Source organism: Corallococcus sp. CA041A (assembly GCF_003612075.1).
GTDB classification, from domain to species: domain Bacteria; phylum Myxococcota; class Myxococcia; order Myxococcales; family Myxococcaceae; genus Corallococcus; species Corallococcus exiguus.
Genome location: NZ_RAWF01000004.1, coordinates 1 through 57,671 on the forward strand (window position 1 = coordinate 1; position 57,671 = coordinate 57,671).

The window sequence follows — 57,671 nt, forward strand, 5'->3', positions numbered from 1 at the left end:
CGGGGGAGGCGCCGCGGCCCGGGTCACCCCGGGTGGGGCCGGGTTAGCGGAGGAAGTACTCGGCCTGTCCGTAGGGCATGCCCGCCGGAATGCCCTTCTCCGCGCAGTACGCGAGCAGCTTCCGGGACTCGACGAGCTGCGGGGAGTTCTCGTGGTAGCCCATCACCATGACGTGGCCCAGCCACGGCTCGCGGCCCATGGCGTAGATGTGGACCTGTCCGGGCTTGAGCCGCTGGACGATTTCGATGGCGCGCACTGCGTTGGAGCCGTTGAGCCTGCGCGACTGGTCCATCTTGCGCTGCATCGGCGCGGGCAGCAGCGGGCCGTACATCCAGCTCAGGGGCCCGCCCTCGGACTCCATGCCCAGCCACATCATGTCGATGTCGCCCACCTCGCGGTGGATGTGCTCGTACAGGTGGGGCTCCAGCGCGTTGGAGTCCGCCGCCATCAGCAGGGACTTGCCCTCCAGCTTGACGAGGTGGGCCAGCTTGGCCTGGATGTCCAAATCGCCGTGCTCGCCGATGAAGGGCAGCCCGATGAGCTCGCCGTTGGGGAGCGGCAGGGACTCCAGCTCCGCCAGCGCCACCACGTTCTGGAAGCCCGCCTGCTTGAGCATCAGCTTGAGCGACGGGTCCGCCAGGCTGCCACCGCCGGCGGCCGGCACGACGAGGGTGCCGATGCGGTGCCGCAGCTGCAGCAGCGGCTCGAACATCAGGTGGTCCGCGTGGCCGTGGGTGATGAGGACGTAGTCGAGCTTCTCCGGCAGGTCCGCGAAGGTGTAGCGCGGCAGGTCCGTGGGGAAGTCGTAGCTGACGACCGGGTCCGTGAGGATGCTGACGTGGCGTGACTCGATGAGCGCGCACGCGTGGCCGAAGTAGCGCACGCGCACCCCGTCCCCGTCGTACCGGGGCGCCGGACGCGGGGGCTCTTCCGTGAAGAAGGCGGCGAAGGTGTCCGCGTCCTTCTCCGCGATGCCCAGCGCCTCGCGCACGGGCGCCACCGGCGCCGGGGTGCGGCTCATGGCGAAGAGCCGGTCAAGGGCCTCGTGCCGGTAGGGCACCTTCACCTGGAGGCTGCCGTCCGCGGTGTCCAGGCGCGGTGTGCTGAAGACGTACGGGCGCTCGTCCCCGTGGATGAGCCGCATGGACAGGCTCTGCGAGGACTCGCGGTGGAAGGGGCTGCGGTAGAGCAGCGCCTCGAAGAAGCGCGGCGAGGCCCGGTTGTTCAGGTCGTACGTCAGCTCCACGTAGCCGCGCAGCAGGTCCGGCACGCGCGGGTACAGGTCCTCCAGCGAGTACCCCTCCGCGGTGGCCAGCAGCTTGTCCAGCTCCAGCATGGCCTTCGCGTACTGGAGCGACAGCGCCTCGTCCTTCAGCGTGCGCTCCAGCAGCGCCTTCACGTCGCCCACCCGGTCCACGCCGAGGTTGAGGTAGGGGCCGCCGCGCAGCGCCGGGCTCTTCAGCGCCGCCACGTGGATGGCCGGGTTGGCCACGAAGGACTCCATGATCTTCACATGGAGGTTCGCCACGAACAGCGGCGCCGTCATGGGCGAGGCCAGGAACCACCACGCGTACCACTGGTTGTAGAGCGGCTCGGTGACGACGTTTTGTTTCAGGAACAATGCGGGCTGAGACATCCTTCAATCCTTGGTGGCGCACGCCCTGGTGAGCGCGCACGGTCCGGCAGCTCCCTCGGGTCACGACCTGGGTCGGCTGCGGGTCACTGCGTGCGCTGGGGCAGTTTGCCACAATCAGTGAAATTGTATAGGTGTCAGCCCAGCCATAATTGCATTCCGTGCATTGTGGGCTCTCTGTAAAAACTGCGGTGCAGCCGGGAAACATACATCTCTGAGGCTTGGTATGGGTGCAGGGCTTACCCCGCGTGGCGGCACGTTGGTGGAGTTGTTGTTGGGGCGGGCGGAGACGAAGCCCGACGAGCGCCTCTACACCTTCCTGGAAGAAGACGGCCCGGACGCGGAGCTGACGTATCGCGGGCTGGATGCGCGGGCGCGGCGTATCGCGGTGGCGCTCCAGGAGTCCACGCCCGCCGGTGAGCGCGCGGTGCTGCTGTATCCGCCGGGGCTGGAGTACGTGGCGGGCTTCTTCGGGTGTCTGTACGCGGGGGTGGTGGCGGTGCCGGCCTACCCGCCGGATCCGATGCGGCTGGAGCGGACGCTGCCGCGGCTGAGGGCCATCATCCAGGACGCGCAGGCGACGGTGGTGCTCACCACGTCCTTCGTGCTGTCGATGAAGGAGGCCCTCTTCGAGTTCGCGCCGGACCTGGCGGCGCTGCGCTGGGTGGCCACGGACGAACTGCCGGAAGGCGGGGAGGCAGGCTGGCGGGGCACGCAGGCGGATCCGGAGTCGCTGGCGTTCCTCCAGTACACCTCCGGCTCCACGGGCACGCCTCGCGGGGTGATGCTGAGCCACGGCAACCTGTTGCACAACCTGAGGCTCATCTCCGGGGCCTTCCAGGTGCGCGCCGACAGCGCGGGAGTCATCTGGCTGCCGCCGTACCACGACATGGGGCTCATCGGCGGCATCCTCCAGCCGCTGTACGCCGGCTTCGCGTGCACGCTGATGTCGCCGATGACGTTCCTCAAGAACCCCTTCCGGTGGCTGGAGGCGCTGTCGCGCACCCGGGGCACCATCAGCGGAGGGCCCAACTTCGCCTTCGACCTGTGCGTGCGGAAGGTGTCGGAGGAGCAGCGGCGCCAGCTGGACCTGAGCCGTTGGGAGGTGGCGTTCTGCGGCGCGGAGCCCATCCGCGCGGAGGCGTTGGATCGCTTCGCGGAGGCGTTCGGGCCGAGCGGCTTCCGCCGGGAGGCGTTCTACACGTGCTACGGGCTGGCGGAAGGGACGCTCATCGCCTCCGGCGCGACGAAGGGCCACGTGCCGGTGCTGCGCACGCTGGACCGCAAGGCGCTGGAGCTGGGCCGGGCCGAGTCCCCGTCCGCGAGCACGGAGGCGCGCACGCTGGTGGGCTGCGGCAAGTCCCTGGAGGATCAGGAGCTGCGGGTGGTGCACCCGGAGCTGCGCGAGCCGTGTCCCCCGGGCGTGGTGGGGGAGGTCTGGGTGTCGGGACAGAGCGTCGCGCGCGGGTACTGGCGGCGGCCCGAGGAGTCCGAGGCGTCCTTCCAGGGGCGGCTGGCGGACGGGCGTGGTCCCTTCCTGCGCACCGGTGACCTGGGCTTCCTCGACGCGGACGGTGAGCTCTTCGTCACCGGCCGCATGAAGGACCTCATCATCCTGCGCGGGCGCAATCACTACCCGCAGGACCTGGAGCTGACCGCGGAGTCGAGCCACCCGGCGCTGCGGCCCGGCTGTGGCGCGGCCTTCGCCGTGGAGGTGGGCGGTCAGGAGCGGCTCGTCCTGGTCCAGGAGGTGGACCTGCGCCGCTACGCGAACCTGCGCCAGCAGTTCGAGGCGGGCGAGGTCGCCCTGGGCGCCATCCGCCAGCGGCTGGCCGAGGGGCACGAGGTGCGGCCCCACGCGGTGGTGCTCATCGAGCCGGGCAGTCTGTCGAAGACGTCCAGCGGCAAGGTGCAGCGCCGCGCCACCCGCGCGGCCTATCTGGAGGGTTCGCTGCGCGTCGTGCTGGCCTGGGAGGAGGAGGAGGGTCCCCCGGAGGGCGGTCCTTCCGGTGGCGGTGCTTCCGGTGGTCCGTCGAGTGGGTCGTCGTCCGGGCCGTCCTCGCCACCGTCCTCCGGGTCGGGCGGCGGGACGGCGCGCGCCGAGGGCGGGGCCGGCGCTCCGAGCCGGCTGGAGGCGGTGGAGGCGTGGCTGGTCTCGCGGCTGGCGGCGCGGCTGCAGCTGCGCCCCGAGTCGCTCCGGCTCGACGAGCCCATCACCCGCCACGGGTTGGACTCGCTGGCCGCCGTCGAGCTCGCGAACGACGTGGAGACCGGCCTGGGCGTGGCGCTGCCCATGGAGGTGCTCCTGCAGGGCCCCAGCCTGTCCGAGCTGGCCCGCCGCATCTGCGCGAAGCAGGAGGGGACCCACCGGGGCGCGCCCACCCGGACGTCGAGCGAGGACGCGGTGCCGCTGTCCTTCGCGCAGCAGCGCCTGTGGTTCCTCCACCAGCTGGAGCCGGGCAGCCCGCTGCATCACATCCCCGCGGCCGTGCGTCTCACCGGCGAGCTGGACGTGGCGGCCCTGTCGGGGGCCCTCGGTGCGCTGGTGCGGCGCCACGAAGCCCTGCGCACCACGGTGGACGAACGGGACGGCGTGCCCGTGCAGCGCGTCCTCGCCCACCTGGACGTGACGCCGCGAGTGGAGGATCTGACGGACGTGCCCGCGGCCCGGCGCGAGGCGGAGATGCACCGGCGCCTGCGGGAGGAGGCGTGCCGCCCTTTTGATCTGACGCACGGCCCGCTGCTGCGTGCGCTCCTGTTGCGCACCGGGGAGCGGGAGCACGTGCTGCTGCTGGTGGTGCACCACCTCGTGGCCGACGGCTGGTCCCTGGGCGTGCTCGTGCGCGAGGTGGGCGCGCTCTACGCCGCGCTTCGCGAGGGCCGGGACGCCACGCTGCCGGCGCTCCCCGTGCGATACGTGGACTACACGGTCTGGCATCGGGAGTGGCTGAAGGGCGACGTGCTGGAGTCCCAGCTCGCGTGGTGGCGCAAGCAGCTCGCGGGCGCGCCGCAGGTGCTGGAGCTGCTGGGGGACGCGCCCCGGCCGCCCGTGCAGTCCTACCGGGGCGCGAAGCGGCCCGTGCGACTGTCCGCGGAGCTCACCCGGGCCGTGCGCGAGTTGGCCGTGCGGGAGGGTGTGACGCCCTTCATGGTGTTGCTGGCCGCCTTCCAGGCGGTGTTGCACCGGTACTCCGGCCAGGAGGACGTGTGCGTGGGCACGCCGGTGGCGGGCCGGACGCACGCGGAGCTGGAGGGGATGGTGGGCGTGTGCATCAACACGCTCGTGCTGCGCACGCGGGTGGAGGGACAGCGGTCCTTCCGGGAGCTGCTGGCGCGCGTGCGCGAGGTGACCCTGGGCGCCTATGCGCACCAGGACGTGCCCTTCGAGCTGCTGGTGCAGGCCCTGCAGCCGGCGCGCTCGCGCAGCCACGCGCCGCTCTTCCAGGCCATGCTCATCCTGCAGCCGGCCTCGGCGGTGTCGCCCGCGCTGCCCGGCGTGGAGGCGCGCCTGGAGGATGTGGACACCGGCACGGCGCAGTACGACCTGACGCTGTCGCTGCACCAGGTCCAGGGCGCGCTGGAAGGGACGCTGGAGTACAGCACCGACCTCTTCCAGGCCTCCACCGCCGCGCGGCTGGTGTCGAACCTGGAGACGCTGCTGACGGGCGCCGTGGCGGAGCCCTCGCGGGCGGTTTCCCAGCTGCCGCTGCTGTCGGAGGACGAGCGGCGGCGGGTGCTGGGGGAGTGGAACGCCACGCGCCGGCCCTACGAGGATGCGGGGCTCGCGGCGCTGCTGGAGGCGCAGGCGGCGCGCACGCCGGACGCGGTGGCGCTGGTGTGCGGCACGGAGCGCCTCACATACCGCGCGCTGCACCGCCGGGCGAACGCGCTGGCGTCGCGGCTGCGCGCGGAGGGCGTGGGGCCCGAGGTCGTGGTGGGCCTGTGCGTGCGCCGCTCGGTGGAGCTGGTGGTGGGGATGCTGGGCATCCTCAAGGCGGGAGGCGCGTACCTGCCGCTGGACCCCAACTACCCGGCGGAGCGGCTGGCGTACATGTTGGAGGACTCGGGGGCGCGCCTGCTGCTGACGCAGGCGTCGCTGGACGGGACGCTGGGCGCGGACGGAGTGCGCCCGGTCCTGGTGGACGCGCCGGATGCGCGCGGCGAGGCGTCCGAGCACGGGCCCGGCGACGGCGCGGGCCCGGAGCACCTGGCGTACGTGCTGTACACGTCGGGCAGCACGGGGCGCCCCAAGGGCGTGCAGGTGGTGCAGCGCAACGTGGCCAACTTCTTCGCCGGCATGGACGAGCGCGTGCCGGTGGGGCCTCGGCCGGTGTGGCTGGCCGTCACCAGCGTCTCCTTCGACATCTCCGTGCTGGAGCTGTTGTGGACGCTGGCGCGCGGGTTCCAGGTGGTGGTGCACGGGGACGAGGTGGGCGCGGCCTCGGTGCTGGCGGAGGTGCGCCAGCACGCGGTGACGCACCTGCAGGGCACGCCGTCGCTGGCGCGGGCGCTGCTGCTGGAGCCCGGAGCCGAGGACGTGCTGGGCACGCTGCGCTGCCTGCTGGTGGGCGGTGAGGCCCTTCCTCCGGCGCTGGCGGCATCGCTGGCGAGGCGGCTGCCCCGGCGGCTGCTCAACATGTATGGCCCGACGGAGACCACCGTCTGGTCCTCCACGCACACGGTGGGGGCGGCGGAGTCGCCGGTGCCGATTGGCCGGCCCCTGGCCAACACGGAGCTGTACGTGCTGGACGCGCACCTGCGCCCGGTACCGGGAGGGGTGGCGGGAGAGCTGTACATCGGCGGCGAGGGCGTGGTGCGCGGCTACCGCGGCCGCCCGGAGCTGACGGCGGAGCGCTTCATTTCGGATCCGTTCAGCGGGAGGCCGGGGGCGCGGCTGTACCGGACGGGAGACCTGGCGCGGTGGAAGGCGGACGGGACGCTGGAGTTCCTCGGCCGCGTGGACTTCCAGGTGAAGGTGCGCGGCTTCCGCATCGAATTGGGCGAGGTGGAGGCCGTCCTCGCGCGGCACCCTGGCGTCCAGGCCGCGGTGGTGTCCGCCCGCGAGGATTCGCCCGGGGACCGGAGGCTGGTGGCGTATGCCGTGCCCCGTCCGGGACACACGCTGGACGTCGGCTCGCTGCGCGAGCACCTGCGGCGCGGGCTGCCGGAGTACATGGTGCCCTCGGCCTTCGTGGTGCTTGCTGCGCTGCCGCTGACGCCCAACGGCAAGGTGGACCGCAAGGCGCTGCCCGCGCCGGAGGGCCGGGGGCTGGAGCCGCGCCGCGAGGCCTTCGTCGCGCCGCGCACGCCCACCGAGGAGCGGGTGGCGGGACTCTGGGCGCGCCTGCTGCAGGTGGAGCGGGTGGGCCTCCACGATGACTTCTTCGAGCTGGGCGGGCACTCGCTGCTGGCGGCCCGGCTGGTGGCCGCGGTGCGCGCGTCGTTCGGCGTGGAGGTGCCGCTGCGGGACGTGTTCTCGGCCCCGACGGTGGCCGGCCTGGCGGAGCGCCTCCAGGCCGCGGCGGGAGGCGGGCTGGCCTCGGCGCTGCCCCCGGTGCGGCCCGTGGCTCGCGGCGAGACGGCGCCGCTGTCGTTCGCGCAGCATCGGCTGTGGTTCCTGGACCGGATGGAGCCGGGCAATCCGGCGTACAACGTCCCCGGCGCCGTGTGGCTCGACGGCGCCCTCGACGTGGCCGCCCTCGAGGAGGCGCTCCGCGAGGTGCTCCGGCGTCACGAGGCCCTTCGGACGCACTTCCGCGAGCAGGAGGGAGGACCCGTCCAGGTCATCTCGCCCGTGCCGGACGGCCCGCTGTTGGAGGTGGTGGAGGTCCAGGGCGGGGATGCGGCCGCGCGCGAGGACGAGGCCCTCCTGCGCTCCCGTGAGGAGGCCCGCCGTCCGTTCGAGCTCACGCGCGGGCCGTTGATGCGCGCCACGCTGCTGCGGCTCGGGGCGCATGAGCACGTGCTGCTGCTGACGCTCCACCACATCATCTCGGATGGCTGGTCGCTGCGGGTGCTGGTGCGCGAGGTGGTGCAGGCCTATGGGGCCCTCGTCGAGGGACGTGCCCCCGTGCTGCCACTGCTCCCGGTGCAGTACGCGGACCATGCGCTGTGGCAGCGGGAGTGGCTCCGGGGCGAGGTGCTGGACGCGCAGGTGGCCTGGTGGCGCGAGCAGCTGGCGGGGGCGCCTCCCGTGCTGGACCTTCCCACCGACAGGCCCCGCACGGCGGTGCAGGGCTTCCGCGGCGCGTTGCTGCCGGTCCAGTTGCCCCGGGATCTCTCCGGCGCGCTGAAGTCGCTGGCCCGTGCGGAGGGCGTCACGCCCTTCATGGTGCTGCTGGCGGGGCTCCAGGTGCTGCTGTCGCGGTACTCGGGACAGCAGGACGTGAGCGTGGGCACGCCGGTGGCGGGGCGCCACGGCGCGGAGGTGGAGGAGCTGATCGGCGTGTTCATCAACACGCTGGTGCTGCGCACGAAGCTGGAGGCCGAGGCGTCCTTCCGGACACTGCTGGGACAGGTGCGCGAGACGACCCTGGGCGCGTTCGCGCACCAGCAGGTGCCCTTCGAGCGGCTGGTACAGGCGCTCCAGCCCGAGCGGCGGCTGGGGTACTCGCCGCTGTTCCAGGTGATGCTCATCCTCCAGCAGGACCTTCAGGCCGAGCTGAACCTGCCCGGGCTGAGCGCGCGCCTGCGCGACGTGGATGTCGGCACCTCCCGCTTCGACTTCACGCTCTCCCTCGCGGACACGGCGGAGGGGTTCCAGGGGACGCTGGAATACAGCACGGACCTGTTCGAGGCGGCGACGGTGCAGCGGATGCTGGGGCACCTGCGCGTGCTGCTGGAGGCTGCGGTCGCGGCGCCGGAGCGCAAGTTGTCCGAGGTGCCGCTGCTGACGGAGGCGGAGCGCCAGCAGGTGGTGAAGGGCTGGAACGCGACGGAGCAGGAGTACGCGCGCGAAAGCAGCATCGCGGAGGAGTTCTCGCGTCAGGTGGAGCAGAGGCCGGACGCGGTGGCGGTGGAGTGCGGAGAGGAGAAGCTGACGTACCGGCAGCTCGATGAGCGAGCCAACCAGCTGGCGCACTTGCTGAGAAGCAAGGGAGTGGGAGCCGAGGAGCGGGTGGGGCTGTGCCTGGAGCGCTCGGTGGAGTTGGTGGTGGCGCTGGTGGGCATCGCGAAGTCCGGAGGCGCGTACGTGCCTTTGGAAGCGGACTACCCCCAGGCGCGGCTGGAGCAGATGGTGGGCGAGGTGAAGCCGCGGGTGGTGGTGACGCGGCGAGCGCTGGCGGAGAAGCTGCCGGTGCAGGGCGTGGAGTGCGTGCTGCTGGAGGAAGTGCAGGCGCAACTGGCGCAGCAGCCGAAGCACGCGCCGAGGAGTGGAGTGGGTGGACGCAACCTGGCGTACATCGACTTCACCTCAGGCAGCACGGGCAAGCCGAAGGGCGTGTGCACGGAGCAGCGGGGCGTGCTGCGCACGGTGAAGGGGACGAAGTACGCGCACCTGGGGCCTGAAGAGACGCTGCTGCTGATTGCCCCGGTGTCGTTTGACGCTTCGACGCTGGAGGTATGGGGCAGCCTGCTGAATGGGGCGCGGCTGGTGGTGTACCCGCCGGGGCCGGTGGGAGACGTGGAGGAGTTGAAGCGGGTGGTGAAGGGGAAGGGCGTCACGACACTGCACCTGACGGCGGGCCTCTTTGCGCAGGTGGTGGACGCGGACGTGGAGGTGCTGCGCGGCCTCAAGCAGTTGCTGACGGGCGGAGACGTGGTGTCCGCGCCGCACGTGCGTCGGGTGGTGGAGGAGCTGAAGGTGCCGGTGACGGCGTGCTACGGCCCGACGGAGAACACGCTCTTCACCAGCTGCCACCGGATGACGGAAGGCAGCCAGGTGGGTGAGGTGGTGGCCATCGGCCATCCGATTGGCAACACGCGCGTGTACGTGCTGGACGCGGCGCTGAATCCGGTACCGGTGGGAGTGGCCGGAGAGCTGTACGCAGCCGGAGAGGGCGTGGCACGAGGCTACCTGGGAAGCGCGGAGCTGACGGCGGAGCGCTTCATTCCGGACGCGCACGGTGGCGTGGCCGGAGAGCGGATGTACCGGACGGGAGACCTGGCGAGGTGGCGTGCGGACGGGACGCTGGAGTTCCTGGGTCGTGCGGACACGCAGGTGAAGGTGCGGGGCTTCCGAATCGAGCTGGGCGAAGTAGAAGGAGCGCTGCGAGCGCACCCTGCGGTGAAGGAAGCGGTGGTGGTGGCCAAGGGCCAGGGCGCGGGCGACAAGCGCCTCATCGCCTACGTCGTCGGTCATGGCCCCGAACTTCTGGATGTAGGGGAGCTGCGCCGCGCGCTCCAGAGCCGGGTGCCGGAGTACATGGTCCCCGCGATCTTCGTGCCCCTGGAGGCGCTGCCGCTAACGTCCAACGGCAAGGTGGATCGCAAGGCCCTGCCGGAGCCGGAAGGCGTTCGTCCGGAGCTGGCGCGTCAGTACGTAGCGCCGCGCACGGAGGTGGAGAAGACGCTGGCGGAGGTCTGGGCGCAGGTGCTCGGCCTGAATCGCGTGGGCGTGCAGGACAACTTCTTCGAGCTGGGTGGTGACTCCATCCTGAGCCTGCAGGTGGTGTCCCGCGCGAAGAGGGCGGGCCTTGAGGTGACGCCGAAGCAGCTCTTCCAGAAGCAGACGGTGGAGGCGCTGGCGCAGGTGGTGAAGGCCGCGCAGGTGGTGGCCGCGCAGGTGGTGGCCGCGCAGGGCCCGGTGGAAGGCCCGGTGGAGCTGACGCCTGTGCAGCAGGCGTTCTTCGAGCAGGAGCGGAGCCAACCGCACCACTTCAACCAGTCGCTGCTGCTGGAGGTCTCGCGCGCGCTGGACGCGGCGGTGCTGGAGAAGGCGCTGAACGAGGTGGTGAAGCACCACGACGCGCTGCGGATGCGCTTCGAGCGGGTGGACGGCGAGTGGAAGCAGCGCAACGCGGGCGTGGACGAAGCGGGCGCGCTGAAGCTGGAGCAGGTGGACCTGCGCGGGGCGCAGGACGTGGCCACGGAGCTGGAGCAGGTGGCGACGCGGGTACAGGGCAGCCTGGACCTGGAGAAGGGCCCACTGGTGAAGGCGGTGCTCTTCGAACTGGGAGAGAAGGGCCGGCGGCTGCTGGTGGTGGTGCACCACCTGGTGGTGGATGGGGTGTCGTGGCGGGTGATGGTGGAGGACGTGGAGCGGGCGTGCGAGCAGGTGGAGTTGGGGCCGAAGAGCGCCTCGTACCAGCAGTGGGCCAAGAGGCTGAAAGAGTACGCGGGGCAGGTGGAAGGGGAGGTGGCGTACTGGGAAGCGCAGGGCGCCGCGCAGGTGCCGTCGCTGCCGGTGGACGAGGCGGGTGGCCGCAATGAGACGGGCCTGGAGGGAGAGGTCCGTCTGGAGTTGAGCCGTGAGGAGACGGCGGCGCTGCTGCGCGAGGTGCCCGGGGCGTACCGGGCGCGAGTGGACGAGGTGCTGCTGGCGGGACTGGCGGCGGCGCTGAAGAAGTGGAGAGGGCTGGAGCGGGTGCGTGTGGAGCTGGAAGGCCACGGGCGCGAGGAGGAAGTGGGGCTGGAGGTGTCGCGCACGGTGGGTTGGTTCACCAGCGTGTACCCGGTGGTGGTGGAGGCGCCGAAGGCGGAAGTCGCGGGCGCGTGGGTGAGGGCGGTGAAGGAGTCGGTGCGGCGGGTGCCCGGCAAGGGCCTGGGCTTCGGGCTGCTGAAGTACCTGGGCAGTGGCGAGAGTCAGAAGAAGCTGCGCGCACTGCCGAAGGCGGAGGTCGTCTTCAACTACCTGGGGCAGGTGGACGCGACGGCGGCGCAGTCGAAGTACTTCGCGCCGGCGAAGGAGAAGGCGGGCGAGGCGCAGGCGAAGGGCGAGAAGCGCGCGCACGTGCTGGGCGTCAACGGTCTGGTGGTAGGCGGCCGGCTGGAAGTGGCCATCGACTACGGCCGGGAGCTGCACCGGCGCGAGAGCGTGGAGGAACTGGCGCGGCACTACGCCCAGGAGTTGCGTCAGCTGCTGCGGCAGCGGACAGAGTCCGAAGCGGGACTGTGGACGCCGGTGGACTTCCCGCTGGTGAAGGCGAGCCCTCCGCAGTTGGAGAAGGTGCTGGGCCGGGGCGAGGGCGTGGAGGACGTCTATCCGCTCTCCCCGTTGCAGCAGGGCCTGCTCTTCCACTCGCTGCTGGAGGCGGGCAGTGGTGTCTACGTCGAGCAGCTCACCTGGGAGGTGCGCGGCGGACTCGACGTCTCGGCGTTCAGGAAGGCGTGGGAGACGGTGGTGGAGCGGCTGTCCATCCTGCGCACGCGCTTCCTCTGGGAAGGGCTGGAGGATCCGCTGCAGGTGGTGCAGCGCACGGTGCAGCTGCCGTGGGAGGAGCGTGACTGGAGCAGCCTCGGGCGCGAACAGCAGCGGAGCTCGCTGGACGAGTACCTGAAGGCGGACAGCCGCCGGGGATTCGAGCTGGGCCATGCACCGCTGATGCGCATGGCGGTGATGCGGCTGTGCGAAGACGGCTGGCGCTTCGTCTGGAGCCACCACCACCTGTTGCTGGACGGCTGGAGCCTCGGCCTGGTGCTGGAGGAGCTGTTCGCCACCTACGAGTCGCTGGTGACGGGCGCGCAGGCGCGAAGCAGTGCTCGCTCCGCCTACCGCGAGTACATCGCGTGGCTCGGGAAGCAGGACACGAAGACGGCGGAGGCGTACTGGCGTGAGGCGCTGAAGGGCGTGAGCGCTTCGACGCGGCTGCCACTGGAAGCGCGTGGCTCGAAGAGCATCAAGGGCCAGCAGGAACTGCATGTGCAGCTGACGGAGGAAGAATCGTCGGCGTTGCAGGGCTTCGCGCAGCGGCAGCAGGTGACGGTGAACACCCTGGCGCAGGGCGCATGGGCGCTGGTTCTGGGCCGGCACGCGGGCGAAGGCGAAGTCGTCTTCGGCGCCACGGTGGCGGGCCGTCCGACCGAGCTGGACGGTGTCGAAGGCATGGTCGGCCTCTTCATCAACACGCTCCCGGTCCGGGTGAAGCTGCCAGGGGACGAGGTGGTGGCGGAGTGGCTGAAGGGGCTCCAGAAGCAGCAGGCCGAGCAGCGGCAGTTCGAGCACAGCGCGCTGGTGCAGGTGCAGGGCTGGACCGACGTGCCGCGCAGGCAGCCGCTCTTCGAGAGCTTGCTCGTCTTCGAGAACTACCCCATCGATGACTCCCTGAAGCGCAGGACGGCCCAACTGGACGTCCGGGACGTGTGGCTCGGGGAGCGGACGAACTATCCCCTCACGCTGTCGGTGATCCCGGGTTCCCAGCTGCGCTTGAGGCTGGCCTACGAAACCTCCCGCTTCGAGCAGCGCGGGATGGATGCGCTGCTGAGTCAGTGGAAGGTGGCGCTGCTCGGACTGATGACGAGCGCCAGCAAGCGGCTGGAAGCGGTGCCGCTGCTGACGGAGGCGGAGCGCCAGCAGGTGGTGAAGGGCTGGAACGCGACGGAGCAGGAGTACGCGCGCGAAAGCAGCATCGCTGAGGAGTTCTCGCGTCAGGTGGAGCAGCGGCCGGACGCGGTGGCGGTGGAGTGCGGGGAGGAGAAGCTGACGTACCGGCAGCTGGATGAGAAGGCGAACCAGCTGGCGCACTTGCTGAGAAGCAAGGGAGTCGGAGCCGAGGAGCGGGTGGGGTTGTGCCTGGAGCGCTCGGTGGAGTTGGTGGTGGCGCTGGTGGGCATCGCGAAGTCCGGAGGCGCGTACGTGCCGCTGGAAGCGGACTACCCCCAGGCGCGGCTGGAGCAGATGGTGTCGGAGGTGAAGCCGCGAGTGGTGGTGACGCGGCGAGCGCTGGCGGAGAAGCTGCCGGTGCAGGGCATGGAGTGCGTGCTGCTGGAGGAGGTGCAGGAGCAACTGGCGCAGCAGCCGAAGCACGCGCCGAGGAGTGGAGTGGGTGGACGCAACCTGGCGTACATCGACTTCACGTCGGGAAGCACGGGCAAGCCGAAGGGCGTGTGCACGGAGCAGCGGGGCGTGCTGCGCACGGTGAAGGGGACGAAGTACGCGCACCTGGGGCCTGAAGAGACGCTGCTGCTGATTGCCCCGGTGTCGTTTGACGCCTCGACGCTGGAGGTATGGGGCAGCCTGCTGAATGGAGCGAGGTTGGTGGTGTACCCGCCGGGCCCGGTGGGAGACGTGGAGGAGTTGAAGCGGGTGGTGAAGGGGAAGGGCGTGACGACGCTGCACCTGACGGCGGGCCTCTTCGCGCAGGTGGTGGACGCGGACGTGGAGGTGCTGCGCGGCCTCAAGCAGTTGCTGACGGGCGGAGACGTGGTGTCGGCGCCGCACGTGCGTCGGGTGGTGGAAGAGCTGAAGGTGCCGGTGACGGCGTGCTACGGCCCGACGGAGAACACGCTCTTCACCAGCTGCCACCGGATGACGGAAGGCAGCCAGGTGGGCGAGGTGGTGGCCATCGGCCATCCGATTGGCAACACGCGCGTGTACGTGCTGGACGCGGCGCTGAATCCGGTGCCGGTGGGTGTTGCGGGCGAGCTGTACGCGGCCGGAGAGGGCGTGGCGCGAGGCTACCTGGGAAGCGCGGAGCTGACGGCGGAGCGCTTCATTCCGGACGCGCACGGTGGCCTCGCCGGAGAGCGGATGTACCGGACGGGAGACCTGGCGCGGTGGCGCGCGGACGGGACGCTGGAGTTCCTGGGCCGTGCGGACACGCAGGTGAAGGTGCGTGGCTTCCGAATCGAGCTGGGCGAAGTAGAAGGAGCGCTGCGAGCGCACCCGGCGGTGAAGGAAGTGGTGGTGGTGGCCAAGGGCCAGGGCGCCGGAGACAAGCGCCTCGTCGCCTACGTCGTCGGCCAGGGCCCCGATTCGCTCGACGTGGGTGAGCTGCGTCGCGCACTCAAGAGCCGACTGCCCGAGTACATGGTGCCCTCGGCGTTCGTGACGCTGGAGGCGCTGCCGCTGACGTCGAACGGCAAGGTGGACCGCAAGGCCCTGCCCGATGTCTCCGGGGCACGGCCCGCGTCCGAGCACCCCTATGTCGAGCCACGCAGTGACGTGGAGCAGAAGCTGGCGCTCATCCTCGCCGAGATCCTCGGTGTGGCGCGCGTCGGCATCCACGACGATTTCTTCGAGCTGGGAGGCCACTCCCTGCTCGCGACCCGAACCATTTCCCGCATTCGCAGCGAGCTCGGAGTCGAGCTGCCGCTGAGTGCGCTTTTCGAGAACCCGAGCATCGCCCGGCTCTCCGTCCACCTGGTGCAGGCCCAGTCCACCCAGGCGGATCAGGCGGAGCTGGAGCAATTGCTGGCCCTGCTGGAGCAGGACACCAGCGACGACATCGACGCCCTGCTTGCATCAGGGCAACTGGCTTCAGGCGAGGAATGACATCCCCATGAGCGACATCAACAAGCGTATCGCGGCCCTCTCGCCCGAGAAGCAGGCCCAGCTGCTCCGTCAACTCCGCAAGAAGGACACCCAGTCGGCCCGTCCGGCCATCACCGCGCGCCCGCGCACGGGTGACTCGGCGCCGCTCTCCTTCGCCCAGCAGCGCCTCTGGTTCCTGGACCGGATGGAGCCGGGCACGCCCACGTACAACATGCCGGCGGCCGTGAAGCTCGAGGGCTCGCTCAACGTGGCCGCGCTGGAGCAGTGCTTCGCGGAGCTGCTCCGTCGTCACGAGTCGCTGCGGACCATCTTCCGCGACGAGGAGGGCCATGCGCTCCAGGTCATCTCGCCGCCGCGACCGTGCCCGGTGGCCCTGCATGACCTGACGTCGCTGCCCGAGCCCACGCGCGAGCAGGAGGCGCTGCGGCTGACGCGAGAGGAACAGCAGAAGCCCTTCGACCTCACCCGCGGTCCGCTGCTGCGGGCCACGCTGCTGCGGCTGGGCGAGCGCGAGCACGTGCTGCTCCTGACGATGCACCACATCGTCTCGGACGGCTGGTCCATGGACGTGCTGGTGCGGGAGATGGGGCTGCTGTACGGGGCCTTGTCGCGTGGTGAGGCCCCGCGGCTGCCCGAGTCGCCGGTGCAGTACGCCGACTACGCGCTGTGGCAGCGGGAGTGGCTCCAGGGGCCGGTGCTGGAGAATCAGCTCAAGTGGTGGCGCGAGCAGCTCGCCGACGTGACTCCAGTGCTGGAGCTGCCGACGGACAGGCCGCGTCCCTCGGTGCAGAGCTTCCGGGGCGCGAGCCGCGAGTCCCTGCTGCCGCGCGCCCTGTACGAGCAGTTGAAGGCGATGGGGCAGGCGCAGGCGATGTCGCCCTTCATGGTGCTGCTGACCGCGTGGCAGACCCTGCTGTCGCGCTACTCGGGGCAGGAGGACATCTGCGTCGGAACGCCCATCTCCGGCCGGCATCAGTCCGAGCTGGAGGGGCTCATCGGCTTCTTCGTCAACACGCTGGTGGTGCGCACCCGGATCTCCCCCGAGGCGAGCTTCCAGGAGCTGCTGGGCCGCGTGAAGGCCGCGACCGTGGGCGCGTACGCGCACCAGGACGTGCCCTTCGAGAAGCTCGTGGAGGACCTGAAGCCCGCCCGCAACCTGAGCTACTCACCGCTCTTCCAGGTGATGATGAACCTGGAGCAGGCGAAGCCTCCGCGGCTGGAGCTCCCGGGGCTCACGCTGACGCCGATGCCGCAGGCGGATCAGGTCGCGAAGTTCGACCTCGAGCTGCTCTTCAAGGAAGAGCCCGAGGGACTGCGCGCCGTGCTGGTCTACAGCACGGACCTGTTCGATGCGGCGACGGCGCAGCGGATGCTGGGGCACCTACGCGTGCTGCTGGAGTCCGCCGCGGCCCACCCCGAGCGTTCGCTCTCCGAGGTGACGCTGCTGACGGAGGCGGAGCGTCAGCAGGTGCTGAAGGGCTGGAACGCGACGGCGCAGGAGTACGCGCGCGAAAGCAGCATCGCGGAGGAGTTCTCGCGTCAGGTGGCGCAGCGGCCGGACGCAGTGGCGGTGGAGTGCGGGGAGGAGAAGCTGACGTACGGGCAGCTGGATGAGAAGGCGAACCAGCTGGCGCACTTGCTGAGAAGCAAGGGAGTCGGAGCCGAGGAGCGGGTGGGGTTGTGCCTGGAGCGCTCGGTGGAGTTGGTGGTGGCGCTGGTGGGCATCGCGAAGTCCGGAGGCGCGTACGTGCCGCTGGAAGCGGACTACCCCCAGGCGCGGCTGGAGCAGATGGTGTCGGAGGTGAAGCCGCGGGTGGTGGTGACGCGGCGAGCGCTGGCGGAGAAGCTGCCGGTGCAGGGCATGGAGTGCGTGCTGCTGGAGGAAGTGGCGGAGAAGCTGGCGCAGCAGCCGAAGCACGCGCCGAGGAGTGGAGTGAGTGGACGCAACCTGGCGTACATCGACTTCACCTCGGGAAGCACGGGCAAGCCGAAGGGCGTGTGCACGGAGCAGCGGGGCGTGCTGCGCACGGTGAAGGGGACGAAGTACGCGCACCTGGGGCCTGAAGAGACGCTGCTGCTGATTGCGCCGGTGTCGTTTGACGCTTCGACGCTGGAGGTGTGGGGCAGCCTGCTGAATGGGGCAAGGCTGGTGGTGTACCCGCCGGGCCCGGTGGGAGACGTGGAGGAGTTGAAGCGGGTGGTGAAGGGGAAGGGCGTGACGACGCTGCACCTGACAGCGGGACTCTTCGCGCAGGTGGTGGACGCGGACGTGGACGTGCTGCGGGGCCTCAAGCAGTTGCTGACGGGCGGAGACGTGGTGTCGGCGCCGCACGTGCGCCGGGTGGTGGAAGAGCTGAAGGTGCCGGTGACGGCGTGCTACGGCCCGACGGAGAACACGCTCTTCACCAGCTGCCACCGGATGACGGAAGGCAGCCAGGTGGGAGAGGTGGTGGCCATTGGCCAGCCGATTGGTAACACGCGCGTGTACGTGCTGGACGCGGCGCTGAGTCCGGTGCCGGTGGGAGTGGCCGGAGAGCTGTACGCAGCCGGAGAGGGCGTGGCGCGCGGCTACCTGGGAAGCGCGGAGCTGACGGCGGAGCGCTTCGTGCCGGACCTGCACTCAGGCCTGGCCGGAGAGCGGATGTACCGGACGGGAGACCTGGCGCGGTGGCGTGCGGACGGGACGTTGGAGTTCCTGGGCCGAGCGGACACGCAGGTGAAGGTGAGGGGCTTCCGAATCGAGCTGGGCGAAGTGGAAGGAGCGCTGCGAGCGCACCCTGCGGTGAAGGAAGCGGTGGTGGTGGCCAAGGGCCAGGGCGCGGGCGACAAGCGCCTCATCGCCTACGTGGTGCCGAAGGCGGAAGGGTGGCCTGGAGTCTCCGGGCTGCGGGAGCACGTCAAGGCGAAGCTCCCCGAGTACATGGTGCCCTCGGCGTTCGTGGCGCTGGAGACGCTGCCGCTGACGTCGAACGGCAAGGTGGATCGCAAGGCCCTGCCCGAGCCGGAGAGCGTCCGCCCGGAACTCGCGCGTCAGTATGTGGCGCCGCGCACGGAGGTGGAGACGACGCTGGCGGAGGTCTGGGCGCAGGTGCTTGGCCTGAATCGCGTGGGTGTGCAGGACAACTTCTTCGAGCTGGGCGGTGACTCCATCCTGAGCCTGCAGGTGGTGGCTCGGGCTCGGAGGGCCGGTCTGGAGATCTCTCCGAGGCAGCTCTTCCAGAAGCAGACGGTGGAGGAACTGGCGCAGGTCGCGAAGGTCGCCCTGGAGGCCGGAGAGCAGAAGCCGGTGGAAGGCGCGGTGGAGCTGACGCCCGTGCAGCAGGCCTTCTTCGCGCAGGAGCGCAATCAGGCGCACCACTTCAACCAGTCGCTGTTGCTGGACGTCGCGGGAGAAGTCGAAGCCGCGGTGCTGGAGAAGGCGCTGAACGAGGTGGTGAAGCACCACGACGCGCTGCGAATGCGCTTCGAGCGGGTGGGCGGCGCGTGGAAGCAGCACAACGCGGGCGTGGAAGAAGCGGGCGCGCTGAAGCTGGAGCAGGTGGACCTGCGCGGGGCGCAGGACATAGCCGCGCAACTGGAGCAGGTGGCGACGCGGGTGCAGGGCAGCCTGGAGCTGGAGAAGGGCCCGCTGGTGAAGGCGGTGCTCTTCGAGCTGGGAGAGAAGGGCCGGCGCTTGCTGGTGGTGGTGCACCACCTGGTGGTGGATGGGGTGTCGTGGCGGGTGGTGGTGGAGGACGTGGAGCGGGCGTGTGAGCAGGTGGCGAGGGGCGAGGCGGTGGAGCTTGGGCCGAAGAGCGCCTCGTACCAGCAGTGGGCCAAGAGGCTGAAGGAGTACGCGGGGCAGGTGGAAGGGGAGGTGGCGTACTGGGAAGCCCAGGGCGCCGCAGAGGTGCCGTCACTGCCGGTGGACGAAGCGGGCGGGAAGAATGAGACGGGCTTGGAGGGAGAAGTCCGTCTGGAGTTGAGCCGCGAGGAGACGGCGGCGCTGCTGCGCGAGGTGCCCGGGGCGTACCGTGCGCGAGTGGACGAGGTGCTGCTGGCGGGACTGGCAGCGGCGCTGAAGAAGTGGCGAGGGCTGGAGCGGGTGAGGGTGGAGCTGGAGGGCCACGGGCGCGAGGAGGAAGTGGGGCTGGAGGTGTCGCGCACGGTGGGTTGGTTCACCAGCGTGTACCCGGTGGTGGTGGAAGCGCCGAAGGCGGAGGGCGCGGGCGCGTGGGTGAGGGCGGTGAAGGAGTCGGTGCGGCGGGTGCCCGGCAAGGGCCTGGGCTTCGGGCTGCTGAAGTACCTGGGCGCGGAAGAGTCGCGGCGGAAGCTGGCGGCACTGCCGAAGGCGGAAGTCGTCTTCAACTACCTGGGTCAGTTGGACGCGGCGGCCGCGCAGTCGAAGTACTTCGCGCAAGCGAAGGAGCGTGCGGGCGAGGCGCACGCGAAGGGCGAGAAGCGCGCGCACGTGCTGGGCGTCAACGGGTTGGTGGTGGGCGGCCGATTGGAAGTGGCCATTGAATACGGCCGGGAGCTGCACCGCCGCGAGAGCGTCGAGCAGCTGGCCCGGGAGTACGAGCGGCAGCTGAAGAAGCTGCTGAACGAGTTGCGGGAACCGGACGCCGGGGTGTGGACGGCGGTGGACTTCCCGCTGGTGAAGGCGAGCCCTCCGCAGTTGGAGAAGGTGCTGGGCCGGGGCGAGGGCGTGGAGGACGTCTATCCGCTCTCTCCGTTGCAGCAGGGTTTGCTCTTCCACTCGCTGCTGGAAGGCGGCAGCGGTGTGTACGTGGAGCAGCTCGCGTGGGAGGTGCGCGGCGGGCTGAAGGTGGAGGCGCTGAAGCAGGCGTGGCAGACGGTGGTGGAGCGGCTGTCCATCCTGCGCACGCGCTTCCTCTGGGAAGGGCTGGAGGAGCCGCTGCAGGTGGTGCAGCGCACGGTGCAGTTGCCGTGGGAAGAGCGTGACTGGAGCAGCCTGGGTCGCGAGGCGCAGCAGCACGCGCTGGACGAGTACCTGAAGGAAGACGCCCGCCAGGGCTTCGAGCTGGGCCAGGCGCCGCTGATGCGCATGGCGGTGATGAAGCTGGGCGAGGAGGGGTGGCGGTGCGTGTGGAGCCACCACCACCTGCTGCTGGACGGGTGGAGCCTCGGTCTGGTGCTGGACGAGGTCTTCACGACGTACGAGGCGCTCGTCACGGGTGGCGAGCTCCGCGGTCAGGTGCGGGCGGCGTATCGCGAGTACATCGCATGGCTTGCGAAGCAGGACACGAAGAAGGCGGAGGCGTACTGGCGTGAGGCGCTGAAGGGCGTGAGCGCGCCGACGCGGCTGCCGCTGGAAGCGCGTGGTGCGAAGGACGGCTCCCATGCCCAGGACGAGCTGGTGCTGCAGCTGACGGAGGAGGAGACGTCGGCGGTGCAGGGCTTCGCGCAGCGGCAGCAGGTGACGGTGAACACGCTGGCGCAGGGCGCCTGGGCATTGGTGCTGGGACGTCACGCGGGCGAAGGCGAAGTCGTCTTCGGGGCCACGGTGGCGGGCCGCCCGGCCGAGCTGGACGGTGTCGAAGGCATGGTCGGCCTCTTCATCAACACGCTCCCGGTCCGGGTGAAGCTCGGTGGCGGCGAGTGGGTGGAGTCGTGGCTCAAGGCCCAGCAGGAGCAGCAGGCGGAGCAGCGGCAGTATGAGCAGAGCCCGCTGGTGCGCGTGCAGGGCTGGAGCGAGGTGCCGCGCGGACAGGCCCTGTTCGAGAGCCTGCTCGTCTTCGAGAACTACCCCATTGATTCGTCGTTGAAGGGCCGTGCCAATCGCTGGGAGGTCGGAGACGTCCGCGTGAAGGAGCGGACGAACTACGCGCTCACGCTGTCGGTGATTCCTGACAGGCAGCTGCGGCTGATGCTCGCCTATGACGTGTCGCGCTTCGAGGCACGCGGCATGGACGCGCTGCTGAAGCAGTGGAAGGTGGCGCTGCTGGGGCTGGTGGCCAGCGCCGGCAAGCGGTTGGCGGACGTATCGCTGCTGACGCAGGCGGAGCGTCAGCAGGTACTGGAGACGTGGAGCGGCACCCGCGTGGCCTTCCCGGAAGCCACCACCGTCGCCTCTCTGTTCGAGGCGCAGGTAGACCGGGCGCCGGACGCGGTGGCGGTGGAGTTCGAGGGACAGCGGCTGACCTACCGGGAGCTGGACGTGCGAGCCAACCAACTCGCGCGGGCGCTGCACCGGCTGGGCGTGGGCCCGGAGGTCCGGGTCGGACTGTGCCTGGAGCGCTCGCTGGATGTGGCGGTGGCGCTGCTCGGCGTCCTCAAGGCGGGCGGGGCCTACCTGCCCCTGGATCCGATGCTGCCTCGCGAGCGGCTCGCCTTCATGCTGAGCGATAGCGGCGCCGAGGTTCTGCTCACCCAGGGCTCACTGCGGGAACGCCTGCCGGAGACCTCGGCTCGCACGCTCTGCCTGGACGAGGCGCGTGAAGCGCTCCTGCGCGAGAGCGGGGAGCGCGTCACCCGTGGCGCGGGCCCCGGCAACCTCGCGTACATCATCTACACCTCCGGCAGCACCGGGACCCCCAAGGGCACCGCCATCGAGCACCGGAGTGTGGCCAACCTCGTGACCCACGAGGCGGTGGCGTACGGCATCGGGCCGGGCAGCCGCGTGCTGCAGTTCGCCAACCTGAGCTTCGACCTCTCGGTGGAGGAGATCTTCACCACGCTGACCTCGGGGGCCACGCTGGTGCTGGCGCCCGCGGAGCGGCTGTTGCCGGGCGACACGCTGTCCTCGTTGCTGCGGGACGCGAACATCACGGTGCTCAGCCTCACGCCGGCGGCGCTCGCCGTCACGCCGTCCGAGGGGCTGCCCGCGCTTCGCACCGTCATCTCGGGCGGTGAAGCGCTCCCGGCCGAGGTGGTGACGCGCTGGGCCCCCGGCCGGCGCTTCGTCAACTCGTACGGGCCCACGGAAGCCACCGTGGTGGCCACGCTCACGGATTGCGTGGCCGACGGTCGCACGCCGTCCATTGGCCGGCCGCTGGCCAACGTGCGGACCTATGTGCTCGACGCGCGCGGCGGCCTGGTCGCCCTGGGCGTCGCGGGCGAGCTGTACCTGGGAGGCGTCGGTGTGGCTCGGGGCTATCCCGGCCGTCCGGAGCTGACGGCGGAGCGCTTCGTGCCGGACGCGTTCGGCGGCGAGCCGGGTGCCCGGCTGTACCGCACGGGTGACGTCGCGCGCTGGCGCGAGGACGGCAGCCTGGAGTTCGTGGGCCGCGCGGACACGCAGGTGAAGGTGCGTGGCTTCCGCATCGAGCTGGGCGAAGTGGAAGGGGCGCTGCGAGCGCACCCGGCGGTGAAGGACGCGGTGGTGATGGCCAGGGGCCAGGGCGCGGGTGACAAGCGCCTCGTCGCCTATGTCGTGGGCCACGGCCCGGCGGCGGTGGACACGAACGAGCTGCGTCAGGCGCTCAAGACCCGGCTGCCCGAGTACATGGTGCCCTCGGCGTTCGTGGCGCTGGAGACGCTGCCGCTGACGTCGAACGGCAAGGTGGACCGCAAGGCCCTGCCCGAGCCGGAAGGCATTCGTCCGGAGCTGGCGCGTCAGTACGTGGCGCCGCGCACGGAGATGGAGAAGACGCTGGCGGAGGTCTGGGCGCAGGTGCTCGGCCTGAATCGCGTGGGCGTGCAGGACAACTTCTTCGAGCTGGGCGGTGACTCCATCCTGAGCCTGCAGGTGGTGTCCCGCGTGAGAAGGGCGGGCCTGGAGGTGACGCCGAAGCAGCTCTTCCAGAAGCAGACGGTGGAAGAGCTGGCGCAGGTGGTGAAGGCCGCGCAGGCGGTGGCGGATCAGGGACCTGTCGAAGGCCCGGTGGAGCTGACCGCCATCCAGAAGAGCTTCCTGGAAGAGGCCTGGATGAAGCCGAGCCACAGCAACCAGTCGCTGCTGCTGGAGGTCTCGCGCGCGCTGGACGCGGCGGTGCTGGAGAAGGCGCTGGGCGCGGTGGTGAAGCACCACGACGCGCTGCGGATGCGCTTCGAGCGAGTGGACGGCGAGTGGAAGCAGCGCAACGCGAGCGTGGAAGAAGCGGGCGCGCTGAAGCTGGAGCAGGTGGACCTGCGCGGGGCGCAGGACGTGGCCACGGAGCTGGAGCAGGTGGCGACGCAGGTGCAGGGCAGCCTGGACTTGGAGAAGGGCCCGCTGGTGAAGGCGGTGCTCTTCGAGCTGGGAGAGAAGGGCCGGCGGCTGCTGGTGGTGGTGCACCACCTGGTGGTGGATGGCGTGTCGTGGCGGGTGTTGGTGGAGGACGTGGAGCGGGCGTGCGAGCAGGTGGAGTTGGGGCCGAAGAGCGCCTCGTACCAGCAGTGGGCCAAGAGGCTGAAGGAGTACGCGGGGCAGGTGGAAGGGGAGGTGGCGTACTGGGAAGCCCAGGGCGCCGCAGAGGTGCCGTCACTGCCGGTGGACGAAGCGGGCGGGAAGAATGAGACGGGCTTGGAGGGAGAAGTCCGTCTGGAGTTGAGCCGCGAGGAGACGGCGGCGCTGCTGCGCGAGGTGCCCGGGGCGTACCGTGCGCGAGTGGACGAGGTGCTGCTGGCGGGCCTGGCGGCGGCGCTGAAGAAGTGGAGAGGGCTGGAGCGGGTACGGGTGGAGCTGGAAGGCCACGGGCGCGAGGAGGAAGTGGGGCTGGAGGTGTCGCGCACGGTGGGCTGGTTCACCAGCGTGTACCCGGTGGTGGTGGAAGCGCCGAAGGCGGAGGGCGCGGGCGCATGGGTGCGCGCGGTGAAGGAGTCGGTGCGGCGGGTGCCCGGCAAGGGCCTGGGCTTCGGGCTGCTGAAGTACCTGGGCGCGGAAGAGTCGCGGCGGAAGCTGGCGGCGCTGCCGAAGGCGGAAGTCGTCTTCAACTACCTGGGGCAGGTGGACGCGACGGCGGCGCAGTCGAAGTACTTCGCGCCGGCGAAGGAGAAGGCGGGCGAGGCGCAGGCGAAGGGCGAGAAGCGCGCGCACGTGCTGGGCGTCAACGGTCTGGTGGTAGGCGGCCGGCTGGAAGTGGCTATCGACTACGGCCGGGAGCTGCACCGGCGCGAGAGCGTGGAGGAACTGGCGCGGCACTACGCCCAGGAGTTGCGTCAGCTGCTGCGGCAGCGGACAGAGTCCGAAGCGGGACTGTGGACGCCGGTGGACTTCCCGCTGGTGAAGGCGAGCCCTCCGCAGTTGGAGAAGGTGCTGGGCCGGGGCGAGGGCGTGGAGGACGTCTATCCGCTCTCCCCGTTGCAGCAGGGCCTGCTCTTCCACTCGCTGCTGGAAGGCGGCAGCGGTGTGTACGTGGAGCAGCTCGCGTGGGAAGTGCGCGGCGGGCTGAAGGTGGAAGCGCTGAAGCAGGCGTGGCAGACGGTGGTGGAGCGGCTGTCCATCCTGCGCACGCGCTTCCTCTGGGAGGGTCTGGAGGAGCCGCTGCAGGTGGTGCAGCGCACGGTGCAGCTGCCATGGGAAGAGCGTGACTGGAGCAGCCTGGGCCGCGAGGCGCAGCAGCACGCGCTGGACGAGTACCTGAAGGAAGACGCCCGCCAGGGCTTCGAGCTGGGCCAGGCGCCGCTGATGCGCATGGCGGTGATGAAGCTGGGCGAGGAGGGGTGGCGGTGCGTGTGGAGCCACCACCACCTGCTGCTGGACGGGTGGAGCCTCGGTCTGGTGCTGGACGAGGTCTTCACGACGTACGAGGCGCTCGTCACGGGTGGCGAGCTCCGCGGTCAGGTGCGGGCGGCGTATCGCGAGTACATCGCATGGCTCGCGAAGCAGGACACGAAGAAGGCGGAGGCGTACTGGCGTGAGGCGCTGAAGGGCGTGAGCGCGCCGACGCGGCTGCCGCTGGAAGCACGTGGGGCGAAGGGCGGCACGAGCAACCAGGACGAGGTGACGCTGCAGCTGACGGAGGAGGAGACGTCGGCGGTGCAGGGCTTCGCGCAGCGGCAGCAGGTGACGGTGAACACGCTGGCACAGGGCGCATGGGCATTGGTGCTGGGACGTCACGCGGGCGAAGGCGAAGTCGTCTTCGGCGCCACGGTGGCGGGCCGCCCGGCCGAACTCGACGGTGTCGAAGGCATGGTCGGCCTCTTCATCAACACCCTCCCGGTCCGGGTGCAGTTGCCCGGTGACGGCGGAGTGGCGGAGTGGCTGAAGGGGCTCCAGAAGCAGCAGGCCGAGCAGCAGCAGTTCGAGCAGAGCCCGCTGGTGCAGGTGCAGGGCTGGAGCAACGTGCCTCGCGGCCAGCCGCTCTTCGACAGCTTGTTGATCTTCGAGAACTACCCTGTCGATGAGTCGCTGAAGGGCCGTGCGAGCCGTTGGGATGTGCGGGATGTCCGCTCGAAGGAGCGGACGAACTACGCGCTCACGTTGTCCGCGATGCCCGGCTCCCAGCTACGGCTGAAGCTGGTCTACGAGACCCCGCGCTTCGAGCAGCGCGGGATGGATGCGCTGCTGAATCAGTGGAAGGTGGCGCTGCTGGAGCTGGTGGCGAGCGCCGGCAAGCAGCTCTCCGAGGTGACGCTGCTGACGGAGGCGGAGCGTCAGCAGGTGCTGAAGGGCTGGAACGCGACGGCGCAGGAGTACGCGCGCGAAAGCAGCATCGCGGAGGAGTTCTCGCGTCAGGTGGCGCAGCGGCCGGACGCAGTGGCGGTGGAGTGCGGGGAGGAGAAGCTGACGTACGGGCAGCTGGATGAGAAGGCGAACCAGCTGGCGCACTTGCTGAGGAGTAAGGGAGTCGGAGCCGAGGAGCGGGTGGGGCTGTGCCTGGAGCGCTCGGTGGAGTTGGTGGTGGCGCTGGTGGGCATCGCGAAGTCCGGAGGCGCGTACGTGCCTTTGGAAGCGGACTACCCCCAGGCGCGGCTGGAGCAGATGGTGGGCGAGGTGAAGCCGCGGGTGGTTGTGACGCGGCGAGCGCTGGCGGAGAAGCTGCCGGTGCAGGGCGTGGAGTGCGTGCTGCTGGAGGAAGTGCAGACGCAACTGGCGCAGCAGCCGAAGCACGCGCCGAGGAGTGGAGTGGGTGGACGCAACCTGGCGTACATCGACTTCACGTCGGGAAGCACGGGCAAGCCGAAGGGCGTGTGCACGGAGCAGCGGGGCGTGCTGCGCACGGTGAAGGGGACGAAGTACGCGCAGCTGGGGCCTGAAGAGACGCTGCTGCTGATTGCGCCGGTGTCGTTTGACGCCTCGACGCTGGAGGTATGGGGCAGCCTGCTGAATGGAGCGAGGTTGGTGGTGTACCCGCCGGGCCCGGTGGGAGACGTGGAAGAGTTGAAGCGGGTGGTGAAGGGGAAGGGCGTGACGACGCTGCACCTGACGGCGGGACTCTTCGCGCAGGTGGTGGACGCGGACGTGGAAGTGCTGCGCGGCCTCAAGCAGTTGCTGACGGGCGGAGACGTGGTGTCGGCGCCGCACGTGCGTCGGGTGGTGGAAGAGCTGAAGGTGCCGGTGACGGCGTGCTACGGCCCGACGGAGAACACGCTCTTCACCAGCTGCCACCGGATGACGGAAGGCAGCCAGGTGGGCGAGGTGGTGGCCATCGGCCAGCCGATTGGCAACACGCGCGTGTACGTGCTGGACGCGGCGCTGAATCCGGTGCCGGTGGGCGTGGCTGGCGAGCTGTACGCGGCCGGAGAGGGCGTGGCGCGAGGCTACCTGGGAAGCGCTGAGCTGACGGCGGAGCGCTTCGTGCCGGACCTGCACTCAGGACTGTCCGGAGAGCGGATGTACCGGACGGGAGACCTGGCGCGGTGGCGCGCGGACGGGACGCTGGAGTTCCTGGGTCGTGCGGACACGCAGGTGAAGGTGAGGGGCTTCCGCATCGAGCTGGGTGAAGTGGAAGGAGCGCTGCGAGCGCACCCGGCGGTGAAGGAAGCAGTGGTGGTGGCCAAGGGCCAGGGCGCGGGTGACAAGCGTCTCATCGCCTACGTCGTCGGCCATGGCCCCGAGCCCCTCGACGTGAGCCCCCTGCGCCAGGCGCTCGGTGCCCGACTGCCCGAGTACATGGTGCCGTCGGCGTTCGTGACGCTGGAGGCGCTGCCGCTGACGTCGAACGGCAAGGTGGACCGCAAGGCCCTGCCGGAGCCGGAGGGCGCGCTGCTGGAACGGGCGCGCGAGTACGTGGCGCCACGCACGGACGCGGAGAAGTCGCTGGCGGACGTGTGGACGCAGGTGCTGGGCGCGGAGCGCGTGGGCGTGCACGACAGCTTCTTCGAGCTGGGCGGACACTCCCTCCTCGCCACCCGTGCCATCTCCCGCATCCGAGAGGCGCTGAAGGTGGAGTTGCCCCTCAAGGCCCTCTTCGACGCGCCCACGGTGGCGGAGCTGGCCTCGCTCCTCCAGCGCAGCGCGATGGCGCCGACGACGCAGGCGCCACCGCTGGTCCGCGCGGATCGCTCGGGCCCGCTGCCCCTGTCCTTCGCCCAGCAGCGGCTGTGGTTCCTGGAGCAGCTCGCTCCGGGCGGCTCGCGCTACAACATCCCGGCCGTCTTCCAACTGGAAGGGGCGCTCGACGTGGCCGCCCTGCGGCACGCGCTCCACGCGCTGCAGCAGCGCCACGAATCCCTGCGCACCTCCTTCCGGGGAGAGTCCGGGCAGGTCTGGCAGGTCATCGCCTCGGAGGTGGAGCCGGTCCTGGAGCTCGTCGACCTGCGCCCCATCCCCGACGCCGAGCGCGAGGCCGAGGCCCTGCGCCAGGCCACGCGGGAGGCCCAGCGGCCCTTCGACCTGGGCCGGAGCCCGCTGCTGCGCACCCTCCTGCTGCGGCTGGGTGAGCACACCCACGTGCTGGTGCTCACCGTGCACCACATCGTCTTCGACGGCTGGTCCACGCAGGTCCTCGTCCGCGACCTCACCGCGCTGTACGACGCCCATCGCCGGGGCCACGAGGCCCCGCTGCCTCCGCTGTCCATGCAGTACGCCGACTACGCGGTGTGGCAGCGCGCGTGGCTCCAGGGCGAGGCCCTGGAGTCGCAGCTCGCGTGGTGGAGGGCCCAGCTCGACGGCGCTCCTCCCGCCCTGGAGCTGCCCACGGACAAGCCCCGCCCGGCCGCGCAGTCCTCCCGTGGCGCCAGCCACCCGGTGTCGCTGCCGCGCGAGCTGGTGGAACGGCTCAAGGCACTCGGTCAGCGCGAGGGAGCCACGCCCTTCATGGTGATGCTCGCCGCCTTCCAGGCCCTGCTGTACCGCTACTCGGGCCAGGACGACATCAGCGTGGGCTCGCCCGGCGCCGGCCGTGGCCAGCTCGAGCTGGAGGGCGTCATCGGCTTCTTCATCAACACACTGGTGCTGCGCACCCGCATGCCGGGCCCGCTCACGTTCCAGGAGCTGCTCGCCCGCGTGCGCGAGGTGACGCTCGGCGCCAACGCCCACCAGGACGTGCCCTTCGAGCGGCTCGTGGACGAGCTGCGTCCCGAGCGCGACCTCAGCCGCAATCCGCTGTTCCAGGCGTGGTTCGTCCTCAACCCCGAGGAGTCCCTGGCCCACGTCCTGCCGGGCCTCACCCTGCGGCCGCTGGCGCTGGAGGACTCCACCACCCAGTTCGACCTGACGCTGTCGCTCGTCGACTCGCCCGACGGCTTCTCCGGTGCCCTCTCTTACGCCACCGACCTGTTCGAACCGGCCACCATCGCCCGCATGAGCAGCCACCTGCGGGCGCTCGTCGAAGCGCTGGTGGAGTCGCCCACGCGGCCCCTGGCCACGCTGCAGATGCTCGCTCCGGCCGAGCGGCATCAGCTGCTGCGCGCGTGGAACGACACCGCCCGTCCCGTCGCGGCCGAGCCCGTCCACCGCCTCTTCGAGGCCCAGGTGCGCCGCACCCCGGACGCCATCGCCGTCACCTTCGACGACCAGGCGCTCACCTACGCGGAGCTCAACGGCCGCGCGAACCAGCTCGCGCACTACCTGCGCGCGCGCGGTGTGCTGCCTGACGTCCTCGTGGGCCTCTACGTCGACCGCTCGCTGGAGCTGCTGGTGGGCGTGCTCGGCATCCTCAAGTCCGGCGCCGCCTACGTCCCGTTGGATCCCGCCCTGCCCGAGGACCGGCTCGAGCTCATCGCCGACGAGGCCCGCACGCCGCTGCTGCTGACGCAGGAGTCGCTGGCGGATCAGCTCAGCCACCGTGCCGCCCACACCCTGTGCCTGGACCTGGACTGGGATCGCGTGGAGCGCTACCCGGACCATGACCTGGAGGGAGGCGCCAAGGACAGCCATCTCGCCTACGTCATCTTCACCTCCGGCTCCACGGGCACCCCCAAGGGCGTGCTGCTGGAGCACCGCGGGCTGACCAACACCACCCTGGCCTGCATCGAGGCCCTGGAGCTGGGCCCCGGGAAGCGGGTGCTGCAGTTCTTCTCCTCCGGCTTCGACGCGTCCGTCTGGGAAATCTTCCCGACGCTGGTGTCCGGCGCCCGGCTGACCCTGGCGCGCCGGGATGACCTGATGCCCGGCACGTCCCTGAAGACGCTGCTCGCCGAGCAGGCCATCACCACCGTGACGCTCACGCCGTCGGTGCTGGCCCAGCTGTCGCCCGACGAACTGCCGGCCCTGAAGGTGGTGGCCGCGGCGGGCGAGGCCTGCACGCCGGAAGTGGTGGCGCGCTGGAAGCCCGGCCGGCGGTTCCTCAACGCCTACGGCCCCACGGAGACCACCATCTGCGCCACCTTCAGCGAGGACGTGGATGCGGCCCGTCCCACCATCGGCCAGCCCATCACCAACGCCCAGGTGTACGTGCTGGATGCGCACCTGGAGCCCGTCCCCACGGGGCTGCCCGGCGAGCTGTACATCGGCGGCGCGGGCGTGGGCCGCGGCTACCTCGGCCGTCCCGAGCTGACGGCGGACCGCTTCGTGCCGGATCCGTTCCGCGGTGCCCCCGGCGCCCGGCTGTACCGCACCGGTGACCTGGTGCGCTGGCTGCCCGAGGGCTCCATCGAGTTCCTGGGACGGCTCGACAACCAGGTGAAGCTGCGCGGCTACCGCGTGGAGCTGGGCGAAGTGGAGGCCGTGCTGCTCAAGCACCCCGGGGTGCGCGAAGCAGTGGTGCTGGTGCGCGAGGACTCGCCGGGCCTGATGCGGATGGTGGCCTACCACGTCGGGGAGGACGCGCTCACCGCGGCCGAGCTGCGGAGCTTCCTCCAGGCGCGGCTGCCCGAGTACATGGTCCCCTCCGCGTTCGTCGCGCTGCCCACGCTGCCGCTGAGCTCCAGCGGCAAGGTGGACAAGCAGGCGCTGCCGGTGCCGGAGACGCTGCGCGCCGAGGAGGACTTCGTCGGTCCGTCCACCGACACGGAGCGGCGGCTCGCCGCCATCTGGAGCGAGCTGCTCGGCGTGGAGCGCGTCAGCGTGCACGACAGCTTCTTCGACCTGGGCGGCCATTCGCTGGTGGCCACCCAGCTGCTGTCGCGCATCCGCAACGGCTTCCAGGTGGAGCTGCCCCTGCGCGTCGTCTTCGAGGCCCGCACCCTGGCCGAGCAGGCCGCGCGCGTGGACGCCCTCGCCGGACACGCGAGCGGGGCCGACGCCTTCCCCCTGCGGCCCATGCCGCGGCGGGAGCGCATGCCCATGTCCTTCGCGCAGCAGCGGCTCTGGTTCCTGGACCAGCTGGAGCCGGGGATGCCCTTCTACAACATCCCCATCGCGGTCCGGGTCGAGGGCGCGCTGAACGCCGACGCGCTGGATCGCGCCTTCCAGGAGGTGGTGCGCCGCCATGAGTCCCTGCGCACCACGTTCCACGACGGCGAGGACGGTCCGGCCCAGGTGGTGTGGCCCCAGGCGATGCCGCCGCTGTCCCGGATGGACCTGCGCGAGCTTCCGGAAGCGCAGCGCGACGCGCAGGCGCAGCGGCTCCAGGAGGAGGAGGCGCGCCGGCCGTTCGACCTGGCGCGCGGCCCGCTGGTGCGCGCCACGCTGCTGTGGCTGAGCGAGGAGTCGCACCTGCTGCTCCTGACGATGCACCACATCGTCTCGGACGGCTGGTCCATGGGCGTGCTGGTGCGCGAGGTGGTGTCGCTCTACGGGGCCTACCGCGACGGCCAGCCCTCGCCCCTGCCGGAGCTGACGCTGCAGTACGCGGACTACGCGGCGTGGCAGCGGCAGTGGCTGCGGGAAGAAACCCTGGAGACGCAGCTCGGCTACTGGCGGAAGCAGCTGGAGGGCGCGCCCTCCTCGCTGGAGCTGCCGGCGGACCGTCCGCGGCCCGCGGCGCGCAGCTACCGGGGCGGGACGCACGTGTCGATGATGGACGCGCGCCTCGCCGGCAACCTGGAGGCGCTGGGCCAGCGCGAGGGCGCCACCCTCTTCATGGTCCTGATGGCGGGCTTCCAGTCCCTGCTGCACCGCTACAGCGGGCAGACCGACCTGGTGGTGGGCACGGACGTGGCCAACCGCAACCACGCGGAGACGGAGTCGCTCATCGGCTTCTTCATCAACCAGCTCGTGCTGCGCCTGCGGATGGAGGGCGACCCGACCTTCACCGAGCTGCTGGCGCAGGCGAAGCAGGTGTCGATGGACGCGTACGCGCACCAGGACCTCCCCTTCGAGGAGGTGGTGCGCGCCATCAACCCGGACCGCACCACGGCGCACGCGCCGCTGTTCCAGGTGAAGTTCGTGCTCCAGAACATGCCCGTGTCGGCGCTGGAGCTGCCCGGGCTCAAGGTGAGCGCGGAGGGTGGCGACCCGGCCACCGCGAAGCTGGACCTGACGGTGCTGGTGAACCCCCGGCCCGACGGGCTGGTCATCACCTGGATGTACAGCATGGACCTCTTCGACGAGCCCACCATCGCGCTCCTGGCGCGGCGCTTCCAGCGGCTGCTGGAGGGCGTGGTGGCCCAGAAGGGCGGCGCCCTGCGGCTGTCCCAGCTCCCCCTGCTGTCCGAGGAGGAGCGCAAGCGCGTGCTGGTGGATTGGAACGACACCGCGGCGCCGTACGAGCGGCGGTGCATCCACGAACTCATCTCCGAGCAGGCGGCGCGGGTGCCGGACGCGGTGGCGGTGGTGGCTGGCGACGAGCGGCTCACCTACGCGGAGCTGGAGCTCAAGGCCAACCAGCTGGCGCACTGGCTGAAGGCGCTGGGCGTGGGGCCGGAGACGCGGGTGGGCCTGTTCGTGGAGCGGCGGGCGCACGCGCTGGTGGGCATGCTGGGCATCCTCAAGGCCGGCGGCGCCTACGTGGCCCTGGACCCGGCGCACGCGCACATGAGCGAGCGCGTGCGGCACGTCCTCAACGACGCGCGGGTGCAGGTCATCGTCACCGAGGAGGCGCTGGCCAACGAGCTGCCGTCGCAGGGTGAGTTCCTGGTCAGCCTGGACGCCGGGGACGGGCTGCTGGAGTCCCAGCCGGAAGAGGCGCCGGACAGCGGCGCGGTGCCGGGCAACGTGGCCTACGTCATCTACACGTCGGGAAGCACGGGGCAGCCCAAGGGCGTGTGCATCGAGCACGGCCAGCTCGCCTGCTACGTGGCGGGCGTGAGCCGGAGGCTGGACCTGCCGCGGGAGATGAGCTTCGCGTCGGTGTCCACGCTGGCGGCGGACCTGGGGCACACCGCGCTCTTCCCCACGCTCTGCGCGGGCGGGGCGGTGCACCTGGTGGACCGGCGGACCGTCTCGGACTCGGCGCTGATGACGGCGTACGGGCGCGAGCACCAGGTGGAGGGCTTGAAGATCGTCCCGACGCACCTGGAGGCGCTGCTGGCGGACGAGGCCGCCCAGGCGCTGCTGCCTCGCATACGGCTGGTGCTGGGCGGCGACAAGTCGGAGTGGGCCCTGGTGGAGCGGGTTCACGCGCTCGCGCCGGAGTGCGAGGTGTTCAACCACTACGGCCCCACGGAGACGACGGTGGGCGTGCTCGCGCAGAAGGTGGAGCGCGGCGTGCGCGTGCCCGGGGCGCAGACGGTGCCGCTGGGCAAGCCCCTGGGCAACGTGCGGGTGTACGTGCTGGACGGGTATGGCCAGCCGGTGCCCCCGGGCGTGCCGGGCGAGCTGTTCGTCGGCGGCGAGAGCGTGGGCCGCGGCTACCTGGGCCGGCCGGACCTGACGGCGGAGCGCTTCCTGCCGGACGGCTTCAGCGGCGTGGCCGGCGCCAGGCTGTACCGCACCGGAGACCGGGTGCGGTGGCTGGAGGATGGCCGCATCGAGTTCCTCGGCCGCGTGGACCACCAGCTCAAGATTCGCGGCTACCGCGTGGAGCTGGGCGAGGTGGAGGCGGTGCTGGCACAGCATGCCGGCGTGGGCGAGTGCGTGGTGGTGGCGCGCGACGAGGCCAGCGGAAAGCAGCTGGTGGCGTACGCGGTGGCGAAGCCGGGCGTCACCCTGGAGGAAGCGGGGCTGCGCGACCACCTGGCGGCCCGGCTGCCGGACTACATGGTGCCGTCGGCCTTCGTGGTGCTGGAAGCGCTGCCGCTGACGTCCAACGGCAAGGTGGACCGCAAGGCGCTCCCTGCGCCGTCGCGCGTGCGGACGGAGACGTCCTACACCGCCCCGCGCACGCAGACGGAGGAACGGCTGGCGGTGCTCTGGCGGGAGCTGCTCAACGTGCCGCGCGTGGGCGTGCACGATGACTTCTTCGACCTGGGAGGCCACTCCCTGCTGGCCACGCAGGTGGTGGCGCGCGTGCGGGCGCTGTTCGAAGTCCAGCTCGCGGTCATCGACCTCTTCGAGGCACCGACGCTGGAAGGACTGGCGGCGCGCATCGAGGCGGGCACGTCGTCGGACTCGCCGCTGGTGACGCTGCGCAAGGGCGGTGAGTCCCGTCCCTTCTTCTGCGTGCACCCGGTGGGTGGCAGCGTGCTCGGCTACCTGGAGCTGGCGCGGCGCCTGCCGCCGGAGCAGCCCTTCTACGGGTTGCAGGTGCCGGCGAGCGGAGGCGGCGAGACGGTGGAGGAGATGGCCACCCGCTACCTGGAGTCCGTGCGCGACGTGCAGCCGGAAGGGCCGTACCTGCTGGGCGGCTGGTCGCTGGGCGGACGCGTCGCGTACGAGATGGCGCGGCAGCTCGAGGCCCTGGGCGAGCAGGTGGGGATGCTGGTCGTCATCGACGCGAGCAGCCAGGACGAGGGCCCGGCCGAGGAGGAGTGGCAGGGCGTGCTCGAGTTCGCGGACCACCTGTCGAAGCTGTCGGGCGTGCACCCGCGCGCGGCCGAAGTGCTCCAGCAGGTGGACGCGGTGGAGCTGCGCTCCCTGCTGGAGGGGCCGGCCCCCGTCATCCCGGGCCTCGAGGAGGAGGCGTGCGAGGAGCTGCGCGGGCTGTGGCGCGTGTTCGCGCGAAACCGGCGGGCCGCTCGGGCCTTCGTGCCCGGGTCCTATGGAGGCTCGCTGGTGCTGCTGCGGGCCGCCGAGGCGCCTCCGGGACTGGAGGCGGACCTGGGCTGGGGCAGGGTGGCGCGGGGCGGGGTGGAGGTGCTCGAGGTTCCGGGCGACCACTTCACCCTCATCGCCATGCCGCACGTGGAGGCGCTGGCCGAGCGCCTCACGGCCTTGCTGGAGCGGGCCCGGTCCGGGGACTCGTTCCAGCGGGTCGGGTAGTCCCGGCCCCAGTGCCGGCGGCCCGGGTGTTCAGGCCGCCGGTGGGTCCGGTCAGGTGCCGGACGGGCCCAGGCGACGGAGCGACTCCGCCGCCGCCTCGCGCAGCTCCTCTTCCGGAGCCTGCGCGAGGGCCCGCAGCGCCGCGGGCACTTCATCACCCGGGTAGGCGATCTCCCCCAGCCGCTGGGCCGCCAGCACCCGGTCCTTCACCGCTCCACGCCGCAGTTCCTCCAGCAGGAAGCCCTTGTAGAGCCCCAGGAAATGATTCTCCGCCTCCAACATGCCCGCGCAGAGCGACCGCAGGTGCGCCACGTCCTCGGCGGCCTCCGGCACCCGGTAGCCCCAGCGCTTGCGGGCCGCGTAGATCTGCTCGTACAGGGGCGTCCACGCGTCGTTGACGAGCTCGCGGTGCGCCTCGATGGCCTCGCGCTTGGAATACGTGTACCCGCCCGCCTTCACCGCCACCTCGGCCGTCGCCAGCCGGCAGGCCAGGGTGACCAGCTCCTTGAAGCCCCGGTGCGACTGGCCCTGGGCATCCAGCACCTCGCGGTGGTCGTAGCCGTAGAGCTCGCCGCGCGGGTCCGGGTAGATGAGCGGGAAGCGCAGGGGTTCGCCCTCGGCGCGGGCCCGGGCGCGCTCCATGAAGACGTAGGGCCGGTGCATGCAGTAGCGGATCCACGCGTCCAGCGGCATCAGCGGGATGCGCTCCCGGAGGTCCTCGCCCATGAGCAGCAGCGACGTCTTCTTGAGGTTGACGGCGCCCTCCTCCAGCAGCTGCTCCTCCTCCACCGCGTTCGCATCCAGCGACAGGGGGCTCAGCGGGCTCACGTGCCGGCGGAAGTGCTCGAAGCGCCGCCGCTCTCCCGGCTGGAACCGGCCCTTGAAGACGAGCGTCAGGTCGATATCGCTCTCGCCCACGGCCTCGCTCGTCGCGTGGCTCCCCAGCAGGTAGCAGGCCTGGAGGCGGCCCGGGAACACCATCTGGAACAACCCCAGGAAGCCGAAGAAGACGGCGTTGAGGTTCATGTCCTCCGTGAAGCCCACCAGCGACAGCTCTTCATCCATCACGTGAATTCCCCATCCTTTGCCTGCGCCGCGGCCGGCATCCTAGGAGCCGCACGGCTCCCGGCGCGAGCCCGCGCGTCCCAGCCCCAGCGTCCCACAGGAGCAGTCCATGGTCCGTGACTTCACGCAGTCGGAGGTACAGAGCCTTTGCGAGTTGCTCGGCGTGAGCGACCTGAGCGACCCGGACGCGGCGGTGGTGAAGAGCTCTCCGCTCATCGAGGACGTGCGCCGCGTCCTGAAGCTCCCGGTGCTGCCCCACAGCCACCTGCTGGATGAGCAGACCTGGATGATGGGCGGACGTGTCACGCGGTGGCTCGGCGGGGAGATGAGCACGTCGGTGGACGATGGGGACTACGACCTCTTCTCCGGCTCGTTCCCGGCCATGGAGCGCACCCTGAACCGCATGCTGGAGACGGGCTACTCCATCACCCGGCTGCAGTACATGAATCCCTGGCCGGGCATCCCGGTGCCGCGCATGCTACGCCGCAAGCCATCCCCCGTGCGCAAGCCCCCGAGGAACGCGTCCGTGCCGGACCTGCCAGGGCTCCTGTTGCGGACGATGCCGGATGGCCGCGACATGTACTGCATGCGCCTCACCTCACCGGAGAGGCATGTCATCCAGTTCATGTACATTCCGTCGCTCTTCCCGGACGGGGCCAGGCCGGACACGCTCATCGAGCAGACGGACCTCAGCATCTGCCAGTTCACCCTGGACGGCGCCTACCTGCGCGCGGGTCCCCACTCGTGGTCCGACTTCGTCCGGCATCGCCTCCGCGTGGTCCACATGCGCAGTGGCCGCCGCACCGCGGGCCGCCTGTTCAAATACGCCGCCCGCGGGTTCTGGCCCGACGCGCGGACCGTCCAGACCGTCTATGGCCGGTGGCTGTCCGAGGCGCTGAAACGCGGAGGAAATCCCGCGCGTTTCAAAGCCTGACCCGACGCGACACATCCCTGTACTTCTTGTGAATCCAGGTATGCTTGACAGTACTGGAAAAATAGCTCAATTGGATACACGCGCAGTGTTTTTGTTCACATGCGGCATCAGCGCTTCTCGCTGCCTGGCTTGGGGCGAGCAGGTTCCAGGATCGACATGAAGAACGTGGCCGTCGATGAGATTGAGTACATCGAGTTGTGCGTCGGAGATCTCCTCCAGTCGACCCGCTTCTTCACGGACGCGCTGAACTTCCGTCGCGTCGCGGAAGGCGGTCCGGAGACGGGGCTCGAGGCGCAGCGCTGCGTGCTGATGCAGCAGGGCCGCTGCCGGGTGCTGCTGACGCAGGGGCTCACCCCCGAGTCTCCCTCGTCCGAGTACGTCCAGCGTCACGGTGACGGCGTGCGGGACATCGCGCTGCGCACCCCGGACCTGGTGGCCACCTACGCGCACGTCATCGAGCGCGGCGCCCATCCGGTGCGCGAGCCCGCCATCCTCCAGGACGGCCACGGTCGCCGCGTGCTGAAGGCCACCGTGCAGGCCATGGGCGACGTGGTGCACTCGCTCATCGAGCGCGAGGGGCCCTGGGAGGGCTTCCTACCCCCGGGCCTGCGCGCGGTGGACGCGCCTCAGTCAACGGCGAAGGAGCTGTTCTCCGGCCTGGACCACGTGGCCATCTGCCTGTCCCCGGGCACGCTGGACGCCATGGTGCGCTTCTACACGGAGGCCTTCGGCTTCCGGCAGTCGCACGAGGAGAACGTCAAGACCCACGGCAGCGGGATGAACTCCAAGGTGGTGCAGAGCCCCTCCGGGCGCATCTGCTTCCCCATGCAGGAGCCCATCTCCCACGAGAACCCGGGGCAGATTGGCGAGTTCCTCGCGCGCCACGGCGGACCGGGCGTGCAGCACCTGGCCATGCTCTCCCCTGACATCGTCGCCAGCGCGCGGCAGCTCCGGACGCAGGGCATCGAGTTCCTGGACATCCCGGCGGCCTACTACGACCGGCTCGAGGGGCGGCTCGGCCCCATTCCCCTGGACCTGGGCCCGCTGCGCGAGATGGGCATCCTGGTGGACCGGGACGCATGGGGCCTGCTGTTGCAGTCCTTCACGCGCTCGGTGCACCCGCGGCAGACGCTCTTCTTCGAGGCCGTGGAGCGCAAGGACGCACGCGGCTTCGGCGGCGCCAACATCCGCGCCCTCTACGAGGCCGTGGAGCACGAGCTGAGCCGGGCCCAGTCCTGAGCGCTTCGGCGTGTGCGAAAGCGTCGTACGGACGCCCGCACCATGCCGCAGCGCTGGACCTCAGTCGCCTCGTTCGTCGACGCCTGTGTCGGCCTCAACCGCGCCGTCTGCGTGGCGGTCGTCCACGAACCTTGCAGTCCCTGAGCGTTGGCGAGAGCGGCCTGTGCGCTGCCGGCCCGAAGGATCTGTTCCTCTACGACGGCGCAGCCTGGACGCGGATCGACTGACAGGCAGCCACGGAACAGACGCGCGGCGGCGTGGTCGAGGCGGCGCCCTTTGTATTGAGCGCATGGCGGTTACCGCCCCAACAGCAGTCCCTTCGCGGTTTCCACGAAGCGGCGCAGGGGCACCGACTGCTGGTTGCGGCTTGGGTAGTAGAGAAAGTACCCCGGCACCATGGGGGCATATTCTTCGAGCACGACCTCGAGCTCTCCCCGACGCAATTCATCGCGGATCCATGCCTCCGGCGAGTACGCGAGGCCGAGCCCTCGCTTCGCAAGCGTCGAGCACAGGAGTCCGTCGTTGGTTGCAATGCCGCCGCGCACCGGAACGCGCCAGGACTTGCGCCCCCGCTCCAGTTCCCACGCGTACAGCGCGCCAGTTGTCGGCGACCGGAACGTGATGCACTCATGCTCGAGCAGGTCCTCGGGGCGCCGCGGACGGCCGTGCTTGGCCAGGTATCCAGGTGAGCCGACCACGACGAAGCGGAAAGGCTCTGTGAGTCGCACTTGCACCATGTCACGCTCAATGCTCTCGCTGAGGCGAACGCCGGCGTCGTAACCGCCTGCGACGATGTCCACGAAGCGCTCGTCGAGAACGAGCTCGATCTCGACACGAGGGCATCTCTCGCGGAACGTTGGCAGCACGGGTTCAAGGATGAGCGACACCGCCGCATGCGGCACTGAGAGTCGGAGTCGCCCGACGACCTCACCATGCTTCGCGGAGACCTCCGCGAGCGCGGCGGCGGTCTGGGCGAAAACGGGGCCGACACGGTCGACGAGGCGGCGCCCAGCGTCCGTAAGAGAGACGCTCCGCGTCGTGCGCTGAACGAGTACCACCCGCAGGCGCTCCTCGAGCTGCTGCACGGACTGACTCACGGCCGAGCGCGAGATGCTGAGCTCGCGAGCGGCGCCGATGAAGCTGTTGGCACGGGCGACCGCCAGGAATGCCTGGAGCTGCGTAAACGGGATGTCGTCCATGACCTTGCTTCGGCCCGTACGGCCTTGATTGTCAACTTCAGCTTACCAAGGCATCCATTACTGGGCCCTTTTGCATCAAGGGCGTTGGGCACATGTTGAGTCCGGAAAGCAGCGAAACGATGACGAGGCTGGATGGAATCTGGCCGGGGCCGGGAGGCCAGGCGCCCGAAGTCTACGCCTGGTAGCCGTGCGGCCACAGGCTCGCGAGGGCCTGCCTCGCGGTCTGTATCCCAACATCAATCTGGAGAACGAGACATGAATCCGACGTATGACTTCAAGGGGCAGGTGGCCCTGGTGACCGGCGCGGCGATGGGAATGGGCCTCGCCACGGCGCGAGCCTTCGCACGGAGCGGAGCCTCTGTGGTGCTGGCGGATCGCGATGGGGAGCTCGCTGCGAAGGAAGCCGCGAAGATCGTCGAAGAAGGCGGTATCGCCATCGGTGTGGCCTGCGACGTCACCGACGAGGCGCAGGTCGCCGCCGCGGTCGATCGGACAGCGACGGAGTATGGCCGGCTCGACATGGCGTTCAACAACGCTGGCATTCAGGTCCCCCCGAGTGACGCCGCGGAGGAGCCGGCGGAGAATTTTCATCGTGTCATGGCGGTCAACCAGTTCGGTGTTTGGGCGAGCATGAAGCACGAGCTGCGCGTCATGCGTGAGCAGGGGTCTGGCACGGTCGTGAACAACTCGTCGCTGGGCGGCCTGGTCGGACTCCCACAGCGCGCGGCGTACCATGGCACCAAGCACGCCGTGCTCGGCATGACCAAGAGTGCGGGCGTTGAGTACGCGCCGCGCGGCATCCGCATCAACGCGGTCTGCCCCGGTACCATCGACACGCCGATGGTGCGGGACATGCTGAAGGGCCAGGCAGACGCGATGGAGGGAATCTTGAAGGAGCAGTCGATTGGACGGCTCGGTCGGGCTGACGAGGTTGCAGCCGCCGTGTTGTGGCTGTGCAGTCCGGGCGCGAGTTTCGTGGTCGGCGTCTGCCTGCCGGTCGATGGAGGATTCACCGCACATTGAGCACGGAGCCGAAGATGTAGCCGTCCCGTGGATCCGCGGACGCGATTCGACGGCGCTCTACGCAGGCAAGGCCCCGTGCCGAAGCGAAAAGAACAGACGCCAATTCCTCATGGCCTTCACGCTCCTCAACTGCTCTCTGGCGAGTGGGCGTGGGAGGCCGGCCTCCGCGGTCGGTCCTGAGAGAGCAGGCCTCTCGATCCGTCTTCACGGAAGCGCACTGGGCCCTGCGGAAGGCCGAGGGCGTCTGGCCGAAGTGCCGATGGAGCGCGCGGTTCAGTCCGGAGTTCGTCATCGATGGCGGGACGGTCCCCACGGCATGAAGGCGGGTGGGGCTGCCATCCACTCCGCGTCAGTACGGTCTTCTGCTATGAAGTCCGCGCGGTCGATAGGAGGGGGTGGTCTCTTGAGACGGGTTGCAAGCCATGCGTGGGTGTTTCTCGTTGCAGTTGGGTGCATGCATAAGCCTCAGGGGTACCAGGTGAACGGAGTGACCCTGACAACGAGGGAGGAGGCCGCGGCCTCTGGCTTCAAGCCATGGACGCTGTCGGTTGCCTTCGGTGCCCGGCAGGATGGTACCCAGTTGCTGCTCGACTTCATGAAACGCGCGGAAGCCGCAGGGGGGCGTTACGTGAGCGACGTGCACATCGTGCTGGCGAGTGACCAGGATGGGGAGCCGGTAGAGTGCCGGACGGAGATTGTGCCGGAGTCTTCAGTTGAGATTGGCCGAACGCTTCAAAGTACGCCGGGGCGTACCGAGATGCGGCATCACATGGTTCCTGTCACGAAGACTGGGCAGTCTCAAACGGTCGTCGCAACAGCTGACGCGAATACTTCGGCAGGCGTTCGCCATGCAAGTGTTTGACGCGGGCGCCCGTTGAGTTCATGCGCGATGGCGTCGAGTTGCTTGCCAGAGAGGGCGCTCAGGTCCACGCCCTTTGGGAAGTATTGGCGAAGGAGACCGTTGGTGTTTTCGTTGCTGCCGCGCTGCCAGGGGCTGTGCGGGTCGCAGAAGTAGACTTGGACCTGCGTGTCGATGGTGAAGCGTGCGTGCTCGGCCATCTCCTTGCCCTGGTCCCACGTCAGCGAGCGGCGCAGGTGTTCGGGCAGCCGCTGAATCTGCGCTGTCAGCGCCTCGCGGACGCGCTCTGCCGTCCGGCCGTGCGGCAGCTCGAGCAACATCACATAGCGGCTGTGGCGCTCCACGAGGGTGCCGACAGCGGACTTGCCTGCCTTGCCGATGACGAGGTCGCCCTCCCAGTGGCCCGCGACGGCGCGGTCCTCAGCTTCCGGTGGCCTCTGGCTGAGCATCACCATGTCGCGCAGCTGGCCGCCCATGTCGTTGCGCTTGCTGGGCCGGCGCTGGGTCCGGCCTGTACGCAGGCAGGCGGCGAGCTCTTTGCGGAGCGCGCCTCGTGCCTGCACGAAGAGCGAGCGGTAAATGGTTTCGTGAGACACGCGCATGTGGGGCTGCTCGGGGAAGTCCGAGCGCAGTCTGGCGGCAATCTGCTGGGGGCTCCAGCGCCGGGCCAGGCACTGCTCCACCTCGTCCCTCAGCGGGCTGCTTTCGGCGAGTTTGCGGTGCTTGGGACGACGCGCCCTGCGCTCAGCGCCTTCCTCGGCACGCCACGCCCGGTACTTCCTCCTGCCACCCGTCGCGGCCACGTCGCGCGACACGGTGGACGCGGAGCGTCCCAAACGACGCGCGATGGCGCGCATCGACTCGCCCGCCTGTACGCCGCGCGAGACTTCCTCGCGCTCCTGCAGCGATAGGCGCAAGGGCGAGCGCGGGCGCGCGCGCGGCGCGACTCCGCCCGTCTTCACCAGGAGCCGCTGAATGGATTTCTTCGAGCAGCCGATGGCCAGCGCCGCTTGCTCAAAGTTCTCGCCAGCGATGACACGCCGACGAATCTCCAGCCTGTCCTCACCTGTCAGCCTTGCTGCTTTCCCTCTGCCTCGCACCCAGTGCCTCCCGTCAAGCAGGGTGCCATGGTGAGCACCCACGTGGTGCGTTCACCGCTTGAGACCGCCGTGGCTTCGGGCCCGTCTGCGGCGACTCCGTGTGTTGTGATGGGGAGACGCCGTCCAGCTGTCCGCAGGACTGCCCCTACCTGTCTGACTTCTGCTACGTGAGCCCCATGGGGTTCGCGTCCGCGTCCTCCGCCGGCCTGTGCGCCGTCTGTGGTGACAGCATCTGCGACCCCAGCGCGGAGAATGTCTACAATTGCCCGCAGGACTGCGGCAGCCCCGGTTACTGCGGTGACAGCGTGTGCAATCCCAACACGGAGAACTCCTACAACTGCCCGCAGGACTGCGGCAGCCCCGCCGGCTACTGCGGCGATTACACCTGCGACCCCAGCACGGAGAATGCCTTCAACTGCCCGCAGGATTGTGGCTTCGGGCCCGTCTGCGGCGACAGCGTGTGCTGCGACGGGGAGACGCCGTCCAGTTGCCCGCAGGACTGCCCCTACCTGTCTGACTTCTGCTACGTGTCGCCGGGCCACTGAGCCCGTGAGGGCGCGCGGGTGGCTTCAGCGCAGCTCCACCGTGAGCCCGCCGAAGGTCATGGCCTCCAGGTGACCGTTGTCTCCGGAGTGCGTCATCGGCGCCTCCGCGAGCCCCACCGCCACCAGCGAGTCCCCGTCCGCGTCCACGCCCAGCAGGTGGAAATGGCGGCCCTGGCCCTCGGGGCCGGGCCGCCGCGTGCGCACCGTCTGGCCATCGGTGGACGCGAGCGCGAGCAGCGGGCCCGCACCGCGCGAGATGCTCATCCCTCCGTCCCACCGGTCCCAACCAGAGGCTCCCACGGCGACGAGCCCCGCGTCCGTCCAGCGCAACGCGGAGAAGTGGTCCGCGCGGCCCGTGTCCACGCGGTGCTCGAAGCGCAGCGCGCCCGAGTCCAGCGACAGCACGCCCAGATAGCCGTCATAGGGCGTCATCCGGTCCTCCACGCCCGGCGCGGACGGGTACCAGGCGATGGTGCCATCCGTGCCCTCCGTCACCACGGTGCCCGCGAGCGCCACCTCTCCGTCGCGCACCGCCATGTCGAAGACGACGAACTCCGCTGCCCGGGTGGGGACGAAGACGTGCGTCCCGATGCGCGTCCCCACCGGCGTGAAGGCCGTCATGGCGAAGGGCTGCCGTTCGGTGTCCGAGGGCGTGGTGACGTCATCGCCGGAGCGGCAGTGCACGGAGGTGAAGTCATTGAACGTGCGGCTGGAGGCCAGGCAGCGGGAGCTGTTCCAGGTGCGCCCCACCACCAGCCGTCCGTCCGCGTCCACCGCGAGCAGCGGCCGGAGCGCGGCCTCGCGCCAGCGGAATTCGTCGTAGGCCCAGGCGGCCGGCTGGGTGAAGTGGCTCCCGTCGACGACGCGGGTCCACTGCTCGGTGTAGCGCCCGTCCTTCCACTGGAGCGTCATCACGCCCGACGCCTGCTCCCAGCTGGCAGGTTCGCCAGGGGGGACGGCCACGAGCGACAGGAAGGCCACGGCCAGGTCCTCGCCGCGGGCCTCCGTGCGCAGCCAGCCGTCGGTGAGGGCGTGGACATAGGCGGACTTCATGTGGAACGCGGGGGGAAGCAGGGTTCCCCCCAGGTCGGCTTCGGGCACCGTCCTGGGGATGGGCAGCCGCTCCCAGGACAACACCTTCCCCTCGGAGGACAGTCGCACCAGGTCGTACGTCGGCCCTGGCGCGATGGTGCGCTCGAGGCCCACGGTGACCTCCCCGGACGGGTGCACCGTGAAGTCACTCAAGTGGTCACGGGCCACCGCGTCGAACCGCCACAGGGGCGTGCCGTCCCGCGCGGACACGGTGAGCCGGCGGGTGTCCCGTCCTTCCGCGTCCTGCGTCGTCTCCAGCACGAAGGTGCGTCCAGCGGCCCGCCGCACCTTGAGCCCGCCGAAGTCCGCGCGCGGCCGCACCCGGGAGGACGGGGCGCCCTTCTCGAACGCCCGGATGAGCCCGGGCGCGGCGCAGTCAGCGCCCTCGCACGGAGCCGTGGGCCCGTCCGTCCCGTGACAGGCGGAGGCGCCCCATGACAGCAGCGCACCCAGCAGATACCGCGTCCGGCGGGGGTCCATGACTCGCATGCCCCATCATACGAAGGCACGCGGCCCGGCGGGTCGTGCCCGCCGGACCGGAGGCCTTCCCGCTACGGCACCGACACCGCCTGGAGCGCGGCGCGGCTGGGCTGCTCATCCCCCGTGACGCTCACCACGAGGCGCTGGAGGCAGCCCGCGAACTCCTGCTTCAGCGCGTCCGCCGTCACCGCCTGGAGGTGCGCGGGGCGCTGCGCCACCGACTCCACCGGGAAGCCCCGCACGCGCGCCTCGAGCAGCGCCTCCACCCACGCATCCGTGGAGATGAACGACACCCCCTGCCGCGCCAGCAACCGCGCGCGGGCATTCGCCAGGTCCTTTTCGGACACCTCCTTCGCGAACGCCGCCAGCGTCTCGCGCAGCGACGCCACGCCTTCGCTCATCCGCTGCGCATCCAGGCTGCCGCCCAGCAGGAGGTGCGCCGCGCCGCCCCGGCCAATCCAGGGCTCGGCGCCGAAGCCGTAGGACGCTCCCGTTCCGGAGCGCGTCCGTTCGTAGGCCTCCACCTCCAGCAGCTCCGCCATCAGCGCGTAGCGCGCCTCCAGCTCCGGCGTGGCCGTGGGCAGCCGGCAGGCCAGCTGCACCTGGCCCTGCGTGGCCCCGGGCCGCGCGGTGAAGAGCGTGTTCACCTTCGCGGACGCCGCGGGCAGCGCCGGCGCGGGCGGCACGGCCACCGGCTGCGGCTTGCCCCGGCTCCAGTCGCCCAGGTACTTGCGCACCATCGGCTCGACGTCCTTCACTTCGAACTCCCCCGCCACCACCACCGTCGTGTTGCCCGGGCGGTAGACGTCCTCCAGCCACTCCTGCGCCTCCGACCAGGACACCTTCGCCATCTGCGCGCCCGTGGCCTCGGTGGCGTAGGGGTGCGTGCCGTAGAGCGCCTGCATCAGGTTCCGGTGCGCGAGCACTTCCGGCCGCGTGTCCACCGCCTCACGCCAGGGCTGCACCTGCTCGCGCCAGTAGCGCACCACGGCCTCCGACGTGCGGGTGGTGGACAGGTCCTCCGCGAGCATCGCCAGCATGTTGCCCACGTTGCCCGCCGTGCCGGCCATGTCCACGCGCACGTGGTCCAGCGCCGTGCGGGTGGACTCGTGCAGGCCCCAGTCGCTCGGGCGGCCCTCGAAGTGCGACTCGCGGAAGGAGCCCCACTTCGCCAGGTCCGCCACGCCCGGCTTCACCCCGTGCGCCGTTCCGCCGCCCATCGCCGCGCCCACCCGCACCACCGGCAGGCCCGGCCGGGGCACCAGCAGCACCTCCATGCCGTTCTCCAGCTTCAGCACCTGCACGGGCGCCGTGGTGGCCGCCAGCATGGACGGCGTGACGCGCTCGCCGCCCTCCACCGCGGGCTCGCCCCCGGGCAGCTTCGCCAGCGTGGGGAGCGCCGTCGGCGTGCCGCTCTCTCCCGGCCGCACGAGGATGGCGTGCGCCCGGTCGCGCTGGAGCCACTGGTACGCGAAGTCCGTCACCTTGCTCCCGCCCAGCCCCATCAGCGCCATCTGCGAGCGCGTGTACGAGCGCACGTCCGTGGTGAAGTGGGTGAGCAGCGCGCGGCTCCGGGTCCGCGCCAGCAGCCGCTCCGACTCCAGCACCATGTTCGTCACCACCTGGCGGCGCAGGGACTGGAAGTTGAACTCCTGGCCCAGCACGCCGCTGGCTTCAATCTCCCCGCTCCAGGTCTTGTGCACCTGGTCCAGGACCTTCTCCGCGCTGCGCTCCGGGTGGTCCCCGCGAGACAGGTGCACGCGCACGATGAGCAGCGACGCGCGGGTGCCGGGCACCAGCCCCGTGGAGATGCCCGCGATGTCGCCATCGCTGCGCACCGCCTCCCAGAGGTTGCTGTCCAGGCTGACGCCCACGAAGTCATGCAGGGCGCTGGCCTCGTCGAAGGAGCGCGGCAGCACCCAGGACAGGTACAGCTCCGGCGACGGCACCGCCGCCGCGTACACCGGCATCGTCTTGCTGACTGGAGCGACCGCGGGCTCCGGGCGCTTCGCGGGCAGGCGCGTGTCCAGGGCCAGCGGGGCGCCGGTGCCCACCCACGCGGGCGGCAGGTTCTGAAGGAGCGTGGCCTCCACCTCCGCCAGGTCCACGTCCCCGGAGATGACCAGGGTGACGTTGTCCGGGCGGTAGTGGGCGCGCGCGAAGCGGTGCGCGTCCGTCAGGGTGAGGGCGGACAGCGACTCGTGCGAACCCACCACGGGCCGCGCGTACGGGTCCCCCGCCGGGAACGACGCCGCGTGCACCCAGCTGAACACCTGGCCCACGTAGCCCGTCTCGTTGCGCTGGCGCAGCTCGTTGCGCACCACCTCGCGCTCCACCGCGAAGACCTCCGGGCTGACGTTGGAGAGCGGCGACGACAGCCGCTCCCCCTCCAGCTTCACCAGCGCGCCCAGCGACTCCTTGGGCGCGAGCTCTTCATACGCGGTGTAGTCCAGGCTGGTGGAGGCGTTGGAGTGCCCAGCGCCGGAGGCATTGAGCCGCGCCTGCACGGAGGGCCCGTTGGCGGGACGCGCGCGGAAGGCCAGGTGCTCCACCAGGTGCGCCAGTCCCTCCTTGCCGCCCGGATCGCTGGAGCCTCCCGCGCCCACCACCGCGACCACCGCCACCACGGGTGCGCGCGCATCGCGCTCCACCACCACGCGCAGGCCGGACGGCATGCGGAAGTCACGCAGGGGGAAGGACACGTCGCGCATGACGACCTGTCCTCGCGGAGGAAGCGTGGCGCAGCCTCCCAGGGTCAGGGACAGGGAGGTCAGCGCGGCCATGGCCAGGCGCGAGGCGCGGACGGAACCCGACAGGAAAGACATACGACTCCAGGCACGAACCCGGAGGCAGCCCACGAAGGGCCCACGGCCCCACGCCTCCCCCGGGCGGGAAATGAAAAATGTGGATGATGGAACGACCGGGGAGACAACGTCTGACCGGAGCGGACCGCGAAGGGCAAAGACAGACGGCGACAGCCTCATAGCATGCTCACCCGTGGCGCGTCATCTCACCCTCCCCGCGGGAAGGGGATGGCAGGAATTGCAGGGAGCCCGGGCTCCGCCAGGAGCACCGTCGAGGGCTTCGGGGTGGACATCCACCTGGTGGCGGACGCCCGGGTGAAGAACCGGACCGTGAGCCTCACGCCCCGGGAGGCGCGGCTGATGCCCACGGAGTCGTCGCTGGTGACGCGATGGGTGGGGAACATCGGCTCGGGGACCGGCTATCAGTCCCCGCCCGGTGTTCCGGTGGAGGGCTCGGTGACGCTGAAGGACGCGACGGCGTATGCCGCGCAAGGGCACCTCGTCTACTGCTACGCGGATGGCGGCGGGCTGACGTGCACCTTCGACGTGTTGAAAGATGGCGAGGAATGACGCGGTGGGACTGACATGAGAGGGAGAGACCTTGGTTAAAATGGGCGGATGCTCCGACCCCTGTCCCGCAGTGCATTGTCGCTGTTGGTGTGCGTCTCGACTGCTACCGCCTGCGATTCCGCTCCCCAAGGCGAATGCCGCGGCGCCTACGGCGCCCGGCGCGTCGCCTGGCCCCTGGCGAGCAACATGCTGAGGGTCGGGGAGCGCATCGGCGCAATCGGCGGGCCCAATGGCACGCAGCTCATCCTGTTCTACACGCCCGACGACGACTCCGGGCTCTCGAGCTTCGGCGTGGACATCTGGATGCCGGGGCTGCGTCCGGTGACGGAGGGGGGCTGGTCCGCGAAGCTCCTGCGGCAGGGGGACTCGCTGGTGGCCGAGGACACGTCGAAGGTGGGCGACTGGCTCCCGATCGCCTCCAACCTGGTGGGCTATCCCTCCGTCGCCGGCATCCCGACGGAGGCAACGCTGACACTGGAGCGGCGGGCCTACGCGGATGGGCAGGCCCAGGGCCGCTTCGTCTATCGCTACGAAGACGGCGGTGAGCTCACGTGCACCTTCAACATCATCCAGGACCCGCCCCAGGGCGAATGACGGAGACCAGGGCGCGCGGCCAGAAGGGGTAGGCTTGGAGCCATGGGCGTCCACGACTACCGATGCAGCGTCTGCGGTCCTCCCTCGTCGTTCGAGTGCGGTGAGAAGACCGGCAAGGAGTGCGAGGAGGAGGGCATCGGCAACGACGAAGCCATCCTGGACCTGTTCTTCTTCGCCGCCGATGAGGCGCCGGAGGACGCGGACGCCTTCGAGGAGGCCCGGGGCCGCGCCCGCCGCACGCAGACGAAGCCCTACGGCTACGACTGGGGCGAGTGGGAGTTCGTCCCCAGCCTCAACTACCGCGAGCTGCTCATGGACGACGATGACGCCACGGGCGTCTGGCGCATCGAGCCGTACGAAGAAGACAGGAGCGACGGCGGCCCCGTCTCGCTGGAGATTCCAGACGGCGAGCGCGTCTGGGTGGTCAATTACTGCCCTGTCTGCCATCCACTGTTCGCGGAAGGGAAGACGCCCGCGGACGAGCCCTGTCTGGAATACCTCCGGGCCGTCGCCGAGAACCTGGACCTGGACTTCGACGGCGTGAAGGGCAGCGCGGACAAGCCGGCCTTCATCGCCACCGTGCGGGAGCGCGTGGCCCGCAGGCGGCCCGTGGCCCGCTGACGCCTCAGCTGGCGGAGGCCCGCGCGTCGGTGACGCGGACGTCGTCCGGCAGGTTGGCGACCCAGGTGGTGACCTCTTCCAGGTGGAGCGTCTCCTCGCGCAGGACTTCGCGGAAGGCGTCCACCAGGTCGGGAGGTCCCAGCTCCTGGGCCAGGTCCACGAGCATCGCCCAGCCGGCGTTGTTGAGGATTTCGGCGATGAGGACCGCGCGCAGTGCGTCCGGGAGCGTGGCGCACGGGTCGTCCACGGCCCTCAGCAGTCCATGGGGACGCGGATCCGCGCCGTCCCCTTGCGCCGTCAGCTGGGACGCGTCCACGCCGAGCCGGTAGATGCACTCGCGGATGAGGTTCAGGTGGTCCAGCTCCTGGTTGTGCAGCTCCACCAGCCGCTCCGGCGTGGGGCCTCCCGGGTAGCTGCCCAGGGCATGGGTCTTCACCAGCAGGCCCGCGTAGAGCCGTGAGCTGGTCCGCTCGAAGGCGAGCCGCTCCCGCAGCTGGGCGACGAAGAGCAGGGGCGTGGGCCCCTCCGCGGTCTGGAGTGCCTGGCCCACCAGCTCCCTGAAGTCCGGCGGCTGCAACTCGCCCAGGTGGCCCGCGATGCGCATGAGGTGCACCCGCAGGAACCGCACGGCGCTGCCCGAGGGGGGCAGGGCCGAATCCCGAGGCGGCTCCTCGCGGGCCACCTGCTCCAGCTCCTCGGCGGTGAGCCGTGCCGCCGTGTGCTTCAGTCCCCAGTCTCCGCCTTCGCCAGATGACATCGCGCCCCTCCCGCCAGGGATGCCTTCCGGTGCGATGGCCACGGAAGGGGGGCAAACGTGGAAACGATGCGCCGGGTCCGCCATCGGCCCCGGGGGCTAGCGCACTGCCGTTGGGCCGGAAGCGAGGGACTCCCGCAGCCTCGCGATGTCACGCGAAGGTGGTGCACCGAACATCCTGCTGTACTCGCGACTGAACTGGGACGGGCTCTCGTAGCCCACGGAGTGTCCGGCCATGGCCGCGTCCATGGCCTGGGCCAGCATCAGGCGGCGGGCCTCCTGGAGCCGCAGCTGCTTCTGGTACTGCAGCGGGCTCATCGCGGTGACGGACTTGAAGTGGTGGTGGAGCGCGGACGGGCTCATGTGGACGGTGCGCGCCAGCCGTTCGATGCGCAGCGGCGCGGCGTAGTGCTCCTTGAGCCAGTGGATGGCGCGGGTGACGGACTCGCGGCGGCTGTCCGCCATGGCGATGCGCCGCAGCCGTTCGGAGTTCTCGCCGGACAGCAGGCGGTAGAGGATTTCGCGGATGACGAGCGGCGCGAGCACGGGGATGTCGCGCGGCGTGTCCAACAGCCGCACCAGCCGCGCCGTCGCGTCCAGCAGCGGCGCGCCCACCGGACCCAGGGCCAGGCCTCGGACCATGTCCGTGGGGCCGGGCGCCTCCAGCGCCGCCTCCATCATCAGGCTGCCCAGCTGCCCGGGCTCCAGGTCCAACCGGAAGCAGAGGTAGGGCGCGTCGGGAGAGGCCTCCACCACCTGCCCCGTGACTGGCAGGTCCACGGACGCGACGAGGCACTGGTCCGGTCCATAGACATACAGCTCGTCGCCCAGGAGCACCTGCTTGCGGCCCCGCGCCACGATGCACAGCGCCGGCTCTTGCAGCGCGTGCAGGGGCGTGGAGGGCTGGGAGGCGCGGATGAGCACCATGCGGGGGATGGCGGTGGCGTGGATGCCGTCCGTGGGCGTGTGGCGCTCCAGCAGCGTCGCCAGCTCGGACAGGTGCGGGCTCAGGTCGGTCGGCATGCGCGTTCGTTCTAACTCCCGCCGGGGATGGGCGCTCGTGCAGGAATGGGCAAGAGTCCGCGAGCATCCGGATACCGCCGTCCCCACGCTCCTTGAGAGGGTGCAGTCATCCCCGGCACCCCTCGTGCCGGGCCCAAAGAGCGAGGACGGAAGCGATGACGACGGACATGAAGGGCAAGGTGGTGGCCATCACCGGAGCGAGCAGCGGCATTGGCGAGGCGACGGCCCGCCTGCTCGCCAGTCAGGGGGCGAAGGTGGTGCTGGGCGCGCGCCGGACGGACCGGCTGGAGACGCTGACGGGCGAGCTGAGGTCGAAGGGCGGCGAGGCTCGTTACAAGGCGTTGGACGTGACGAAGCGCGAGGACGTGGAGGGCTTCGTGGCCTTCACGCTGAAGGAGTTCGGGCGGCTGGACGTGCTCATCAACAACGCGGGGGTGATGCCGCTGTCCAGGCTGGAGGAGCTGAAGCTGGACGAGTGGGACCGGATGATCGACGTGAACATCCGGGGCGTGCTGCACGGCATTGCCGCGGGGCTTCCGGTGATGAAGCGTCAGAAGGCGGGGCAGTTCATCAACCTGTCCTCCATTGGCGGGCACGCGGTGAGCCCGACGGCGGCGGTGTACTGCGCCACGAAGTTCGCGGTGATGGCCATCTCCGAAGGCCTGCGCCAGGAGGTGGGCGCGGACATCCGGGTGACGGTGATTTCGCCGGGAGTCACCACGTCGGAGCTGGCGGACAGCATCAGCGACCCGGCGTCGCGCGAGTACATGCGCGAGTTCCGCAAGGACGCCATTCCGGCGGACGCCATCGCCCGCGCCATCAGCTACGCCATCAGCCAGCCCGCGGACGTGGACGTGAGCGAAATCATCATCCGCCCCACGTCGAGTCCTTACTGAGAGTGAATGCGCAAGGGTTGTTTGGCGAAGCGCCAGCCATCGCATAGGGTGGGCGTCCTCCAGAGGGGGAGCCCATTCAATGCCTGTCTTGAGACGTCCGCTGCCTGCCTTCATGCTCGGCGCCTGTCTTTTCGCGCTGAGCGCCTGTGACTCCAAGGACGATCCCTCGCCTGACGCGGGAGCCACCATCGACGCCGGGACCGATGCCGGGACCGAGCCGGACGCGGGTTCGGACGCCGGTTCGACGGAGCAACCGCCCGTCATCCCGGAGGGCCACACGCTGCTGACGCCGTCGTTCACGGAGGTCCACTCCGTCCCGTGGGGCGATTGGGGCGTACCGCTCCGGTTCGCCTTCCTCACCCAGGCCGGACACCACTACGACTTCATCATCGAAGCGGAGAACGACGGCCACTACTTGAGCCTGGCGGAAGGGACTTTCACGACGCTCGCGTATGAAGGCCTGCTCCCCCCCACCTCCTCCGTCATCACCCGGCATTGGTCGGGACTGAAGGGGAACGTCTTTCATACCGTGGAGGTGTCGCGGGTGGCCGAGGGTGCCCGTCGGCCCTTCACGTTCCGCTTCGTGGACATGGGGCCGGACGACCACGGCGACCTGCCCACCACGGCGACACCCTGGACGCCCTCGGAGCAGGTCCTGGTGGGCAAGGGGGAGCACTGGGGAGAACGGGACCTGCTCTCCTTCAAGACCGTGGCGGGCAAGGTCTACGTGCTCGACTGCACCTTCCCCACGCCGTACTGGGACCTGTCCATCATCAATGATAGCGGGCAGCGCTACGGCGTCGCGAACAACGACACAACCCTGCAGAACCATGCCGCCACGGCCTTCAAGTCTCCAGGGGGCGTCTTCTTCGCATCCATCAAGGACCAGCAGGACAACACCACCACCCAGCCGTATTCGTGCGTCCTGAAGGACATGGGGGCGGAGGACCACGGCGACACCGTGGAGACCGCCACCCGGCTCGGAGCGGGCACCTCGTCCGTGCAGGCGAAGATTGAAACCGTCACGGACACGGACGTCTTCTCCCTGAGCGTCCTGGCCGGTCACCACTACCGGGGGGCATGCACCATCGACGGCGACAAGGCCTGCGAGGTTCGCAATGCCAGACCGGGCGGCGAGTTCACCGGTCCGCCGGGTGACCGCACGAGGACGGCCTTCAAGACGTCCCAGACTTCGCACTTCGTGAGCGTGAACATCAGTCCCGCCGTGCCGGCGTATTGGGTGCAGGGTCACTACACGCTCCAGATCGAGGACCTGGGCGCGGATGACCACGGCGACACCCTGGCCACGGCGACGCCGCTGACAGGGCCAACGCAGACCGTGTCCGTTCGCATCCCGGACCCGGTGGACCACGACGTTCTTTCCTTCCAGGGCACGGCCGGTCAGCGCTACCAGTTCAGCTGTGATTGGAAGGAAACCCCGGGGCAGGTGCAGCTGTACGCGGACGTCAGCCTGGGCCTGGGCACCTGGGTGCAGTCCACCCGGGAACATGTAGGCCAACGCTGGGTGCAGAGCATCAATGCACCCACGTCCGGGACCTACAACATCGACCTGTGGACGGACTCCACGGCCACGCTCGGGGACTCCAGCTGCCAGTTCGAAGTCCTGGCCCCCGAATGAACCCGCGCCGCGGTCCCGGGCAGGAAACCCGGGACCGCGGCGCTCGCATCACATGTTGCGCCGGTACTGGCCGCCCACCTCGTACAGCGCGCGGGACAGCTGGCCCAGCGTGCACACCTTGCAGGCGTCCATCAGCGCGCCGAACACGTTGCCGTTGTCCAGGGCCGCGCGGCGCACCGCCTCCAGCGCCGCGGGCGCCGTCTTCGCGTTGCGCTTCCAGAAGGCGTCACGCGCGGTGATGGCGTAGTCCTTCTCCTCCTTCGTCGCGCGGATGACTTCCGGCGGCGTCACCGTGGGGGAACCCTTCGGATCCAGGAAGGTGTTCACGCCGATGATGGGCAGCGTCCCGTCGTGCTTCTGCATCTCGTAGTAGAGCGACTCCTCTTGAATCTTGGAGCGCTGGTACATGCGCTCCATCGCGCCCAGCACGCCGCCGCGCTCGGAGATGGCGCGGAACTCGTTGAGCACCGCCGCCTCCACCAGGTCCGTCAGCTCCTCGATGATGAACGAGCCCTGGTTGGGGTTTTCGTTCTTCGACAGGCCGAACTCCTTGTTGATGACCAGCTGGATGGCCAGCGCGCGCCGCACGCTCTCCTCCGTGGGCGTGGTGATGGCCTCGTCGTAGGCGTTCGTGTGCAACGAATTGCAGTTGTCGTTGAGCGCCAGCAACGCCTGCAGCGTGGTGCGGATGTCGTTGAAGGCAATCTCCTGCGCGTGCAGGGAACGGCCGGACGTCTGGATGTGATACTTCAGCTTCTGCGACCGGTCGTTGCCGCCGTACTTGTCCCGGATGGCCTTGGCCCAGATGCGGCGGGCCACGCGCCCCAGCACCGCGTATTCGGGGTCCATGCCGTTGGAGAAGAAGAACGACAGGTTGGGCGCGAAGTCGTCGATGTTCATCCCGCGCGACAGGTAGTACTCGACGAAGGTGAAGCCGTTCGCCAGCGTGAAGGCCAGCTGGGAGATGGGGTTCGCCCCGGCCTCCGCGATGTGGTACCCGGAAATCGACACCGAGTAGAAGTTCCGCACCTTCTGGTCGATGAAGTACTGCTGGATGTCACCCATCACGCGCAGGGCGAACTCCGTGGAGAAGATGCAGGTGTTCTGCGCCTGGTCCTCCTTGAGGATGTCCGCCTGCACCGTGCCGCGCACCGCCTGCAGCGTGGACGCGCGGATCTTCGCGTAGACGTCCGCCGGCAGCACTTCGTCACCGGACACGCCCAGCAGCAGCAGGCCCAGGCCGTCGTTGCCCTGGGGCAGCTCGCCCTGGTAGCGCGGACGCGGCAGGCCGCGCTCCTTGTAGAGTGCTTCAATCTTCTTCTCGACCTCCTCCACCTTGCCGTTGGCGCGGATCCACTTCTCGCACTGCTGATCCACCGCGGCGTTGAGGAAGAAGCCCAGCAGCATGGGCGCCGGGCCGTTGATGGTCATGGACACGGACGTGGACGGGTCCGCCAGGTCGAAGCCGGAGTAGAGCTTCTTCGCGTCGTCCACGTTCGCGATGGACACGCCCGAGTTGCCCACCTTGCCGTAGATGTCCGGCCGGTGGTCCGGGTCCTCGCCGTACAGCGTCACCGAGTCGAACGCCGTGGACAGGCGCTTCGCCGGCAGGCCGCGTGACACGTAGTGGAAGCGCTTGTTGGTGCGCTCCGGGCCGCCCTCGCCCGCGAACATGCGCGCCGGGTCCTCGCCCTCGCGCTTGAGCGGGAAGACGCCCGCGGTGAACGGGAAGGCGCCCGGCGCGTTCTCCCGCAGCAGCCACGTCAGGATGTCGCCCCAATCCTCATACTTCGGCAGGGCAATCTTGGGCACGCGCAGGTGCGACAGCGTCTCGCTGATGAGGTCCAGCTCGATGACCTTGTCGCGCACCTGGAACTGGTACTTGGACGCCGCGTAGCGCTTCTTCGTCGCGGGCCACTCGGCCAGCAGGCGCCGGCAGTCCGCGTGCAGGCGGCTCTCCAGGTCCTGGTACAGCGCCACCAGGTCGCCCAGGTACGCGGGCTCGCCCTCCACGCGCTCCGTCACCTGCACCACGTCCGTGGCGTCCTTCGGCTCGACGATTTCGAGCTTCTTCTTCCCCACGTTCTGGCGCAGGGCCTGGATGGTGCCGTGCAGCTGGTACATGCGCCGGGCGATGGCGGCCTGGGCGCGCACGAAGCCGTCGTAGTCCTCACAGGCGTCGACGATTTCGGCCAGGTAGCGCGTGCGCTCCGGGGGGATGATCCACTTCTTCTCGCTCATGCCGGGCGAGAGCTGGAAGCGGCTGTCCAGCGTCGCGCCCGTCTTCTTCACCAGCGCGTCGATGAGGGCCCGGTAGAGCGTGTTCATGCCCGGGTCGTTGAACTGCGACGCGATGGTGCCGTACACGGGCACCGCGTCCTCGGCCAGGGTGAAGGCGTTGTGGTTGCGCTTCCACTGCTTGCGCACGTCGCGCAGCGCGTCCAGCGACCCGCGCTTGTCGAACTTGTTGATGGCGATGACGTCCGCGAAGTCGAGCATGTCGATCTTCTCGAGCTGCGTCGCCGCGCCGTACTCGGCCGTCATCACGTAGAGCGCCACGTCCGAGTGCTCGGTGATTTCGGTGTCCGACTGACCGATGCCGGAGGTCTCCACCACGATGAGGTCGAAGCCCGCCGCCTTGCAGACTTCAATCGAATGGGCGACGTGCCGGGACAGGGCCAGGTTGCTCTGCCGGGTGGCCATCGAGCGCATGTAGACGCGCGGGTTGTCGATGGCGTTCATGCGGATGCGGTCGCCCAGCAGCGCGCCGCCGGACTTGCGCTTGGACGGATCCACGGAGAGCACCGCGAGCGTCTTGTCCGGGAAGTCCGCCAGGAAGCGGCGCACCAGCTCGTCCACCAGGCTGGACTTGCCGGCGCCGCCCGTGCCGGTGATGCCCAGCACGGGCACCCGGGGCGCGTTCGTGCCGGCGGTCTTCAGTGCGGTGCGCAGCTCTTCGCCCGCGTCCGCGAAGTTCTCCGCGATGGTGATGAGCGACGCGATGCGCTCCGGCTCGCGGGGCAGCGGGTCCTTGAGCAGGCCCTTGAAGTCGGACGGGCGCTTCTCGAAGTCACATTGGGAGATGAGGTCGTCGATCATCCCCTGCAGGCCCATGGCGCGGCCGTCGTCCGGGGAATAGATGCGCGCGACGCCGTACTTGTGCAGCTCGTCGATTTCCGTGGGGAGGATGGTGCCGCCGCCGCCGCCGAACACCTTGATGTTCGCGCCGCGCTCGCGCAGCAGGTCGATCATGTACTTGAAGTACTCGACGTGGCCGCCCTGGTAGGACGTGAGGGCGATGCCCTGGGCGTCCTCCTGGATGGCGCAGTCCACGATTTCAGCCACGGACCGGTTGTGGCCCAGGTGGATGATCTCCGCGCCGGAGGACTGCATCAGGCGGCGCATCACGTTGATGGCCGCGTCGTGTCCGTCGAAGAGGCTGGCGGCCGTGACGATGCGGACGTGGTGCTGGGGCCGGTACGGCTGGGGAGCGGTGGTCGGTTGGGGGTGTCGCACGGGCGTACACTAGGAGTGCAGTGCAGGCCCGGCAAGCGATTGAGACAGGCGTTGGCCGTTGGACGACGCGCCTTGTCAGGCCTGCGATTGCGGCAGGAATGCCCCCAGCACACGCAGTGCGGCGGAGGTGGGCGTCGCGCGGCCTTCGCGTACGGCCTGCTCCAGGACCGGCACCAGGGCGGCCACCTCGGGGTGCGCCCGCAGGGCTGCTCGCAGGCCGTCGTTCACCATGGCCCACATCCAGCCCACCTGCTGCTGGGTACGCCGGTGTGAAAGCTCGCCGGAGGCAACGCGCTTCGCGACGACGTCCTCCACGGAGGCCCACAGCGTGTCGATGCCGGTGCCCTCCATGGCGCTGCACGTGGTGACCACCGGCTCCGCGCCGGGGCGCATCAGGTGCAGGGCGGCGCGGTACTCCGCGCGGGCCCGAGTGGCGCGTGGCAGGTTGTCGCCGTCCGCCTTGTTGATGGCCACCATGTCCGCGACTTCGAGGATGCCGCGCTTGATGCCCTGCAGTTCGTCACCTGCGCCCGCGAGCATCAGCACCAGGTAGAAGTCCACCAGGTCCGCGACCACCGTCTCGGACTGGCCCACGCCCACGGTCTCCACCAGCACCACGTCGAAGCCCGCGGCCTCGCAGAGCAGCAGCGTCTCCCGCGTCTTGCGCGCGACGCCGCCCAGCGTGCCGCTGGAGGGGCTGGGGCGGATGTACGCGGCCATTTCACGAGCCAGCCGGTACATGCGCGTCTTGTCGCCCAGGATGCTGCCGCCCGTGATGCTGCTGGACGGGTCGATGGCGAGCACCGCCACCTTCTTGCCGCCGCCCACCAGGTGCATGCCCAGCGCGTCGATGAAGGTGCTCTTGCCCACGCCCGGCACGCCGCTGATGCCCACGCGGCGGCTCTTGCCGGTGTAGGGCAGCAGCTTCGTCAGCACCTCCTGCGCGAGCGCGGCGTGCTTCGGGTGCTCGCTCTCCACCAGCGTGATGGCGCGCGCGAGCACCGCCCTGTCGCCCGCGCGCACGCCGTCCACGTAGGTGTCCGCGGGCAGCAGCTTCACGCCGCCTCCTGCTCGGCGGCCAGCTTGTCGAGCAGCTCGATGGCGGCCTTCGAGATGACGGTGCCCGGGCCGAAGATGGCGGCGGCGCCCGCGGCGCGAAGCGCGTCGTAGTCCTGCGGCGGGATGACGCCGCCCACCACGACCATGATGTCCTCGCGGCCCAGG

General features: G+C 70.1%; 22 protein-coding genes (1 of these 22 running past the window's edge). 11 read left to right on the forward strand and 11 right to left on the reverse strand.

Annotated elements, in window-relative coordinates:
- Positions 1-43: 43 nt before the first annotated feature.
- Positions 44-1,636, reverse strand: a complete 1,593-nt coding sequence (locus D7V77_RS01225; protein WP_120574430.1) for an MBL fold metallo-hydrolase — start codon at positions 1,634-1,636, stop codon at positions 44-46.
- 223 nt (positions 1,637-1,859) lie between these two features.
- On the opposite strand from D7V77_RS01225, the gene D7V77_RS45645 reads away from it, so the two are divergent.
- Positions 1,860-15,005 carry a non-ribosomal peptide synthetase gene (locus tag D7V77_RS45645; protein WP_120574431.1) on the forward strand — a complete coding sequence of 4,382 codons (13,146 nt, stop codon included), beginning with the start codon at positions 1,860-1,862 and terminating at the stop codon, positions 15,003-15,005.
- A 7-nt stretch (positions 15,006-15,012) separates the two neighbouring features.
- Positions 15,013-34,494, forward strand: coding sequence for a non-ribosomal peptide synthetase (locus tag D7V77_RS01235; RefSeq protein WP_120574432.1), 19,482 nt, complete (start codon positions 15,013-15,015; stop codon positions 34,492-34,494).
- Positions 34,495-34,545: 51 nt separating this feature from the next.
- Here D7V77_RS01235 and D7V77_RS01240 read toward each other — a convergent pair whose 3' ends face one another.
- Positions 34,546-35,559: a hypothetical protein gene (locus tag D7V77_RS01240; RefSeq protein WP_120574433.1), complete on the reverse strand. Its 1,014-nt coding sequence runs from the start codon at positions 35,557-35,559 to the stop codon at positions 34,546-34,548.
- Between the two features lie 109 nt (positions 35,560-35,668).
- Between D7V77_RS01240 and D7V77_RS01245 the strand changes: the two genes are divergently transcribed.
- Positions 35,669-36,493 (forward strand): hypothetical protein, encoded by an 825-nt coding sequence (locus D7V77_RS01245; protein ID WP_120574434.1) that lies wholly within the window; start codon positions 35,669-35,671, stop codon positions 36,491-36,493.
- 156 nt (positions 36,494-36,649) lie between these two features.
- A complete protein-coding gene (hppD, locus tag D7V77_RS01250) occupies positions 36,650-37,732 on the forward strand; it encodes a 4-hydroxyphenylpyruvate dioxygenase (protein WP_158624256.1) in 1,083 nt (360 codons plus the stop codon).
- Positions 37,733-38,028: 296 nt separating this feature from the next.
- Here hppD and D7V77_RS01255 read toward each other — a convergent pair whose 3' ends face one another.
- The gene (locus D7V77_RS01255; protein ID WP_120574436.1) at positions 38,029-38,931 is read right to left on the reverse strand and encodes a LysR family transcriptional regulator; all 903 of its coding nucleotides are present in this window, start codon (positions 38,929-38,931) and stop codon (positions 38,029-38,031) included.
- Positions 38,932-39,186: 255 nt separating this feature from the next.
- On the opposite strand from D7V77_RS01255, the gene D7V77_RS01260 reads away from it, so the two are divergent.
- Positions 39,187-39,954: a glucose 1-dehydrogenase gene (locus D7V77_RS01260; protein ID WP_120574437.1), complete on the forward strand. Its 768-nt coding sequence runs from the start codon at positions 39,187-39,189 to the stop codon at positions 39,952-39,954.
- Between the two features lie 798 nt (positions 39,955-40,752).
- Here D7V77_RS01260 and D7V77_RS01265 read toward each other — a convergent pair.
- On the reverse strand, positions 40,753-41,913 hold the full coding sequence (locus tag D7V77_RS01265) for an IS30 family transposase (protein ID WP_233596572.1): 1,161 nt from the start codon (positions 41,911-41,913) through the stop codon (positions 40,753-40,755).
- 98 nt (positions 41,914-42,011) lie between these two features.
- Between D7V77_RS01265 and D7V77_RS01270 the strand changes: the two genes are divergently transcribed.
- Positions 42,012-42,458 carry a hypothetical protein gene (locus D7V77_RS01270; protein ID WP_120574438.1) on the forward strand — a complete coding sequence of 149 codons (447 nt, stop codon included), beginning with the start codon at positions 42,012-42,014 and terminating at the stop codon, positions 42,456-42,458.
- A gap of 24 nt (positions 42,459-42,482) precedes the next feature.
- Here D7V77_RS01270 and D7V77_RS01275 read toward each other — a convergent pair whose 3' ends face one another.
- Together D7V77_RS01275 and D7V77_RS01280 are read right to left on the reverse strand one after the other, a co-directional pair.
- The gene (locus D7V77_RS01275) at positions 42,483-44,039 is read right to left on the reverse strand and encodes a hypothetical protein (protein ID WP_147451947.1); all 1,557 of its coding nucleotides are present in this window, start codon (positions 44,037-44,039) and stop codon (positions 42,483-42,485) included.
- 62 nt (positions 44,040-44,101) lie between these two features.
- Positions 44,102-46,855: a pitrilysin family protein gene (locus tag D7V77_RS01280; RefSeq protein WP_120574440.1), complete on the reverse strand. Its 2,754-nt coding sequence runs from the start codon at positions 46,853-46,855 to the stop codon at positions 44,102-44,104.
- A gap of 207 nt (positions 46,856-47,062) precedes the next feature.
- On the opposite strand from D7V77_RS01280, the gene D7V77_RS01285 reads away from it, so the two are divergent.
- From D7V77_RS01285 to D7V77_RS01295, 3 genes are all read left to right on the forward strand, one after another.
- Positions 47,063-47,404, forward strand: a complete 342-nt coding sequence (locus D7V77_RS01285; protein WP_126935581.1) for a hypothetical protein — start codon at positions 47,063-47,065, stop codon at positions 47,402-47,404.
- Positions 47,405-47,590: 186 nt separating this feature from the next.
- Positions 47,591-47,998 carry a hypothetical protein gene (locus D7V77_RS01290; protein WP_120574442.1) on the forward strand — a complete coding sequence of 136 codons (408 nt, stop codon included), beginning with the start codon at positions 47,591-47,593 and terminating at the stop codon, positions 47,996-47,998.
- 42 nt (positions 47,999-48,040) lie between these two features.
- The gene (locus D7V77_RS01295; protein ID WP_120574443.1) at positions 48,041-48,619 is read left to right on the forward strand and encodes a hypothetical protein; all 579 of its coding nucleotides are present in this window, start codon (positions 48,041-48,043) and stop codon (positions 48,617-48,619) included.
- A gap of 4 nt (positions 48,620-48,623) precedes the next feature.
- On the opposite strand, the gene D7V77_RS01300 is transcribed toward D7V77_RS01295, so the two are convergent.
- Positions 48,624-49,376, reverse strand: a complete 753-nt coding sequence (locus D7V77_RS01300) for a ferritin-like domain-containing protein (protein ID WP_120574444.1) — start codon at positions 49,374-49,376, stop codon at positions 48,624-48,626.
- Positions 49,377-49,472: 96 nt separating this feature from the next.
- Complete coding sequence (locus D7V77_RS01305; protein WP_120574445.1) at positions 49,473-50,396, reverse strand: AraC family transcriptional regulator; 924 nt, start codon at positions 50,394-50,396, stop codon at positions 49,473-49,475.
- A 155-nt stretch (positions 50,397-50,551) separates the two neighbouring features.
- Between D7V77_RS01305 and D7V77_RS01310 the strand changes: the two genes are divergently transcribed.
- Both D7V77_RS01310 and D7V77_RS01315 read left to right on the forward strand, forming a co-directional pair.
- Positions 50,552-51,292, forward strand: a complete 741-nt coding sequence (locus tag D7V77_RS01310) for an SDR family oxidoreductase (protein WP_120574446.1) — start codon at positions 50,552-50,554, stop codon at positions 51,290-51,292.
- A 79-nt stretch (positions 51,293-51,371) separates the two neighbouring features.
- Positions 51,372-52,931, forward strand: a complete 1,560-nt coding sequence (locus D7V77_RS01315) for a hypothetical protein (RefSeq protein WP_147451948.1) — start codon at positions 51,372-51,374, stop codon at positions 52,929-52,931.
- A gap of 48 nt (positions 52,932-52,979) precedes the next feature.
- Here the strand turns inward: D7V77_RS01315 and D7V77_RS01320 are convergent, their stop codons facing one another.
- The 3 genes from D7V77_RS01320 to scpA form a co-directional block, all read right to left on the reverse strand.
- Positions 52,980-56,447 carry a methylmalonyl-CoA mutase family protein gene (locus D7V77_RS01320; protein ID WP_120574448.1) on the reverse strand — a complete coding sequence of 1,156 codons (3,468 nt, stop codon included), beginning with the start codon at positions 56,445-56,447 and terminating at the stop codon, positions 52,980-52,982.
- Between the two features lie 75 nt (positions 56,448-56,522).
- The gene (meaB, locus tag D7V77_RS01325; RefSeq protein ID WP_120574449.1) at positions 56,523-57,506 is read right to left on the reverse strand and encodes a methylmalonyl Co-A mutase-associated GTPase MeaB; all 984 of its coding nucleotides are present in this window, start codon (positions 57,504-57,506) and stop codon (positions 56,523-56,525) included.
- Positions 57,503-57,671 carry the 3' end of a methylmalonyl-CoA mutase gene (scpA, locus tag D7V77_RS01330; RefSeq protein WP_120574450.1) on the reverse strand. The gene runs 2,018 nt beyond the window's last position, so only the last 169 of its 2,187 coding nucleotides appear in the window; its start codon lies beyond the right edge, outside the window; the stop codon is at positions 57,503-57,505. The genes meaB and scpA overlap by 4 nt, the downstream gene beginning before the upstream one ends.

What these genes read in the sequence shown, in the direction of transcription:
- D7V77_RS01225 (WP_120574430.1), bottom strand. Translation starts at nt 1,636, where the DNA reads ATGTCTCAGCCCGCATTGTTCCTGAAACAAAACGTCGTCACCGAGCCG.
- hppD (WP_158624256.1), top strand. Translation starts at nt 36,650, where the DNA reads ATGAAGAACGTGGCCGTCGATGAGATTGAGTACATCGAGTTGTGCGTC.
- D7V77_RS01235 (WP_120574432.1), top strand. Translation starts at nt 15,013, where the DNA reads ATGAGCGACATCAACAAGCGTATCGCGGCCCTCTCGCCCGAGAAGCAG.
- D7V77_RS01295 (WP_120574443.1), top strand. Translation starts at nt 48,041, where the DNA reads ATGGGCGTCCACGACTACCGATGCAGCGTCTGCGGTCCTCCCTCGTCG.
- D7V77_RS01280 (WP_120574440.1), bottom strand. Translation starts at nt 46,855, where the DNA reads ATGTCTTTCCTGTCGGGTTCCGTCCGCGCCTCGCGCCTGGCCATGGCC.
- D7V77_RS01305 (WP_120574445.1), bottom strand. Translation starts at nt 50,396, where the DNA reads ATGCCGACCGACCTGAGCCCGCACCTGTCCGAGCTGGCGACGCTGCTG.
- D7V77_RS01290 (WP_120574442.1), top strand. Translation starts at nt 47,591, where the DNA reads ATGCTGAGGGTCGGGGAGCGCATCGGCGCAATCGGCGGGCCCAATGGC.
- D7V77_RS01240 (WP_120574433.1), bottom strand. Translation starts at nt 35,559, where the DNA reads ATGGATGAAGAGCTGTCGCTGGTGGGCTTCACGGAGGACATGAACCTC.
- D7V77_RS01310 (WP_120574446.1), top strand. Translation starts at nt 50,552, where the DNA reads ATGACGACGGACATGAAGGGCAAGGTGGTGGCCATCACCGGAGCGAGC.
- D7V77_RS01285 (WP_126935581.1), top strand. Translation starts at nt 47,063, where the DNA reads ATGGCAGGAATTGCAGGGAGCCCGGGCTCCGCCAGGAGCACCGTCGAG.
- D7V77_RS01260 (WP_120574437.1), top strand. Translation starts at nt 39,187, where the DNA reads ATGAATCCGACGTATGACTTCAAGGGGCAGGTGGCCCTGGTGACCGGC.
- D7V77_RS01255 (WP_120574436.1), bottom strand. Translation starts at nt 38,931, where the DNA reads ATGGACGACATCCCGTTTACGCAGCTCCAGGCATTCCTGGCGGTCGCC.
- D7V77_RS01315 (WP_147451948.1), top strand. Translation starts at nt 51,372, where the DNA reads ATGCCTGTCTTGAGACGTCCGCTGCCTGCCTTCATGCTCGGCGCCTGT.
- D7V77_RS45645 (WP_120574431.1), top strand. Translation starts at nt 1,860, where the DNA reads ATGGGTGCAGGGCTTACCCCGCGTGGCGGCACGTTGGTGGAGTTGTTG.
- D7V77_RS01275 (WP_147451947.1), bottom strand. Translation starts at nt 44,039, where the DNA reads ATGCGAGTCATGGACCCCCGCCGGACGCGGTATCTGCTGGGTGCGCTG.
- D7V77_RS01245 (WP_120574434.1), top strand. Translation starts at nt 35,669, where the DNA reads ATGGTCCGTGACTTCACGCAGTCGGAGGTACAGAGCCTTTGCGAGTTG.
- D7V77_RS01300 (WP_120574444.1), bottom strand. Translation starts at nt 49,376, where the DNA reads ATGTCATCTGGCGAAGGCGGAGACTGGGGACTGAAGCACACGGCGGCA.